General features: G+C 63.9%; 52 protein-coding genes (1 of these 52 running past the window's edge). 19 read left to right on the forward strand and 33 right to left on the reverse strand.

Features of this window, described 5'->3' with window-relative positions:
- On the forward strand, positions 1–176 hold a 176-nt coding region (locus tag FJ867_RS27185; RefSeq protein WP_140819061.1), incomplete at its 5' end, for a DUF680 domain-containing protein.
- 86 nt (positions 177–262) lie between these two features.
- On the opposite strand, the gene ugpC is transcribed toward FJ867_RS27185, so the two are convergent.
- The 5 genes from ugpC to FJ867_RS27210 all read right to left on the reverse strand — a co-directional run bounded on the left by ugpC (position 263) and on the right by FJ867_RS27210 (position 6859).
- Positions 263–1375, reverse strand: a complete 1113-nt coding sequence (ugpC, locus tag FJ867_RS27190) for a sn-glycerol-3-phosphate ABC transporter ATP-binding protein UgpC (RefSeq protein WP_140501216.1) — start codon at positions 1373–1375, stop codon at positions 263–265.
- Positions 1376–1400: 25 nt separating this feature from the next.
- A complete protein-coding gene (locus FJ867_RS27195; RefSeq protein ID WP_140567869.1) occupies positions 1401–3065 on the reverse strand; it encodes an alpha-glucosidase in 1665 nt (554 codons plus the stop codon).
- A 4-nt stretch (positions 3066–3069) separates the two neighbouring features.
- Positions 3070–4224, reverse strand: coding sequence for a carbohydrate ABC transporter permease (locus tag FJ867_RS27200; protein ID WP_140501212.1), 1155 nt, complete (start codon positions 4222–4224; stop codon positions 3070–3072).
- A gap of 1 nt (position 4225) precedes the next feature.
- Positions 4226–5239, reverse strand: coding sequence for a sugar ABC transporter permease (locus FJ867_RS27205; RefSeq protein ID WP_140501210.1), 1014 nt, complete (start codon positions 5237–5239; stop codon positions 4226–4228).
- Between the two features lie 264 nt (positions 5240–5503).
- The gene (locus FJ867_RS27210) at positions 5504–6859 is read right to left on the reverse strand and encodes an ABC transporter substrate-binding protein (RefSeq protein WP_140819063.1); all 1356 of its coding nucleotides are present in this window, start codon (positions 6857–6859) and stop codon (positions 5504–5506) included.
- A gap of 122 nt (positions 6860–6981) precedes the next feature.
- Between FJ867_RS27210 and FJ867_RS27215 the strand changes: the two genes are divergently transcribed.
- The 3 genes from FJ867_RS27215 to FJ867_RS27225 all read left to right on the forward strand — a co-directional run bounded on the left by FJ867_RS27215 (position 6982) and on the right by FJ867_RS27225 (position 9762).
- A complete protein-coding gene (locus FJ867_RS27215; RefSeq protein ID WP_140559801.1) occupies positions 6982–7206 on the forward strand; it encodes a hypothetical protein in 225 nt (74 codons plus the stop codon).
- 16 nt (positions 7207–7222) lie between these two features.
- Positions 7223–8245, forward strand: a complete 1023-nt coding sequence (locus FJ867_RS27220; RefSeq protein ID WP_140558772.1) for a substrate-binding domain-containing protein — start codon at positions 7223–7225, stop codon at positions 8243–8245.
- 170 nt (positions 8246–8415) lie between these two features.
- The gene (locus tag FJ867_RS27225) at positions 8416–9762 is read left to right on the forward strand and encodes an FAD-binding oxidoreductase (protein WP_140819108.1); all 1347 of its coding nucleotides are present in this window, start codon (positions 8416–8418) and stop codon (positions 9760–9762) included.
- A 74-nt stretch (positions 9763–9836) separates the two neighbouring features.
- Here the strand turns inward: FJ867_RS27225 and FJ867_RS27230 are convergent, their stop codons facing one another.
- The 14 genes from FJ867_RS27230 to puuE all read right to left on the reverse strand — a co-directional run bounded on the left by FJ867_RS27230 (position 9837) and on the right by puuE (position 25900).
- Positions 9837–11258 (reverse strand): S8 family serine peptidase, encoded by a 1422-nt coding sequence (locus FJ867_RS27230; protein ID WP_140819065.1) that lies wholly within the window; start codon positions 11256–11258, stop codon positions 9837–9839.
- Complete coding sequence (locus tag FJ867_RS27235) at positions 11248–11916, reverse strand: anti-sigma factor (RefSeq protein WP_140819067.1); 669 nt, start codon at positions 11914–11916, stop codon at positions 11248–11250. The genes FJ867_RS27230 and FJ867_RS27235 overlap by 11 nt, the downstream gene beginning before the upstream one ends.
- Positions 11913–12479 carry a sigma-70 family RNA polymerase sigma factor gene (locus FJ867_RS27240; protein ID WP_140729546.1) on the reverse strand — a complete coding sequence of 189 codons (567 nt, stop codon included), beginning with the start codon at positions 12477–12479 and terminating at the stop codon, positions 11913–11915. The genes FJ867_RS27235 and FJ867_RS27240 overlap by 4 nt, the downstream gene beginning before the upstream one ends.
- Positions 12480–12605: 126 nt before the next feature.
- Positions 12606–13445 (reverse strand): alkaline phosphatase family protein, encoded by an 840-nt coding sequence (locus FJ867_RS27245; RefSeq protein WP_140567860.1) that lies wholly within the window; start codon positions 13443–13445, stop codon positions 12606–12608.
- 81 nt (positions 13446–13526) lie between these two features.
- Positions 13527–15110 carry an ABC transporter substrate-binding protein gene (locus FJ867_RS27250; protein WP_140819069.1) on the reverse strand — a complete coding sequence of 528 codons (1584 nt, stop codon included), beginning with the start codon at positions 15108–15110 and terminating at the stop codon, positions 13527–13529.
- A gap of 114 nt (positions 15111–15224) precedes the next feature.
- Positions 15225–16880: an ABC transporter ATP-binding protein gene (locus FJ867_RS27255; protein WP_140501254.1), complete on the reverse strand. Its 1656-nt coding sequence runs from the start codon at positions 16878–16880 to the stop codon at positions 15225–15227.
- On the reverse strand, positions 16880–17704 hold the full coding sequence (locus tag FJ867_RS27260) for an ABC transporter permease (protein WP_140501190.1): 825 nt from the start codon (positions 17702–17704) through the stop codon (positions 16880–16882). Before FJ867_RS27260 ends, FJ867_RS27255 begins: the two co-directional genes overlap by 1 nt.
- Positions 17705–17715: 11 nt before the next feature.
- A complete protein-coding gene (locus tag FJ867_RS27265; protein ID WP_140512803.1) occupies positions 17716–18675 on the reverse strand; it encodes an ABC transporter permease in 960 nt (319 codons plus the stop codon).
- 15 nt (positions 18676–18690) lie between these two features.
- Complete coding sequence (locus tag FJ867_RS27270) at positions 18691–20277, reverse strand: ABC transporter substrate-binding protein (protein WP_140819071.1); 1587 nt, start codon at positions 20275–20277, stop codon at positions 18691–18693.
- A 153-nt stretch (positions 20278–20430) separates the two neighbouring features.
- A complete protein-coding gene (locus FJ867_RS27275; RefSeq protein WP_140658474.1) occupies positions 20431–22416 on the reverse strand; it encodes a CocE/NonD family hydrolase in 1986 nt (661 codons plus the stop codon).
- Positions 22417–22508: 92 nt separating this feature from the next.
- The gene (locus FJ867_RS27280; RefSeq protein ID WP_140650883.1) at positions 22509–23102 is read right to left on the reverse strand and encodes a nucleoside deaminase; all 594 of its coding nucleotides are present in this window, start codon (positions 23100–23102) and stop codon (positions 22509–22511) included.
- Positions 23102–23605 (reverse strand): ureidoglycolate lyase, encoded by a 504-nt coding sequence (locus FJ867_RS27285; RefSeq protein ID WP_140567851.1) that lies wholly within the window; start codon positions 23603–23605, stop codon positions 23102–23104. Before FJ867_RS27285 ends, FJ867_RS27280 begins: the two co-directional genes overlap by 1 nt.
- Positions 23602–24465: a bifunctional allantoicase/(S)-ureidoglycine aminohydrolase gene (locus FJ867_RS27290; protein ID WP_140501178.1), complete on the reverse strand. Its 864-nt coding sequence runs from the start codon at positions 24463–24465 to the stop codon at positions 23602–23604. The genes FJ867_RS27285 and FJ867_RS27290 overlap by 4 nt, the downstream gene beginning before the upstream one ends.
- Before the next feature lie 10 nt (positions 24466–24475).
- A complete protein-coding gene (puuE, locus tag FJ867_RS27295; RefSeq protein ID WP_140559796.1) occupies positions 24476–25900 on the reverse strand; it encodes an allantoinase PuuE in 1425 nt (474 codons plus the stop codon).
- A gap of 201 nt (positions 25901–26101) precedes the next feature.
- Between puuE and uraH the strand changes: the two genes are divergently transcribed.
- The 4 genes from uraH (at position 26102) to xdhC (ending at position 31376) form a co-directional block, all read left to right on the forward strand.
- A complete protein-coding gene (gene uraH, locus FJ867_RS27300) occupies positions 26102–26476 on the forward strand; it encodes a hydroxyisourate hydrolase (protein WP_140650886.1) in 375 nt (124 codons plus the stop codon).
- 3 nt (positions 26477–26479) lie between these two features.
- Positions 26480–27961, forward strand: a complete 1482-nt coding sequence (xdhA, locus tag FJ867_RS27305; protein ID WP_140650890.1) for a xanthine dehydrogenase small subunit — start codon at positions 26480–26482, stop codon at positions 27959–27961.
- Positions 27961–30306: a xanthine dehydrogenase molybdopterin binding subunit gene (xdhB, locus tag FJ867_RS27310; protein ID WP_140819110.1), complete on the forward strand. Its 2346-nt coding sequence runs from the start codon at positions 27961–27963 to the stop codon at positions 30304–30306. The genes xdhA and xdhB overlap by 1 nt, the downstream gene beginning before the upstream one ends.
- A 62-nt stretch (positions 30307–30368) precedes the next feature.
- Positions 30369–31376 carry a xanthine dehydrogenase accessory protein XdhC gene (xdhC, locus tag FJ867_RS27315; protein WP_140819073.1) on the forward strand — a complete coding sequence of 336 codons (1008 nt, stop codon included), beginning with the start codon at positions 30369–30371 and terminating at the stop codon, positions 31374–31376.
- Positions 31377–31389: 13 nt separating this feature from the next.
- Here xdhC and FJ867_RS27320 read toward each other — a convergent pair whose 3' ends face one another.
- The 3 genes from FJ867_RS27320 to FJ867_RS27330 form a co-directional block, all read right to left on the reverse strand.
- Positions 31390–32646, reverse strand: coding sequence for an LLM class flavin-dependent oxidoreductase (locus FJ867_RS27320; RefSeq protein ID WP_140819075.1), 1257 nt, complete (start codon positions 32644–32646; stop codon positions 31390–31392).
- Positions 32643–33626, reverse strand: coding sequence for an LLM class flavin-dependent oxidoreductase (locus FJ867_RS27325; protein ID WP_140819077.1), 984 nt, complete (start codon positions 33624–33626; stop codon positions 32643–32645). Before FJ867_RS27325 ends, FJ867_RS27320 begins: the two co-directional genes overlap by 4 nt.
- A gap of 108 nt (positions 33627–33734) precedes the next feature.
- Positions 33735–34655, reverse strand: coding sequence for a LysR family transcriptional regulator (locus tag FJ867_RS27330; protein ID WP_140501163.1), 921 nt, complete (start codon positions 34653–34655; stop codon positions 33735–33737).
- 138 nt (positions 34656–34793) lie between these two features.
- On the opposite strand from FJ867_RS27330, the gene FJ867_RS27335 reads away from it, so the two are divergent.
- From FJ867_RS27335 to FJ867_RS27350, 4 genes are all read left to right on the forward strand, one after another.
- A complete protein-coding gene (locus tag FJ867_RS27335) occupies positions 34794–36011 on the forward strand; it encodes a urate hydroxylase PuuD (protein WP_140501161.1) in 1218 nt (405 codons plus the stop codon).
- Between the two features lie 2 nt (positions 36012–36013).
- Positions 36014–37327 carry a guanine deaminase gene (gene guaD, locus FJ867_RS27340; protein WP_140819079.1) on the forward strand — a complete coding sequence of 438 codons (1314 nt, stop codon included), beginning with the start codon at positions 36014–36016 and terminating at the stop codon, positions 37325–37327.
- An 89-nt stretch (positions 37328–37416) separates the two neighbouring features.
- Positions 37417–37923 carry a heme-degrading domain-containing protein gene (locus FJ867_RS27345; protein ID WP_140580611.1) on the forward strand — a complete coding sequence of 169 codons (507 nt, stop codon included), beginning with the start codon at positions 37417–37419 and terminating at the stop codon, positions 37921–37923.
- Between the two features lie 184 nt (positions 37924–38107).
- Complete coding sequence (locus FJ867_RS27350; protein ID WP_140819081.1) at positions 38108–39373, forward strand: glycerate kinase; 1266 nt, start codon at positions 38108–38110, stop codon at positions 39371–39373.
- 9 nt (positions 39374–39382) lie between these two features.
- Here FJ867_RS27350 and FJ867_RS27355 read toward each other — a convergent pair whose 3' ends face one another.
- The 5 genes from FJ867_RS27355 to FJ867_RS27375 all read right to left on the reverse strand — a co-directional run bounded on the left by FJ867_RS27355 (position 39383) and on the right by FJ867_RS27375 (position 45164).
- Positions 39383–40180, reverse strand: coding sequence for a UdgX family uracil-DNA binding protein (locus tag FJ867_RS27355; protein ID WP_348641450.1), 798 nt, complete (start codon positions 40178–40180; stop codon positions 39383–39385).
- The gene (locus FJ867_RS27360; protein ID WP_140567892.1) at positions 40117–41502 is read right to left on the reverse strand and encodes a glutamine synthetase family protein; all 1386 of its coding nucleotides are present in this window, start codon (positions 41500–41502) and stop codon (positions 40117–40119) included. Before FJ867_RS27360 ends, FJ867_RS27355 begins: the two co-directional genes overlap by 64 nt.
- A 47-nt stretch (positions 41503–41549) precedes the next feature.
- Positions 41550–42923: an aspartate aminotransferase family protein gene (locus FJ867_RS27365; RefSeq protein WP_140819085.1), complete on the reverse strand. Its 1374-nt coding sequence runs from the start codon at positions 42921–42923 to the stop codon at positions 41550–41552.
- A gap of 97 nt (positions 42924–43020) precedes the next feature.
- Entirely contained in the window at positions 43021–43995 is a 975-nt protein-coding gene (locus tag FJ867_RS27370; protein ID WP_140501149.1) for a WD40 repeat domain-containing protein, read from the reverse strand.
- A 119-nt stretch (positions 43996–44114) separates the two neighbouring features.
- Complete coding sequence (locus FJ867_RS27375) at positions 44115–45164, reverse strand: GTP-binding protein (protein ID WP_140580609.1); 1050 nt, start codon at positions 45162–45164, stop codon at positions 44115–44117.
- A gap of 412 nt (positions 45165–45576) precedes the next feature.
- Here FJ867_RS27375 and FJ867_RS27380 point away from each other — a divergent pair, with 412 nt between their 5' ends.
- Positions 45577–46047 carry a MarR family transcriptional regulator gene (locus FJ867_RS27380; RefSeq protein WP_140525594.1) on the forward strand — a complete coding sequence of 157 codons (471 nt, stop codon included), beginning with the start codon at positions 45577–45579 and terminating at the stop codon, positions 46045–46047.
- A 16-nt stretch (positions 46048–46063) separates the two neighbouring features.
- Here the strand turns inward: FJ867_RS27380 and FJ867_RS27385 are convergent, their stop codons facing one another.
- The gene (locus tag FJ867_RS27385; protein ID WP_140819087.1) at positions 46064–46933 is read right to left on the reverse strand and encodes an AraC family transcriptional regulator; all 870 of its coding nucleotides are present in this window, start codon (positions 46931–46933) and stop codon (positions 46064–46066) included.
- A 49-nt stretch (positions 46934–46982) separates the two neighbouring features.
- On the opposite strand from FJ867_RS27385, the gene FJ867_RS27390 reads away from it, so the two are divergent.
- From FJ867_RS27390 to FJ867_RS27410, 5 genes are all read left to right on the forward strand, one after another.
- The gene (locus FJ867_RS27390) at positions 46983–47390 is read left to right on the forward strand and encodes a DUF2000 family protein (protein WP_140558756.1); all 408 of its coding nucleotides are present in this window, start codon (positions 46983–46985) and stop codon (positions 47388–47390) included.
- Between the two features lie 173 nt (positions 47391–47563).
- Complete coding sequence (locus tag FJ867_RS27395) at positions 47564–48448, forward strand: DMT family transporter (RefSeq protein WP_181165295.1); 885 nt, start codon at positions 47564–47566, stop codon at positions 48446–48448.
- Positions 48449–48515: 67 nt separating this feature from the next.
- Entirely contained in the window at positions 48516–49538 is a 1023-nt protein-coding gene (locus tag FJ867_RS27400; protein WP_140501249.1) for a LacI family DNA-binding transcriptional regulator, read from the forward strand.
- Positions 49535–50518, forward strand: coding sequence for a 2-hydroxyacid dehydrogenase (locus FJ867_RS27405; protein ID WP_140819089.1), 984 nt, complete (start codon positions 49535–49537; stop codon positions 50516–50518). Before FJ867_RS27400 ends, FJ867_RS27405 begins: the two co-directional genes overlap by 4 nt.
- Before the next feature lie 86 nt (positions 50519–50604).
- Complete coding sequence (locus tag FJ867_RS27410) at positions 50605–51009, forward strand: hypothetical protein (protein ID WP_140819090.1); 405 nt, start codon at positions 50605–50607, stop codon at positions 51007–51009.
- Here the strand turns inward: FJ867_RS27410 and FJ867_RS27415 are convergent, their stop codons facing one another.
- Positions 51010–51801: a gamma-glutamyl-gamma-aminobutyrate hydrolase family protein gene (locus FJ867_RS27415; RefSeq protein WP_246675116.1), complete on the reverse strand. Its 792-nt coding sequence runs from the start codon at positions 51799–51801 to the stop codon at positions 51010–51012.
- Positions 51802–52045: 244 nt separating this feature from the next.
- Here FJ867_RS27415 and FJ867_RS27420 point away from each other — a divergent pair, with 244 nt between their 5' ends.
- The gene (locus FJ867_RS27420) at positions 52046–53155 is read left to right on the forward strand and encodes a TRAP transporter substrate-binding protein (RefSeq protein WP_140501135.1); all 1110 of its coding nucleotides are present in this window, start codon (positions 52046–52048) and stop codon (positions 53153–53155) included.
- Between the two features lie 147 nt (positions 53156–53302).
- Here the strand turns inward: FJ867_RS27420 and FJ867_RS27425 are convergent, their stop codons facing one another.
- The 4 genes from FJ867_RS27425 to FJ867_RS27440 form a co-directional block, all read right to left on the reverse strand.
- Positions 53303–54331 carry a zinc-dependent alcohol dehydrogenase family protein gene (locus tag FJ867_RS27425; protein WP_140729533.1) on the reverse strand — a complete coding sequence of 343 codons (1029 nt, stop codon included), beginning with the start codon at positions 54329–54331 and terminating at the stop codon, positions 53303–53305.
- A 19-nt stretch (positions 54332–54350) separates the two neighbouring features.
- Positions 54351–56147 carry a TRAP transporter large permease subunit gene (locus tag FJ867_RS27430; protein WP_181168458.1) on the reverse strand — a complete coding sequence of 599 codons (1797 nt, stop codon included), beginning with the start codon at positions 56145–56147 and terminating at the stop codon, positions 54351–54353.
- The gene (locus FJ867_RS27435; RefSeq protein ID WP_140501131.1) at positions 56144–56728 is read right to left on the reverse strand and encodes a TRAP transporter small permease subunit; all 585 of its coding nucleotides are present in this window, start codon (positions 56726–56728) and stop codon (positions 56144–56146) included. Before FJ867_RS27435 ends, FJ867_RS27430 begins: the two co-directional genes overlap by 4 nt.
- 291 nt (positions 56729–57019) lie before the next feature.
- Positions 57020–57671, reverse strand: the 3' portion of a protein-coding gene (locus FJ867_RS27440) for a branched-chain amino acid ABC transporter permease (RefSeq protein ID WP_140819092.1). Its footprint extends 254 nt past the window's final position; 652 of the gene's 906 nt are visible here — the last part of the coding sequence; the start codon falls outside the window, past its right edge; the stop codon is at positions 57020–57022.

Consider the following 57671-nt stretch of genomic DNA (forward strand, 5'->3'; position numbering starts at 1 on the left):
GCAGCGACAACTATGGCTCCAATGGCGCCAACCAGCCTGCCGTCACCTCGGTCGACAATGCGCACACGGCTTCGATCCGCGACAGCGGCTCGCCGGTCTACAAGCTGCTCAATTCGTCGGGCGATGAACACAAGTCCGCCCCTCAGGGCAGTGACCGGAATCTCTTCGGCCACTAACAGCCGAAGCTGACACCAAACAGGAGCGGCGGGCTTTGCCCGCCGCTCCTTTTTTGCGTGACCGGCAATTAATTCATGGCCTGCTCTCAGGCCGCTTTCGCTTCCGTCTCGTGCAGCGCGAAGGATCGGCCATCCGCGTCGAAGATATGAAGGTCTCCGGCGTCGGCGCTCAGCCGCAGCGTCGCCCCGCGCTTGACCTCGACATTGCCCGGCAGCTTGGTCACCAGCGGCAGGTCGGCGCGGCCGATGTCGACATAGACGAGTTGCACCTCGCCGAGCTGCTCGACATAATCCACCGTTCCTTCGAACAGATAGTCCGTGCCGCCGGCGATCGTCAGGTCCTCCGGCCGCACGCCGAAGCTCACCGACGCGCCCTTGGCCGAGGCCGGCGTCGCGATCGGCACCGTAGCCTTGCGGCCGCCGACATGACTGATGACGGTCGGATTGCCCGATTTGTCGATGGTCGCCGGCAGGATGTTCATGGCCGGCGAGCCGATGAACTGAGCAACGAACAGATTGCCGGGTTTCTTGTAGAGTTCCATCGGCGTGCCGACCTGCTCGATATGGCCCTCCTTCAGCACCACGATGCGGTCGGCCAGCGTCATCGCCTCGACCTGGTCGTGGGTGACATAGATCATGGTGGTGTTGGGCATCGATTCCTTGAGCTTGGCGATCTCGATGCGGGTGGCGACGCGTAGCGCGGCGTCGAGGTTCGACAGCGGTTCGTCGAACAGGAACACCTTCGGGTTGCGCACGATGGCGCGCCCGATGGCCACGCGCTGGCGCTGGCCTCCCGACATCGCCTTGGGCAGGCGGTCGAGATAGTTGGTCAGCTGCAGGATCTCTGCCGCCTGGCGCACGCGCTTGTCTATCTCGGCCTTGCTTTCCTTCCCGATCTTCATCGAGAACGCCATGTTGTCGTAGACCGTCATATGCGGATAGAGCGCGTAGGACTGGAACACCATGGCGATGCCGCGTTTCGACGGCGGCACGTCGTTGACCACCTCGCCGGCTATTCTGAGCTCGCCCGAGGTGATCTCCTCGAGCCCTGCGATCGAGCGCAGCAATGTCGACTTGCCGCAACCCGACGGCCCGACGAAGACGATGAACTCGCCCGATTTGATGTCGAGGTCGATGCCGTGCAGAATGTTGAGATTGCCGTATGATTTCTTCACTTGCCTCAGCGTGACATCGGCCATGTTTCCCTCCAGTGGTCCCTAGAATTCAGTCGATGCGCCCGAACCAGGCGCCGTAGCCGCCGAGGCGGATGGAGCCGGAGCTCTGCTGTCCCGAAAATCCGTGTCCGGGCAAAGGTTGCAGCGATCGACCGCCAAGGTCAACCTCCGCTGGCCCGGATCCCAGGTTGAAGACGCAGACGATCTGCTCGTTGCCCGCGCGGCGCGTGAAGGCGACAGTGTCGCCCTGGCTTTCGATGAAATTGATATCGCCCTTGGCCAACGCCGGATGGGCACGGCGGAAGCCGAGAAAGCGTCGGTAGTGTTCGAGCAGCGAATGCTCGTCGCCTTGCTGGACATTGACGGCTTGCGACAGGTGCTTGGCCGGCACCGGCAACCACGGCTTTGCCTGGGAGAAGCCGCCATTCCTGGCGCTGCCGTCCCACACCATCGGCGTGCGGCAGCCGTCGCGGCCCTTGAATTCCGGCCAGAAACGGATGCCGTAGGGATCTTGCAGATCCTCGAACCGCAATTCGGCTTCGCCGAGCCCCAGTTCCTCGCCCTGATAGATGCAGACCGAGCCGCGCAAGGACATCAGCAATGCCGAGATAACCTTGAGATAGGCGGTCGGGTCGGCTTCGTTGGCGGCCCAGCGCGAGGCCGGGCGCATCACGTCATGGTTTGAGAAGGCCCAACACGACCAGCCGTCGCTGGCAACCTTGCCGAAGGTTTCCAGCACCGAACGGACCTTGGCGGCGCTGATCTTTTCCGGCGCCAGGAAGTCGAAGGAATAGCACATGTGCACGCGCTTGCCGCCGGCTGTATAGGCCGCGACAACGTCCAGTCCGCGCTGTGAATCGCCGACCTCGCCGACCGCGGCCGTTGCCGGATATTCGTCGAGCAGGGCGCGGAAGCGTTCGAGGAAGCCGAGGTTCTCCGGACGGCTCTTGTCGTAGATGTGGTCTTGGTAGTTGTAGGGATTGACCGCGGGTGCGGTCTGGTCGTTGCGCTGCTCCGGCGGCAACGGCGGGTTGTTTTCCAGCCCCTGGCTGTGGAAGTAGAAATTGATGGTGTCGAGGCGGAACCCGTCGACACCGCGCTCCAGCCAGAAGCGGGTCACGTCGAGCAGCGCGTCCTGGACTTCGCCGTTGTGGAAATTGAGGTCCGGCTGTTCCGCGAGAAAGTTGTGCAGGTAGTATTGCTGGCGGCTGGTGTCCCATTGCCAGGCCGATCCGCCGAAGATCGACAGCCAGTTGTTGGGCGGCGTGCCGTCCGGCCTGGGATCGGCCCAGACGTACCAGTCGGCTTTCGGATTACTGCGGTTCGATCGGCTTTCCCTGAACCAGGGATGGATGTCGGCGGTGTGCGACAGCACCTCGTCGATCATCACCTTCAGCCCCAGCCTGTGCGCCTCCGCCGTCAGCGCGTCGAAATCGGCCAGCGTGCCGAACATCGGGTCGACGTCGCAGTAATCCGAGACGTCGTAGCCGAAATCCTTCATCGGCGATTTGAAGAAGGGCGAGATCCAGATGGCGTCCGCGCCGAGCGCGGCGATATAGGGCAGCCGCCCGATGATCCCCTTGAGGTCGCCGATGCCGTCGCCATTCGAGTCCTGGTAGCTGCGCGGATAGATCTGGTAGATCACGGCACCTCGCCACCAGTCGCTATCGACGGCGAGATCGGGCCTCGAACTGGCTTTCAAAGCGGATTGCATGGTTTCAGCCTCCTTTCACCGAGCCTGCGAGCAGCCCGCGGACGAAATAGCGCTGCAAAGAGAAGAACACGATCAGCGGCACGATGATGGTCACGAAAGCCGACGTCGTCAGGATCTCCCAGTCGCCGCCACGCGAGCCGAGCAAGGCATTGAGCTTGGCGGTCAGCACGATCTGATCCGCCTCCGTGCCAAGGAAAACCATCGCCACCAGGAGATCGTTCCATACCCACAGGAACTGGAAGATGGCGAAGGACGCCAGCACGGGAAATGACAGCGGCAGCACGATCTTGACGAATATCTCGAAATCGCTGGCGCCGTCGATGCGCGCCGATTCCATGATCTCGCGCGGCAGGCCGGCAATGTAGCTCCGCAAGAGGTAGATGGCGAAGGGCAGTCCGAAGCCGGTATGCGCCAGCCAGATGCCGAGATAGGTCTTGGAGGGCACGCCGAAGAAGGCGCCGACGCCGTTATAGAGCTTCAACAGCGGGATCAGCGACATCTGCAGCGGCACCACCAGCAGGCCGATGATGACCGCGATCAGAAGCGCGCGCCCGGGAAAGCGCATCCAGGCCAGAGCGTAAGCCGCAAAGGCGGCGATGAGGATCGGGATGACGGTCGCCGGGATAGTGACGGTCAGCGAGTTCATGAAGGAGCGGCCGATGCCTTCCGAAAACAGCACGGTCCTGTAATTGTCGGTGGTGAATTTCGGCGGCGCCGAGGAGGCATAGTAGACGCGCTGGCCGCGGTCGCCCTCGAACGCCTTGGGCGAGGTCATGACGAAGCTGCCGTCGGCATTGAGCTGCAAGGTAACGCCATCGCCGAGATCGGCCGATGTGCCGGCCGGATATTGTGTCGGTGCCGCCGACTTGACGCCGAAGGCGCTGATCTCGCGCTTGGCGCCATCGCCGAAAATGTTGCCCTGGAGGACGAACTTGCCGTCCTTCTCGACCTGCGCCGAGGCGGGCGGCAGGCGTCCAGCTTCGGTCTGGGTCGAACTGGCGAACGAGTTCCACCAGCCCGAGGCGATGATCTGGTCCTTGTCGCGCAGCGACGATACCAGGATGCCGAGCGTCGGCATGGTCCAGATCGCAACGAAGACCAGGACGGCGATGTGAACGCCGAAGCGGCTGGCGAAGGAGTTTCCGGTCGCGACGGTCATCTCAATGTCCTCCCGTCTCTTTGTTGGCCTGGCGTATGTTCCAGACCATGATCGGAATGACCGCGATCATGATGATGATGGCGATTGTCGCGCCGCGGCCGAAATCACCGCCGCCACGGAACATCCAGTCGAACATCAGATTGGCCAGCACCTGGCTGTTCCATTGGCCATTGGTCATGGTCAGGACGATGTCGAATACCTTGAGCACCAGGATGGTGATTGTGGTCCAGACCACGGCGATGGTGCCCCAGATCTGCGGCACCATGATTTTCCAGAAGATCTGGAACGGATTGGCACCGTCGATGACGGCGGCTTCCAGCGTCTCTTCCGGAATGCCGCGCAGCGCCGAAGACAGGATGACCATGGCAAAGCCGGTCTGGATCCAGATCAGGATCACCATCAGGAAGAAATTGTTCCAGAACGGCAGCGATATCCAGACCTGCGGCTGGCCGCCGAAATGCTGGATGATGGCGTTCAGGATGCCGATCTGCGTCTGGCCTTCGCCGCGATACTCATAGATGAATTTCCAGATGACGCTGGCGCCGACGAAGGAGATCGCCAGCGGCAGGAAGATCAGGCTCTTGGCGATCGTGCCCCACCAGATCTTGTCGGTAAGCACGGCGATGATCAGGCCAAGGAAGGTACAGGCGGCGGGCACTACGGCCAGCCAGAGCACATTGTTGAGGATCGAATTGCGAAACTCGCGGTCGCCGAAAGCCCATTGATAATTGGCCAGGCCGACGAAATTGGCGCCGCCGCGATCGAGGAAGGACAGCCGCAGCGTCTCGACCACCGGATAGATGAGATAGATGGTCAGGATGATCATCGCCGGACCGACGAACAGCCAGGGCCGGATCAGCCCTTGCCGGCGCAGATTGTCGACGGCGGCGGCACCCGAGACGCCGCGCGAGGGAAAGGTGACGTCGAGCAGTTTGTTGGCGCCCCAGAAATAGGCGACGCAGCCGCCGACGCCGATGATGATGACGAATATGGCCGAGAAAATCTGAGCCGCCATGGGTCCCTCTCCCTGCACGACCCGCCAGGATGGAAACGATCCTTGCGATTGCGCCGCGCGCCGATCTCGTTGTTGAGCGCGAGCAGGCAGGGAAGCGTGTGGCTCCGTGCCCGCCGCATGCCGGAATGTCTACGCTGTCAAGACTGGAACCTGATCCGTCCCGGTTGGCCGGGCTGGGATGTTGCGATGGGGCCGGTCGGATCCGGGCCGGTTGGCCCGGATCCGCTCGGGAGGTGGAGGCCGAGGCCTCCGCAGACGCGGCTCTTACTTGATCGCGTCCCAGCTCTTCTGGATGTCGGTGGCGACGTCCTGCGCCGACTTGCCGCCGACCAGGTCGATCATGCCGGTCCAGAAGGCGCCGGCGCCGATCTTGCCCGGCATCAGGTCCGACCCGTCGAAGCGGAAAGTCGAGGCGTTGGCCAGGATCTCGCCCTGCTTGCGCAGCGCATCGCTGGCATAGGCATCCTTGTTGACCGCCTTGAACGGCGTCACGAAACCGCCTTCGGCCATCCAGATCTCATGGGCCAGCGGCATCTTCAGGAATTCGATGAACGCGCGGGCGGCCTTCGAGTCCTTGGTGATCATCGCCAGCGTTCCGGCGCCGAGCACGGGAGTGCCGAGTTGGGGCTTGGAGGCATAGGGCGGGAAGTAGAAGAAATCCGCGTCCTGGCCGATTTTCGTGCCTTCGGGGAAGAAGGTCGGGATGAACGACGCCTGATGGTGCAGGTAGCACTTCGGCGGCACCGCGAAGAGGCCCTTGGGGCTGTCGCGGAAATCTGTGGCCGCGACCGCCTTGGCGCCGCCATCCACCATCTTGTCGTCGGTCGCGATCTTGCCGAAGATGTCGATTGCATTGACCACGGCCGGGTCGTTGAACGGGATCTCGTTCTTCACCCATTTGTCGTAGGTTTCCGGAGACTGCGTGCGCAGCATCAGGTCTTCCACCCAGTCCGTCGCCGGCCAGCCGGTGGCGCCGCCCGAGCCGAGCCCGATGCACCACGGCGTGCCGCCGTCGGCGATAATCTTCTTCTGGAGATCGGCGAGTTCTTCCTGCGTCTTCGGCACCTTGTAGCCGGCTTCCTCGAAATTGTCCGGCGAGTACCAGACCAGCGACTTCACGTCGGCCTTGTAGGGGAAGGCGAAGAAGCCCGGCTTGCCGTCCTTGTCCTTGAAGGTGCCGAGGTCGACCCATGACTGGCCGGCGCCGTAATTGTCCTTGACCCATTTGGCGGTATCGTCGCCGAGCGGCGTCAAGAGACCCTTGGAAGCAAGGTCCTGGATCAGGCCGGGTTGCGGCAGAACGGCGATGTTGGGCGGGCTGCCGGCCTGCGTGTCGATGACGATCTGCTGCTCGTAATTTTCCGAGGAGGAATATTTGATCTCGGCGCCGGTGGCTTCCGAGAAATAATCGAGTACGCCGCGCACCAGGGTCTCGTCCTCGCCGCGCCATGGCCCGAAGATCGACAGGGTCTCCCCCTTGAGGTCGATTTTCTTGAGCTCTTCGTAGTTTGCCCAGTTGAAACGCTTGTCCTCGCCCGGCTTGAATTTCAGCTCGGCCTGCGCGGGCGCGCCGAGGGCGAGCACGGCAAGCGCGGCGCCCAGCAAAAGCATTTTCTTCATCGGTATTCCCTCCCAGTGGGTCACAAACACCGGACGGAACCTCCATTCCGCCCGCCGACGCCGCAGGACTGTGACTCAGTCGGAAAGGAACCGCAACCTTTCGAAGAGTCTTCCAAAGCGCTTTGGCTATTTCGATCTCGCCATTGAATCGTCCAGAAGTCAAGAGGCGTGGTAACTTAATCGATTTAGTTCCGGAGTCTGGCGCCTGGAAAATCGCGCTGCAGCATGCTTTTTTGGCAGTGCAGCAGCAATTTATGTTTCAAACCTGCACCAAGCCTGCCTATGGTCGCCATGATATGACGGGCCTGCCGCAGGGCTTGGGTCGATTCAATTTGAAAGCGCTTTGAGGCATGGAGCCCTCTCGTGAACCTGAAGCAACTCGCGCACATGCTGGCGCTTTCGCAGACCACGGTAAGCCGGGCGCTGAACGGCTATCCCGAGGTCAACGAAGAGACGCGCCGGCGCGTCATGGACGCCGCCAAGCGCCATGGCTATCGCCCCAATCCGAGCGCACGCCGGCTTGCGACCGGCAAGTCCGGAATGATCGGCTATGTCTTGCCGACGGGTGCTGCCGTCGACATCGACCCGCACTTCGTCGAATTCCTGTCCGGCCTTGGCGATTATGCGCGCTCGCACGAGCTCGACCTGGTGCTGTCTCCCGCCGACGCCGACGACCAGGAGACGACTTACCGGCGCATCGTCGCCAACCGCCAGGTCGACGCCGTCTACATCTCCTCGCCGACGCCGGCCGACCGGCGTGTGGCGCTGGTCAACACGCTCGGTATACCCTTCATCATCCATGGCCGCAGCGAAGGTTTCGATTTCGACTATCCCTATCTCGACATCGACAATGAGGGCGCCTTTTACGAGGCGGCGCGACTGCTCGTCCAGCTCGGCCACCGGCGGCTGGCGCTGATCAATGGCGATGACCGCGAAACCTTCGCCGTGCATCGCGAGCGAGGCGTGCGCCGGGCGCTCGCCGCGAGCGGCCTGACCTTGGGCGACCGCCATGTCTGCTCCGTTGCCATGACCGAGGAGAACGGCTATCGCGCCGCCCGGCGCCTGCTCGAACAGGACGGCGCGCCGACCGCGATCGCCTGCTCCAGCCTGATCATGGCGCTCGGCGTCGTGCGCGCCGTGCGCGACCTCGGCCTGAGCATCCCCGGCGACATCTCATTAATTGCACATGACGACGTCTTCCCATGGCTGAAGCCGGAGAATTTCTCCGTACCGCTGTCGACGACGCGCTCCTCGATCCGGCTCGCCGGCGCCCGCATCGCCGAGCGTCTGGCCGCACGGATATCGGGCCTGGAGGAGGGCCCGCGCGGCGAGGTCTGGCCGGTCGACCTGGTGATCAGGGGGTCGGTTGCCGGAGCGCCTGCCTAGGGTTAGAGCCAATCGCTCCGAGGGGCCGAGTTCGACCGCTTGCGGGCGTTGCCGGAAGATCGATTGCAGTGTCATGGATAGTGGTCTGCCTGCACCGCGCTTGCTTTGGCTTTTAGAGGGTGGCAACCAGTAAAGCCGAAGCCATCAACCAGCCCTCCTGGATGCCCAATTTGCCCATATTCCCGTTCTCCGAAAAGGATCCAATCCAACATCCTGGCCCACCGCCGAAGCGTTCGGAGGTGGTCATCATTGGTGGCGGCATTATCGGCGTAACGACGGCTCTTTTCCTGGCGGAGCGGAACATTCCGGTCACGCTGCTGGAAAAAGGCCGCGTTGCGGCCGAACAATCGTCCCGAAACTGGGGCTGGATTCGAAAGCAGGGGCGCGACGCAGATGAACTGCCAATTGTCATCGAGGCTTTTCGCCTATGGCGGCAACTGGCTGAGGAATGCGGCGAAGACATCGGGCTGGACCAGACAGGTGTGACCTATCTGGCGAACTCCGACAAGGACATGGCCGGTTTCGAAGAGTTCATGAAGATCGCCGCCATCCATGGGCTCGACACTCGCCTCCTGGACGCGGACGAAACCGCGAAACTCATCAAGGGCATGTCGCGCAAGTTCAAGGGCGCGATGACGACGCCCTCCGACATGCGCGCGGAGCCTTGGTTGGCGGTACCTGCGCTTGCTCGTCTTGCCGTCCGAAAAGGCGCCAAGATCATAGAGAATTGCGCAGCGCGAACCCTCGAAATCTCAGCTGGCAGGATCAGAGGAGTGTGGACCGAGGCGGGATACATTGAAACCTCCAGCGTACTGGTCGCGGGCGGCGCCTGGTCGTCGCTGTTCCTGAGAAGACACGGCGTCTCCATCCCCCAACTCAGCGTCAGGGTAACCGTAGCCGCAACGGAGCCTATGCCTGAAATCTATGCAGGTGCGGCAGCGGACGAACACATCGCTTTCAGGCGCCGACAGGATGGCGGATACACGCTCGCCCCGGGAGGCAGTAATTTGCTTTACCTGGGACCCGACGCATTCCGGCACGCCACCAAGTATCTTCCCGCCCTCATGGCCAACCCGCTCGGAACCCGCTACTTTCCGTGCGCCCCATCAGGTTACCCTGACAGCTGGTCGATTCCGCGCGATTGGACCCCGGATTCCCAGAGTCCTTTCGAAAGAATGCGCGTGCTCAACCCGACCGCTGAACGCTCCGGCCTCCGTTCTGTAGAGCGCAATTTCAGACGCCTTTTTCCACAGTTCGAAACAGTTCGCTTGAAGGCAGGCTGGGGAGGCATGATTGACGCCATGCCCGATGTCGTCCCCGTCGTGGATCACGCCCGGGCAGTCGTCGGTCTTTTCGTGGCCACGGGAATGAGTGGTCACGGCTTCGGTATCGGACCTGGAATCGGTCGCGTCGTTTCCGACCTGATACAGGGTAACGCGAGTGGGCATGATCTCAGCCGCTTTCGGCTGTCACGCTTCTATGATGGAAGCGCCGTTCGGTTGGGTCCGGCCCTCTAGATGTTTAGTCCAGCATTCGTCCCGTCTCGGCCATCGCAAATAGCCGACTGAATTTAGGAGCATGTTGCCAAGGATCATTCCTTCGCCGTCTCGGCGGCCTTGATGTCCAGCAGCCCGTAGCCGAAGTCATCGTCCCGCCCTTTCGAACCGAGATCCCGGGCCGTTGCGGCAAGCGCCTTTTCGATGGCGTCGGCCGAGCGGTCCGGCGCGGCGTGGATGAGATTGGCAATGGCGCCCGAGACGATCGCGGCGGCGAACGATGTGCCGGTGACGACATCCGAGCCGGCTCCGCTCGGCGCCACCATCTCGACGCCCGGCGCCGAGATGAAGACATAGCCGCCGCGATTGGCCTGCGGCATTAGCCCATCCCTGGCGTCGGTGGCGGTCACCGCGATGACGCCGTCGAAGGCGGCCGGGTAGCCATAGGGCGCCTTGGGCCCGTTGTTGCCGGCGGCGGCGACCAGAACCATGCCGAGCGCGCGTGCATTGCGGCAGGCGACGCCGAGCAGGTCGTTCTTCGGACCGACGAAACTCATATTGATGATGGGCACGTCCTGCTCGGCCGCCCAGTCGAGCGCAGCGAGGATGACGTCCATTGTCGACTTGCCGCCTTCGAAGGCACGTGCGTGATAGATCCTGGCGCCGGGCGCCATGCCCTTGAGCGCGCCGACGCCGGCGATCAGCCCGTCGATTGAGGTGCCGTGGTCGCGCTTTTCGACCGGCACGTCGGGCATAGCGTCGAACTGGCCGGCGATGACCCCGGCCAGTGTCGGATTGGTGTCGTCGACGCCGGTATCGATTACCGCGACGCGGACGTTCTCGCCGCTCGCCTGGTTGGCGTCGAGCGCGATGCGCTCGAACGCATAGTTGACGATGCCCGCCACCTGCTGAAGCGAATAGATATGGTTGGGCTCACGCCGCTGCGTGCGGCTGTCGGCGGCAAGCTGCGCCAGCACCACGCCGACGGGGCGACCGTCGGGAATGCCGAAGCGCACAAGCGTGGTCCCGAGCAAAAATGATTGCCGCTGCGAGCGCACATCGAGGCCGAAGGAAGCGGCGATCTGCTGCACGGCGCCCGCATCGCCATCGACGGTCACCAGCACCTCGTCGGGCACGAAATCGCCGGCCACGGCGCGTGGCGGCTGAACGGCGATGAGATCGCTTGGCGAGACGATCGGCCCGGCCGAAGGCGGTCCGGCCTGCGTGCCGGCGGGCGGCGCCGCCGGGTCCGGCCGTGGCGTCGGCACCGGTGCCGCGGGCGCGGCCGGATTGGGGAACAGGTCGACGATCAGGGCGGGAAGAAACACGGCACCGGCCGCGCTGCCGCTGTCGCCGCCGTCCTTGCCACAGTCGGCGCCTGCCGCATCGGTGCCGTCGCGGCAGGCGATCTTTCGGTCGGTATTGGCGTCGTTGCCCTGCGCCGACGCAGGCCCGGTGGCGATCGTCATCGCCGCCGCAAGGATTGCCGCAAATCGAATGACCGCCTCAGCCGCCATCGGCCGGTTTCCTTCCCTCGATCACGGTGTCTGTGAAAGGCTGGGCGGCAACAAGGCCGAGTTGCCTGGTGTAGTCGGCCGCGTTGGCGGCCGGAATGCCGAGCCGGAACACGCCCTCGGCGGTCGGTCCGTCCAGGATCTTCAGTCCGCTGCTGCCGAGAAAGGCGGCGATGTCGGACATTTTCGCGTCGGGCCTGAACTTGACCAGGGCGAACGGCATCTTCGCCATCTCGTCCTGCGCGCCCGCGATCTCGAAATTGCCGCCCTTGCCGCCGGGCTGCACGAACGACTGCACCATGACCAGCGCCAGCAGAGCCGCGGCCGCCGCCCAGGCGACGCCGACCGGCAGCGCGATGAAGCGGCTCCAGGCCTGCGCCAGCCAGGACGAACCGGCGGCGGCGCGCGCCGGGCCAGCCTCGGCATCGAGCGTCCTGGAAAAGCGGCTCAGCGCATCGGCCGGCGGACGGATCGCCTCATTGGCGGCCGCGGTGCTGGAGAATTCAGCCTCCGCCTCGCCAAGGGCGGCCATCGCCGTCGGATCGCTGGCCAGCCATTCCTCGACGGCCTCCAGTTCCGAGCCTTCCAGCGAACCGTTCAGGTAGAACGGCAGCAACGTTTCCATTTCGTCGCGGCGCGACATCTTTTCAGCGGCGCTCATGGCCACCCCCTGTCGTAACCGGCGGCCTTGAGGGCTTCGCCGAGTTTCTTGCGGGCATAAAACATGCGGGTCTTGACGGTCGCGACCGGGATGTCGAGCACCTCGCCGATCTCGGTCACCGATTGCCCCTGATAATAGGCGAGATCGATGACCACGCGATGCTCGCGCGGCAAGGCATCGATGAAGCGGCGCAAGGCAGTGCTCTTGTCCTCCTTCATGGCAACGATCTCGGGCGTATCGGCGCCGTCGGGCAGCGCGGCTGCGGCCTCGTCGTCGATCCAGTCTTCCTTTTTCTTGCGCAACAGGGACAGCGCCTTGAAGCGGGCGATGCCGAGCAGCCATGTCGAGACTTCGGAACGTCCCTCGAAACCAGGCGCCTGGCGCCACAGTTCGAGGAACACCTCGTTCGCGATGTCGTCAGCCATCATTTCCGATCCCGTCTGGCGCGCCACGAAGCGGTATATCCGCGCGTGGTGGCGCATGAACAGGAGCCGCACGGCGGCCCGGTCGCCCTTCGCGACCCGCTCGACAAGCGCGCGATCGGTCTCCATCGCGCCGGTCATGACCGATCGAGCCGCCTGGCTCCTGCCTGCTCTGTCGCTGATCGGCTCAAAAAGGTTCATCCTCCGCCAAGGAATTTGCGGAGGCTAACCGAAGAAGATGAGCCTTGCCAGTGGGTGAAGGGGAAGCTAGCTCAGGAAGGGCTTCGCCTTCATCGTCTCGGGTATCGCCACCCCAAGCCGGCTCAGAACCGTCGGTGCCAGCTGCAATTGGTCGAGCAGCGTGTCGGCATCCGGTCCGTTGCCGCCGCCGAAATAATACAGCGCGAAATCCTGCATCTCCTCATCATGGCCGCCATGGTGGCCGCGGTCGGTCTGGCCGTGATCGGCGGTGACGATCACTTCATAGCCGGCGTCGCGCCAGCGCGGCAGGAAAGCGGCCAGCATGCCGTCCATCGCGTAGCAGGCATGGTCCATCTCGTGACAGTCATGGCCGAAACGGTGGCCCATCGAGTCCAGCGTGCAAGTGTGCAGGATGCCGTAGTCGATGCCGTGGCGGCTGCTCAGCATGGTCAGCGTGGCGAACAGGTCGACGTCGCTCGGCGTCATCTGGTTGCGCGCGTTGTAGCCGGTCATGGTGTGGAAGCGGCCATGCGTGATCGGCCCGCCCGGCTCGTCATACTCCATGTCCTCGACGAGGTCGAACGGGTAGGAACGGAAGAACTCCGACCAGTAGGAGTGGGTGACCGCGCCGGTTATTCCCCCGGCCCTGGTGACCTCCGAGAAGATGTCGGGCCGGCTGACGCGGAAGCGGTTCTCGTTGGAAAGAATGCCATGCGCCTGCGGCGGCACCCCGGTGTGGATCGAAGCATAACAGCAGGCCGAGGTCGACGGCAGCACCGAGCGCATCCTCCATACCCGCGCTTCGCCCGACTGCACCCAGCCTTCGAGGTTGCCCATCAGCCGGCGCCAGTTCCGGTAAGGCACGCCGTCGAGGATGATCAGCAACAGTTTGGTCTTGAGCGCCACGAGCTGCTCCATGCGATTGTCGGGGGAACGAGCACGCCGCGTGTCGCACGGACACGCGGCGCTTTCGGCGGGAACTTGATGTCAGGCGTTCAGCCAGCATTCGGCGAGCGCGTAGCCGTCCATCATCTCGCCGATCGGGCTCTTGGCGAAGCCGCCGATCTTGTTGGTGGCGGCGTCGATGAACTGGTTGAAGAAAGGCACGATCAATCCGCCTTCGTCGCGCATCAGCACGGCCATGTCGTGATAGATCGCCTTGCGCTTGTCCTGGTCGAGCTCGCCGCGCGCTGCAAACAGCATCTTGTCGAACTCGGGCCGCTTGAAACGCGTGTCGTTCCAGTCGGCGTTCGACACATAGCCGGTGGAATACATCTGGTCCTGCGTGGCACGCCCGCCCCAGTAAGACAGCGAGAAAGGCTGCTTGTTCCAGACCTCCGACCAATAGCCGTCGCCAGGCTCGCGCTTGATCTCGATCTTGATGCCTGCCTTGGCGGCGCTCTGCTGATAGAGCTGTGCCGCATCGACGGCCCCGGGGAAGGCGACGTCGGAGGTGCGCAGCAGGATCGAGCCGCTGTGGCCCGACTTCTTGTAGAGCGCCGCAGCCTTTTCCGGGTCGAACTTGCGCTGTTCGATGGCCGAAAACAGCGGATAGGCCTCGTTGATCGGGAAGTCATTGCCGACCGAACCGTAGCCGCGCAGGATCTTTTCCAGCATCTCGTCGCGGTCCATGGCGAGCTTGAGCGCCATCCTGAGATCGCCGTTGTCGAAGGGCGCGGTGTCGCAGAACATGTTGAACGGGTAATAGCCCTTGCCCGAAACGTTCTCGATGCTGACGCCGGGGATGCGCTTGACGAGATCGACCACCTTCGGCTCGACGCGATTGATCATGTGCACCTGGCCGCCTTGCAGGGCCGCCAGCCGCGCCGTCGCATCGTTGATGACGACGATCTCGACCTGGTCGGCATGGCCCGCCTTGTCGCCCTGCCAGTAATTGGCGAAGCGCTCGCCGCCGTGGCGCACGCCGGGCTGGTTGACGGTCACCTTATAGGGGCCGGCGCTGATGCCCGCGTTCGGATTGTCCTTGCCGCCATTGGGCTGGATGACGAGATGATAGTCGGCCATCAGATAGGGGAAGTCGGCATCGGCGTCGGCAAGCGTGACGACGACCTCCTTGCCGTTGGCCTTGATGCCCTTGATGTTCTTGAGAATGCCGAGTGCGCCCGACTTCGACTTCTCGTCGGCGTGGCGCTCGATGGTGGCCGCGACATCCTCCGCGCCGACCGTCTTGCCATTGTGGAACTCGATGCCGTCGCGGATCTTGATCGTCCAGGTCTTGGCATCCGGGGAAGCGCCGATGTCCTCGGCGATCAGGTTGACCAACCTGTTGTCGGGGGTGAGGCGAACCAGATATTCGCCCCACTGCTTGCCGAAGCTGAAGGTGACCTGGCTGAGGTTCAGCGCCGGATCGAGGCTGTTGGTCGATTCGCCGCCCTGCAGGCCGGCCTTGAGAATGCCGCCCTTGACCGGCGTCTGCGCGAAGGCTTTCCCGGCCAGCGTCGTTGCCAGCGCCGCCGACATGCCCAGCGCCGCGGTGCGCCCGAGAAAGTCACGCCGCGATATCCGGCCTTGGCCGGCGAGTTCAGCGAGATGGTCGAGTTCAGTCTTCATGTCCTACCCCTTTTTGAAACAACCGCACACAGGCGATGCCGTCCGAAGGACGTCTGACCCTCCAGTGTTGCATCCGGATGACGTTCGTCATCTCCTTGACTGGCGAACCGCTGGCTAGTTCCCGGCGCTCGCCATGCGTCGCCCCTTGATCGCCTTTTCCAGCCAGCCGATCTCCATTTCCGGAACCGAGGACAGCAGGAGGTCGGTATAGGCATCGAAAGGCGGTGTGAGCACCTTGCTTTTGGAACCGTAACGGACCACCTCGCCGCGATACATCACCGCGATCGAATCGGCGATCGACCTTACCGTCGCAAGGTCGTGGGTAATGAAGAGATATGCGACCTTCTCGTGCTGCTGCAGGTTCAACAGAAGCTTGAGAATGCCGTTGGCCACCAGCGGGTCGAGCGCCGAGGTCACCTCGTCGCAGATGATCAGCTTCGGTTTGGCGGCGAGCGAGCGGGCGATGCAGACGCGCTGCTTCTGGCCGCCCGACAGCTCCGCCGGATAGCGGTCGAGGAAGCCTTTGCCCATCTCGATCTCGTCGAGCAATTCGGCGACGCGCCGGTCGCGCTCACGTCCCCGCATGCCGAAATAGAACTCCAGCGGCCGGCCGATGATGGTGCCGACGGTCTGGCGCGGGTTCATGGCCACGTCGGCCATCTGGTAGATCATCTGCAGCTGCCGCAGATCCTCCTTCGGCCGGTCGGCAAGTCGGTTGGCAAGCGGGCGCCCGTCGAAGGTCACCGTGCCCTGTTCGGGCGGCAGGAGCCCTGTGATGGCGCGCGCCAGCGTCGACTTGCCGGAGCCGGACTCGCCGACCACCGCCAGCGTCTGGCCGGGATAGATATCGACGGAGACGTTCTTCAGCACCTTGACATGACCGCCGCCATACGCGGCGGTGACGTTCTTCACGGACAGGAATGGCGAGACGCCGGGTTTCTGCTCGGCGTGTTCGATCTCGTGCACTGACACCAGAGCGTTGGTGTACTCCTGGCGCGGCTCCTTGATGATCTGGCGGGTGCCGCCCCATTCGACCAGCCGGCCGTGGCGCAGCACCATGATCTCGTCCGACACCTGGGCGACGACGGCGAGGTCGTGGGTGATGTAGAGCGCGGCCACATGCGTGTCGCGGATGGCGTCCTTGATCGCCGACAGCACGTCGATCTGCGTCGTCACGTCGAGCGCCGTCGTCGGCTCGTCGAAGACGATCAGGTCCGGTTCCGAGCACAGCGCCATCGCCGTCATCACACGCTGCAGCTGGCCTCCGGAGACCTGGTGCGGGAAACGCTCGCCGATGGTTTCGGGATTGGGCAGGCTCAGCTTCTTGAACAGCGCGACGGCGCGTTTCTCGGCCTCCGCGCGCGTCGCCCTGCCGTGCAGGAGGGTGGCTTCGACAACCTGGTCCATCAGCCTGTGCGCCGGGTTGAACGCCGCTGCCGCCGACTGCGCGACATAGCAGACCTCGCGGCCGCGCAGCCTGCGGAAACCTTCCTTGCCGCCCTTGAGGATGTCGCGGCCGTTGAGGAGCACCTCGCCGCCGGTGATGCGCACGCCGCCGCGCCCATAACCCATCGAAGACAGGCCGATGGTCGACTTGCCGGCACCGGATTCGCCGATCAGGCCGAGCACCTTGCCCTTTTCCAGGGTCAGCGAGACGTCGTGGACGAGCGTGATGGTCTTTGGCGCTTCGCCCGGTGGGTAGACCATGGCTTCGATGCGCAGGTTGCGGATATCGAGGAGCGGGCTGGATTTCGCTTTGCTGTCGGCCATCATCCGCGTCCTCCTTTCAGGCTTGTCGTGCGGTTGAGCACCCAGTCGGCGACGAGATTGACCGAGATCGCAAGCGCCGCGATCGCGGCCGCCGGTATGAGCGCCGCGGCAATGCCGAAGACGATGCCGTCCTTGTTTTCCTTGACCATGCCGCCCCAGTCGGCATCCGGCGGCTGTACGCCGAGGCCAAGAAAGGAGAGCGTCGACAGGAACAGCACGGCATAGATGAAGCGCAGGCCGAGTTCCGAGACCAGCGGCGACAGCGCATTGGGCAGGATCTCGCGGAAGATGATCCAGGTGCTGCCTTCGCCGCGCAGCTTGGCGGCTTCGACATAGTCCATGACGTTGATGTCGACGGCCACCGCGCGCGACAGGCGGTAGACGCGGGTCGAGTCGAGAATGCCCATCACCAGGATCAGCGTCACCAGGTTTGTCGGCAGCACCGAGAGCACGACAAGGCCCATGATCAGCGTCGGGATCGACATCAGAAGATCGACGAGGCGCGACAGCAGCGTGTCGAACCAGCCGCCGAACACCGCCGCCGAAAAGCCGAGAATGGCGCCAAGCGAGAAGGACAACGCCGTGGCGAGCACTGCGATGAAAAGGGTGATGCGCGCACCATAGATCATGCGCGACAGCAGATCGCGGCCAAGGTTGTCGGTGCCCAGCCAGTGCGCCGCCGACATGGGCTCCCAGACGTCGCCGACGATCTCGCCATTGCCGTGCGGCGCAAGCCACGGCGCGAAGATGGCCGCCAGCACGAACAGGGCCGTCAGCACCAGGCCGACCAGCGCGGGCACGGGGATGCGTTTGATGTCGAGCATGCCCGCCCTCTTCATTTGGGATGCCTCAGGCGCGGATTGGCGACGATTGCCGCTATGTCAGCGATGATGTTGAGGCCGATATAGACGGCGGCGAAGATCAGTCCGACCGCCTGCACCACCGGCACGTCGCGCTTGGTGACGTGATCGACCAGATACTGCCCCATGCCGGGATAGACGAAGATCACTTCGACCACGACCACGCCGACGATCAGATAGGCGAGGTTGAGCATGACGACGTTGATGATCGGCGCGATGGCGTTCGGGAAGGCATGTTTGCGGATGACCGCGAAAGCCGAGAGCCCCTTGAGCTCGGCGGTCTCCACATAGGCCGATTGCATGACGTTTAGGATCGCAGCGCGCGTCATGCGCATCATATGGGCAAGCACCACCAGCGTCAGCGCCGCCGCCGGCAGCGCGATCGCCTGCATGCGTTCACCGAAAGGCATGCCGTCATAGACGGTCGAGATGGCGGGGAACCACTGATGCTGAACCGCGAAGTAGAAGACCAGCAAGTAGCCGATGAAGAATTCCGGGAAGGAGGTCGAGGCGAGCGCCAGTCCCGAGATCAGCTTGTCGACCCAGCCATTGCGGTAGCGCACCGCGATCAGGCCAAGCGTTATGGCCAGTGGAATGGCCACGATCGCCGCCCAGAAGGCGAGGAAAAGCGTGTTCCACAGCCGGCCCTTGATCGATGTTGCGATATCCTGTCCGCTCGACATGGCGGTCCCGAGATCGCCGGTCAAAACGCCGCCGAGCCAGCGGAAATACCTGATATAGGCCGGATCGTTGAGCCCAAGCTGCTCACGCAGATTGGCGAGCGATTCCGGTGTCGCCGACTGCCCTAGGATGGCTTGCGCGACGTCGCCGGGCAGGATCTGTGTGCCGGCGAAAATCAGGACCGAGACGGCCAACAAAAGGAGGATGCCCAGCGCGACGCGCTGGGCCACCAGTTTCACGATGGGTGAGGACATCTGGGCAAGGCCGGCTCAGGCTTCGAGCCAGCACTTTGCCAGGGCATAGCCATTCATCAACTCCTGGTGCGGATCGTCCACCCAGCCGCCCACCTTGGCGCCGGTGGCGTCGATGAACTGGTTGAACATCGGCAGGATCAGGCCGCCTTCGTCGCGCACCATGACGGCCATGTCGTGATACATCGCCTTGCGCTTGGCCTCGTCCAGCTCGGCGCGCGCCGCCAGCACCATCTTGTCGAAATCCGGGCGCTTGAAACGCGTGTCGTTCCAGTCGGCGGTCGACAGGTAGGCGGTCGAGTACATCTGGTCCTGGGTCGAGCGTCCGCCCCAATAGGAGGCGCAGAAGGGCTGCTTGTTCCAGACCTCGTTCCAGTAGCCGTCGCCCGGCTCGCGCTTGAGCTCGATCTGGATGCCGGCCTTGGCCGCGCTCTGCTGGAAAAGCTGGGACGCGTCGACGGCGCCGGGAAAGGCGACGTCGGAGGTCCTGAGCAGCACCGCGCCGTCATGCCCCGACTTCTTGTAGTGGAACTTGGCCTTGTCCGGATCGTATGTGCGCTGCTCGATCTCGGTGAACAGCGGGTAGGCGGCATTGATCGGGAAATCATTGCCGAGCGAACCGTAACCGCGCAGCACCTTCTTCAGCATTTCTTCGCGGTCGATCGCCAGCTTCAGCGCCATCCTGAGGTCGTTGTTGTCGAACGGCGCCGTATTGCAGTGCATGATGAAGACGTAGTGGCCCGGTCCCGCATGGTTGCGGATGGTGACGCCCGGCACGCGTTTGATCAGGTCGACGATCTTCGGCTCGACGCGGTTGACCATGTTGACCTGGCCGCCCTGCAGGGCGGCCGTACGGGCCGTAGCGTCGTTGATGACGATGATCTCGATCTGGTCGGCATGGCCCATCTTGTCGCCCTGCCAGTAATTGGCGAAGCGCTCGCCGCCATGGCGCACGCCGGGCTCGTTGGTGGTGACCTTGTAAGGGCCCGCCGAGATGCCGGCATCGGCCTTGTCCTTGCCGCCATTGGGCTGGACGATCAGGTGGTAGTCGCTGAGCAGGTAGGGCAGATCGGCATTGGCCTCCTTCAGCATCAGCACCACTTCCTTGCCGCTGGCCTTGATGCTTTCGATGCCTTTCATGTAGCCGAGCGCGCCGGACTTCGACTTCTCGTCCGAATGACGCTCGAGCGTGGCGGCGACGTCTTCGGCGGTCACCGTCTTGCCATTGTGGAATTCGACGCCGTCGCGGATCTTCAGTGTCCAGACCTTGGCATCGTCGGACGAGCCGATCTCCTCGGCGATGCGGTTCTCGAGCTTGCCCTCTGGGGAAAGCTCGACGATCAGTTCGCCCCACATCTTGCCGAAGGCGAACGGCACCTGCGTCATGAACAGGGCTGGATCCAGGCTGTTGGTGGACTCGCCGCCAACCAGGCCTGCCTTGAGCGTGCCGCCCTTGACCGGGCCGGCTGCGCGCGCCGCGCTCGAAAGCAGTGAGTTGGCGAAGGTCGCGGTGACGCCGAGCGCTGCCGCCCGGCCGAGAAAATCCCGACGGCTGAGCTTGCCTGAGGCGACGCGTCGGCTAAGGAATTCCAGTTCGTTTGACATTTTGAGTTCCTCACTCTGTTGGTTCGACCTTAGTGGTCGTTTTCTTGTTTCTTGTGAGGGGAATAATGACCGCAAGGGAAAGCGGTAAGCAAGACCGAATGCGACATGCTGTGGCGTAAATGGCACGTCGCAATTGGACCAATGCCTTGCCGCTCAAACAAGCGAGCGCGGAACCGCCTGTTCAAAATCGCGTTCGAAGACGAGTTTTTCGCCTTCGTAAGCTTCAATTCGGGCGCTTACGATGAAGTTTTTGGCGTCCGAGCGTATTTCGGCCGATGTTTCGGTGCGCACCGACCATCCGCTTCGCGACAGGGTTTGCGTCCAATGCGTCCGTCCCCCAGCCGACAACGGATCGTCCGGATGGATCGTCCAGGTCTCGCGGGCGATGCTGCCGTTCGCCAGGCCATGTGCAAGATCGCGCACCTCGCCGAAATCGTCTTCTATGGAAAGCGTGACGATGCCGGTCTTCTCGTCGCGGTCGACGCGGCGTTCCGAATTGGCCGGGCGGATCGTCTCGGTTGCCCAGGGGGAAGCAGCCTCCGGCGCGGCGAACGTGACCTCGTCGCCCGTCGCCAGCGGGCGCAGCGGCAGCTTCAGCGTCGCCGCCGACAGGCTCAGGCGGACCGGCTCCGGCGAGGGCCAGATCATGGGCCAATAGGCGTTCGAGACGGCTATGCGCAAATGGTGGCCGGCCGGCACGCGATAGGCGCACTGGTCGAGCACGACGCGTGCCGAAACGCTCTCGCCGGGGACAAGCGCTTGCGGGAATTCGTGCGAGAGGCGATGCGTCAGGTTGAGCACGCCATAGGAGATCAGTTCGGAGGCGCCATCGGGATGCACGTCGCAAAGCCGCACCGCGATGTTGGCCTGCGGGCGGTCGCAGGATAACCGGACGTCGACTTCCGGTGCGCCGACGACGTCGATCGCCTCGGCGAGTTCCGGCTGGTCGAAACACACCGACAGCGCGTCGTCGGGACGCTGGTCGCCCGGCAATTCCGGGCCGAAGGTGAACGGGAAATACTCACCGCCGGCCAGCCCACAGCTTTGCGGCGAAGCGATGGTGACGGATTTACCGCCCGCCGGGATCAATTCGATCGTTTGCGTCTTGATGTCGGGCGAAGGCCACTGCCGCTCCGCCACCCAGCGGCCCGGCCGTTCCGGATGCCAGCGCGCCGGCCGCACGCTGTCCATCACATAGGCGCGGTAGGCCGGGTCGGCCTCGACGCCGGTCTCGACGCCCTTTAGCCAGCGGTCCCACCAGCGTAGCGCTTCCTGCAGGAAGCCGATTGCCGGCTGGGGCCCGGCATAATGCGGGTATTTGTGGATCCAGGGGCCGACGATGCCTTTGACCGGCGCCTCGATGTTGGCGACGAGATGCGAGATGGTGTTGCGGTAGCCGTCATGCCAGCCGCCGATCGACAGCACCGCGGCCTTGACGGCGGAGAAATCCTCGCAGATCGAGCCGCGTTTCCAGTAGGCGTCGCGGTGCTGGTGGCCAAGCCAGAGCGGCAAAAGGAACGACTGGTTCTCCAGTCGGCTGAGCCACAGGTCGCGCCATCTGTTGTCGCCCGCCAGCAGCGGGTCCGGCGGCCGTGACGAATAGGACAGCATTGTCGAGGCCCAGCCGAAATTTTCCAGCAGCAGGCAGCCGCCCTTGTAGTGGATGTCGTCGGCATAGCGATCAACGGTCGAGCACAGGCTGATGACCGCCTTGAGCGCCGACGGCTGCATGGCTGCCACCTGCAGGCAGTTGAAGCCGCCCCAGGAAATACCCATCATGCCGACATTGCCGTTGCACCAGGGTTGAGCCGCCGCCCAGGCGATGACGTCGCAGGCGTCCTGCAACTCCTGCTCGGAATATTCGTCGTCCATCAGCCCTTCGGAATCGCCATTGCCGCGCATGTCGACACGGATCGAGGCATAGCCGTGGCCGGCGAAATAGGGATGCGTCAGCTGGTCGCGAAAGATGGTGCCGTCGCGCTTGCGGTAGGGCAGGTGCTCGAGGATGACAGGCACCGGATCGTCGCCGGCATCTTCCGGCATCCACACCCGCGCCGACAGCCGGCAGCCATCCGGCATAACGATGCCCATATCAGGGAATTCGACGACCTTGCGGGGAAACTCGGTGACGGTTTTCATGGCGCGCATAACGCCTCGCGGCGCGGCAAGTTTCAATCGCCATTCGCGACTGGAGCAGTGGAATATGCGACCTGTGCCGCTGCTTGGTGCCCTCAGTTCAGCGGAATGTCGTTCTCGGCCTTGTTGGCCTGGTAGTCGCCAGAGAGCGCTTCATAAAGTGCTGCAATCTTGCCGATGCGCGCCTCCAGCCGCCCGCGTTCCGCCTCGGGCAGTGCCCGCACCAGCCTGCGGATCGAAAAGCTCTTCCAATAGGCGTTCTCGGCATTGTAGCCGCCGGGATCGAGGGTGAAGACCTCTTTCAGGATTTTCAGATCGTGCGGGATGGCAAAACTGTCGCGCGAATCCTCGTGGCTGAACAGATAGTAGAAATTGTCGAAACCGGTCCAGGTGATCGCCGACAGACAGAGCGAACAGGGCTCGTGCGTGGCCAGGAAGATGGCCTCCGTGGTGTCGACACGTTCGGCGCTCGGCATTTCGTAGAAGCGTTTCAGGCAGTGCACTTCGCCATGCCAGAGCGGGTTTTCGATCTCGTTGTTGGTTTCGGCCAGCACCAGCGAGCGGTCGCCTTTCTTCAGGATCGCCGCGCCGAACAGCTTGTTGCCATGGGCGACGCCTTCCTGCGTCTTCGGCACGATGTCGTGCTCGATGACGTCGAGCAGGCGGTCGATCAGCGAAATGTCGGTCATCAAAGGATCTCGTCGGGGAGATGAATCTCGTAGGCGTGCGAAAAATGGAATTCTTCGAGATTGGAGCCGTCGCCGCCACGGTCGACGATCAGGAAATCCTGGGGCTCACCCAATGGCGTCAGTACGCCGTGCCATAGATTGCGTGAATAATTGATGCCTTGCCCTGGCTTGGTGATGAAGGCATGCGGCTCGGCCGGACCGTCCTTGCCGTCATGACAGACGACCACCATGAACGGTCGTGGCGACAGCGGGATAAAGGCCTGGCTGCCGAGCGGGTGACGCTCGACCATGGTCAGCGCCAGCGGCAATTCGTAAGGCGTGCCGCGCACCATCGAGATCAGCACGCGCGCATTCGGCCCTACCGCCTCGGCGGTCGCCAGATCATGGTAGCGCTCGGCCTTGCCGCCATTGATCGGGTAGTGGTTGTCGCCGCCCATGTCGATGACATCGCCGAACGGGGCAAAGCCCTCGCGGGTCAGCGGCCGCGCGACGATGCGGGTCACGGCGCACGCCCCGCGATCCCGGCACTGCCGAGCTTGGCGTGCCGGTTGACGTCCTTGTAGAGCAGATAGCGGAATTTTCCCGGTCCGCCGGCATAGCAGGCCTGCGGACAGAAGGCGCGCAGCCACATATAGTCGCCGGCCTCCACCTCGACCCAGTCCTGGTTGAGCCGGTAGACGGCCTTGCCTTCCAGGACATAGAGCCCGTGCTCCATGACATGGGTCTCGGCAAAGGGAATGACCGCGCCCGGTTCGAGGGTGACGATGGTCATGTGCATGTCATGGCGCATGTCGGCCGGATCGACGAAGCGCGTCGTCGCCCAACGGCCGTCGGTACCGGGCATCGGCGTCGGCCCGATGTCCTGCTCGTTGGTGAAGAAGGCTTGCGGGACCTCGAGGCCGCTGACGGACTCATAAGCCTTGCGTATCCAGTGAAAGCGGACAGCCGCATTGCTTTCGTTGCGAACAGTCCAGCCGCTCGACGGCGGCAGGAAGGCGAAGCCGCCCGGCCGCAAGACATGTCTTTCGCCGGCAAGCAGGACGGTCAGTTCGCCTTCGACCACGAACAAGGCGCCCTCGGCGCCGGCATCGGGTTCCGGCCGGTCGCTGCCACCGCCGGGCGCGATCTCGACGATGTACTGCGAAAACGTCTCGGCAAAGCCCGACAGCGGCCTCGACAATATCCAGACGCGGGTCTTGTCCCAGAATGGCAGGGCGCTGGTGACGATGTCCTGCATCACGCCCTTGGGGATGACGGCATAGGCCTCGGTGAAGACGGCGCGGCCGGTCAGAAGCTCACTCTGGCCGGAATGGCCGCCATGTGGAGCATAATAGGTTCGCTCGGGCATCCTGATCGTATCCATGGGTTCAAACCTATTGCGGAAGCATGTCCTTGAGGCGGAAGAGCGCGATGCGCTCGACCTGTTTGCAGGCGGTCTCGAATTCGACGCCGCGGCTGTTGCCGATGCGCCTTTCGAACTCCGCCAGGATTTCTTGCCTGGTCTTACCCTTCACCGCGATGATGAACGGGAAACCGAAGGTGGTGACGTAGGCGGCATTGAGCTTGGAAAACAGCTCGCGCTCCTTGTCGGTCAGCTCATCGAGGCCGGCCGAAGCCTGTTCCCTGGCCGATTCAGCCGTCAGCCGCCTGGCCCTTGCCAGCTTGCCGGCAAGGTCGGGATGGGCGTTGAGCACGCCGAGCCGCTCCGTTTCGCTTGCGGCGCGGAAAACGCGGCAGAGCGCATTGTGCAGGCCGCCGGCGCTGTCGTGCGCCGGGCCAAGTTCCAGCTCGTAGGCGCGCTCGGCTATCCACGGCGAATGTTCGAAAACGCCGCCGAAAGCATGCACGAAGGCCTCGAATTCCATCCTCGAAGGGCGCAGCACCGGCTGCTTGTATGGATGGGTCTCGCGCCAATGCCTGGCGATGTCGATACGCCGCGCCAGCCAGACCTTGTCGTGCGACTTCACATAGTCGACGAAGCGCTTCAGCGCCGCCACCCGCCCCGGCCGCCCGACGAGGCGACAGTGCAGGCCGATATTCATCATGCGCGGCCGCCCAGCCTTGCCTTCGGCATAGAGCGTGTCGAAACTGTCCTTCAGATAGGCGAAGAACTGGTCGCCCGAGTTGAAGCCTTGCGGCGTGGCGAAGCGCATGTCGTTGGCATCGAGCGTGTAGGGGATGATGAGCTGTGGCCTGTCGGTCCCCTCATCCGCGAACCAGTAGGGCAGTTCGTCGTCATAAGTGTCTGAGACGTAGTCGAAGCCGCCTTCCTCCGCCACCAGCCGCACGGTGTTGACCGACGTCCGGCCGGTGTACCAGCCCGTCGGGCGCGCGCCTGTCACTTCGTAGTGCAGCCGGATCGCCTCCTTGAGGTCGCGGCGCTCGTCCTCGGCGCTGTGGTCGCGGTAGTCGATCCATTTCAGTCCGTGCGAGGCGATCTCCCAGCCGGCATCCTGCATCGCCGTCACCTGATCGGGCGAGCGGGCGAGTGCCGTGGCGACGCCGTAACAGGTCACTGGCACCTCGGCCTCGGTGAACAGGCGAAGCAGCCGCCAGAAGCCTGCCCGCGCCCCATATTCGTAGATCGATTCCATGTTCCAATGGCGTTGGCCCGCCCAGGGAGCCGCGCCGACGATTTCCGACAGGAAGGCCTCCGAAGCCTTGTCGCCATGCAGGACGCAGTTCTCGCCGCCTTCTTCGTAATTGACGACAAATTGCACGGCCACATGCGCGCCACCGGGCCATTTGGGATCCGGCGGATTGGCTCCGTAGCCGCGCATGTCTCTGGTGTAACGCATCGTCCCTCCCACGGGGCATCGCCCGAAGTATGATCAGGATATCGAAAGGGTGCTTCTCGCATTCCCCCGAAAATTTTTGAAAGTGTTTTTGTCGCACTCCGCTCGACCGGGACTTATGCATCGCCTTTAATTGGCGCACAATTCATCAGCAATGTTTGGCTGTACCGGCCGGTTTGTTCGTATTGGAATGGGAGGCGGACAATGGCAGAAACGTCGAAAGTCGATGGCGGACGTCTGACGACCCACGTGCTGGATACGGCAACCGGCAAGCCCGCGGCGGGATTGTCGATCGCGCTCTACCGGATCGATGGCTCGGCCAGGACGCATCTGAAGACGGTCGCCACCAACGCCGACGGCCGTTGCGACGCACCGCTTTTGGCCGACGCGGATTTCCAGACCGGCGAATACGAGCTGGTTTTCGCCGCTGGTGACTATCTGCGGCGCCAGGGAACGAAACTGCCCGAGCCGGCCTTCCTCGACACCGTGCCGATCCGCTTTGGCATGGCGGATGCCGTGCACTATCATGTGCCGCTGCTCGTCTCGCCCTATGGCTATTCGACTTACAGGGGGAGCTGAGACGTGGCCGAGGTCAAGATCCGTAACGATATTCGTTTTATCCTCAACGGCAGGGATGTCGTGCTGTCATCCGTGGCGCCTGACGCGACCTTGCTTGACTGGCTGCGGCTCGACCGATCGCTGCGCGGCACCAAGGAAGGCTGCGCAGAGGGCGATTGCGGCGCTTGCACCGTGCTGGTCGGCAGGCTTTCCGCCGGCGAACTGGTCTATGAAAGTGTCAACGCCTGCATCCGCTTTCTGGGTTCGTTGGACGGCACCCATGTCGTGACGGTCGAGCATCTCCGTGGAACGCCGGGCCAGTTGCACCCGGTGCAGCAGGCGATGGTGGATTTCCACGGTTCGCAATGCGGCTTCTGCACGCCAGGTTTCGTCATGTCGCTTTACGGCTTGTGGATGAAATCACCGGAACCGTCGGACGCGGCCATCGAAAAGGCCTTGCAGGGCAATCTCTGCCGCTGCACCGGCTATGAGGCGATCATGCGCGCGGCCCGCGCCATCTCCAGCTACGGCAAAGCACAGAAGGATCCGCTTGCGCTGGAGCGTCAGTCGATCATGGCCAGACTCGAGGCGATGGGCGACGGGGCACGGATCGAGATCGGCGCCGGCAAGGCGCGGCTCGTCGTGCCGGCTGACGTTGACGATTTCGCCGCCGTGCTCGACAAGGAACCGGGCGCCACCATCGTCGCCGGCTCGACCGATGTCGGTCTCTGGGTGACCAAGCACATGCGCGATATTTCGCCTGTCATCTTCATCGGCAATCTCGACGGGCTGTGCGCCATTGCCGAGGACAAGGACGTGATCTCGATCGGCGCCGGCGTCACCTATTCCGATGCCTTCGCGATGCTGTCGAAACGCATCCCGGTGCTCGGGCCATTGTTCGATCGCATCGGCGGCGAACAGGTGCGCAACATGGGCACGATCGGCGGCAACATCGCCAATGGCTCGCCGATCGGCGACACACCGCCGCCATTCATCGCGCTCGGCGCGCGGCTGACGCTGCGCCGTGGAAGCAAGCGGCGCACGATCCCGCTCGAGGATTTCTTCATCGCTTATGGCAAGCAGGACCGGCAGGCCGGCGAGTTCGTCGAGGCCGTGCATGTGCCGGTTCCGGCAAACGAAACGAAGTTCGCCGTCTACAAGATCACCAAGCGCCGCGACGAGGATATCACCGCCGCCCTCGGCGCGTTTTTTCTGACCTTGGCCAGGGACGGCACCGTGGCCGATATCCGCATCGCCTATGGCGGCATGGCGGCGACGCCGAAGCGGGCTGCGAACGTCGAGAAGGCACTGCTCAGCAAGCCCTGGACCGAAGAAACAGTCGAGGCTGCGATGGCCGAATACGCAACGGATTTCACGCCGCTCACCGACATGCGGGCGAGCGCTGAATATCGGGCTTTGGCGGCGAAAAACTTGTTGTTGCGTTTCTTTGTCGAAACCACCGGCACCAGGGCACCATTCCAGGTGTCGCGCAACGAGGCGGCATGATGAACAAGCACGCCAGCGCCAATTTAAAGGCCGAAAAGATCGTCGGCGGCGTCGCCACAGACCAGCGCCATGATTCCGCGCACAAGCATGTCAGCGGCAGCGCCGTTTACATCGATGATATGCCCGAACCGGCGGGCACGCTGCATGGCTGCCTCGGCTTGGCCACGGCCACGCATGCCACCATCGCCAAAATGGACCTGTCGGCGGCGCGCGCCGCCCCCGGCGTGATCGACGTGCTCACGGCAAAGGATGTGCCGGGCGAGAACGACATTTCGCCGACCGGGCGCCATGACGAGCCGGTACTCGCCGACGGCGAGGTACAGTTTTTCGGCCAGCCGATCTTTTGCGTGATTGCCGAGACGCGCGAGCAGGCGCGGCGCGCCACCAGGCTGGCAAGGGTCGAATACGAGGAATTGCCTTTCGTCACCGACATCGGCGCGCTCGATCCGACCAGGGACAAACTCGTCACGCCGCCTCTGACGCTGAAGCGCGGCGACGCGGCTGCTGCGATCCGTCAGGCCCCGCGCCGGCTGAAAGGAAAAATGCGCGTCGGCGGCCAGGAGCATTTCTACCTCGAAGGCCATATCGCGATGGCGGTTCCGGGCGAGGATCAGGATGTCACTATCTATTCCTCGACCCAGCATCCGAGCGAAGTCCAGCACATGGTTGGTCATGCACTCGGCGTGCCGAGCAACGCCATTACCGTGGAAATGCGTCGCATGGGGGGCGGCTTCGGCGGCAAGGAAACGCAGGGCAACCAGTTTGCAGCGCTGGCCGCGATCGCCGCCAAGAAGCATCATCGGGCAGTGAAAATCCGGCCCGATCGCGATGACGACATGATCGCCACCGGCAAGCGGCACGATTTCCTCATCGACTACGAGGCCGGCTTCGACGATGAGGGCAATATTCTCGGCGTCGACTTCATGTTCGCGGCGCGCTGCGGCTTTTCTGCGGACCTTTCCGGGCCGGTCACCGACCGCGCGCTGTTCCACTGCGACAACACCTATTTCTGGCCGGCTGTGCATGCACAGTCGGCGCCGCTCTACACCAACACGGTCTCGAACACCGCCTTTCGCGGCTTCGGCGGCCCTCAAGGCATGGTCGGCGCCGAGCGTATCATCGACGAGGTGGCGTTCGCCGTCGGCAAGGACCCGCTCGAGATCCGCAAGCGGAATTTCTACGGCACCGCCGACCGCAACGTCACGCCCTACCATCAGGTGGTCGAGGACAACATCATCCACCGCATCGTTGGGGAACTGGAAGAAAGCGCCAGCTATGCAAGGCGCCGGCGCGAGATCTCGGCCTTCAACAACAACAGCCGCTTCATCAAGCGGGGCTTGGCGCTGACGCCGGTCAAATTCGGCATCTCGTTTACCGCCACGCATTACAATCAGGCCGGCGCGCTGGTGCATGTCTACACCGACGGTTCGGTGCATCTGAACCATGGCGGCACCGAGATGGGGCAGGGCCTCAACGTCAAGGTGGCGCAAGTGGTGGCGCAAGAGTTCCAGATCGATCTCGACCAGGTGAAGATCACCGCGACGACCACCGGCAAGGTGCCGAACACCTCGGCCACCGCCGCGTCGTCCGGCACCGACCTCAATGGAATGGCGGCGCAGAACGGCGCCCGCCAGATCAAGGACCGGCTGACCGATTTCGCCGCCGAGAAATACCAGGTGCCACGCGACCAGGTGCTGTTCCTGCCCAACAGGGTGCGCATCGGCAACCAGGAGATACCTTTCGCCGACCTCGTCAAGCAGGCCTATATGGCCCGCATCCAGCTTTCGGCGGCCGGCTTTTACAAGACGCCGAAGATCCACTGGGACCGCGACAAGGGCGAGGGCCGTCCTTTCTATTATTTCGCCTATGGCGCCTCCTGCTCGGAAGTCTCGGTCGACACGCTGACCGGCGAATACATGGTCGAACGCACCGACATCCTGCACGAGACGGGCCGCTCGCTGAACCGCGCCATCGACCTCGGCCAGGTCGAGGGCGGCTTTATCCAGGGCATGGGCTGGCTGACGACCGAGGAACTGTGGTGGGATGACAAGGGCCGGCTGCGCACGCATGCGCCCTCGACCTATAAGATCCCGCTGGCGTCGGACCGGCCTAAGATCTTCAACGTGACACTGGCCGATTGGCCGGAGGCCGGTGAGCCGACGATCCATCGCTCCAAGGCGGTCGGCGAGCCGCCCTTCCCGCTCGGCATGTCGGTGCTGCATGCCCTGTCCGACGCGGTGGCAAGCGTCGCCGACCACAGGATCTGTCCACGTCTCGATGCGCCTGCGACACCGGAACGCGTGCTGATGGCGGTCGAGCGGCTGAAGAAAGAGGCGAAGACCTGACTCCGGCAAAACGTGCAAAACAGGCCGAAAAGGCCTATATTTCCCGACAGGGAATGTAAAAAATGAACACGACTGTGCAAAGCCTGAAAGCCTTTCTTGGCCAAACCGGCCGGGTCGCGCTCGTCGAGGTCGCGGCGACGAAGGGCTCGACGCCGCGCGAGAAGGGCGCCTTCATGCTCGTCTCGCAAGCAGCGACATCGGGCACGATCGGCGGCGGCCAACTGGAATATATGGCCATCGACAAGGCACGGCAGATGCTGGGCTCTTTACCCTCCTCCTTGCGGGGAGGGTCGGCGAGCGGACGCCGCGAAGCGGCGTCAGCGAAACGGGGCGGGGGAGCGGCGTTCACAGATCCCTCGACGACGACGTCGTCCAACCCTATCCACAAGGGGGAGGGTGAAGAGACCCTCCCCGACGCCCGCGTGATCCTCGACGTGGCGCTCGGTCCGGAGATCGGCCAATGCTGCGGCGGGCGCGTCGAGGTGTCGATCCGCCTCGTCGATGCGACGTTGGCGCAGGAGCTGATTTCGGCCGCGGAAATCGAGCAGGCTGAACTGCCTTATGTCTACATCTTCGGCGGCGGCCACGTCGGGCAGGCGCTGGCCTCCGCGGTAGCGCTTCTCCCTGTGCGTGCCGTTGTCATCGAAACACGGGCCGACGCGCTAGACGGAATGCCGGAAGCCGTCGAGACGCGGCTGACCCCGATGCCTGAAGCCGAGGTGCGCAACGCGCCTGCAGGCAGCGCCTTCGCCATCCTCACCCATGATCATGCGCTGGACTTCCTGATTGTCGCCGAAGCCCTGAAGCGTGGCGACACCGCCTATGTCGGCATGATCGGCTCGAAGACCAAGAAAGCGACGTTCAGGAACTGGTTGCTGAAATCGGCGGAGGGTACGGAAGCGCAGTTTGCCCGCCTCGTTTCCCCAATTGGCGGTGACGCCGTGAAAGACAAGCGCCCATCCGTCATTGCCGCGCTAGCGGCCGCCGAGATCATGACGGCGCTGGTCAATCACGGCGCCGCGTCAAATGCCGGACGTCAGATGCCGCATGATAGGACGTTGGCCGGGTAAGGTCACGTCGCGGCTATACCGGTTGCTTCAAGCCCAGATGATCGCGCAGTGTGCGGCCCTCATACTCCCTGCGAAACAGGCCGCGCCGCTGCAGCTCCGGCACAACTAGGGTGGCGAAGGCATCGAGTTCGCCGGGGAAATATGACGGCATGACGTTGAAGCCGTCCGCCGCACCGCCCTCGAACCGGGCCTGGAGTTCGTCTGCGATCTGCACCGCGGTCCCGACGATGCGCCAATGGCCGCGTGCGCCGGCGAAATGGCGGGCAAGCTGGCGGATGGAAAGGCCGTCGCGGCGCGATTGCTCGATGACCAGGGCCTGCCGGCTTTTCATGCCTTCGCTCTCCGGCAATTCGGGCAGCGGCCCGTCGAGCGGATAGCGCCGAAGATCGGAGATGCTGAGATAGCTGGACAGCAGCGCTACGCCGACGTCATCGGGGATCAGCTCCTGCAGCTCCTCGTATTTCGCCCGCGCTTCCGCTTCGGTTTCCGCCACCACCGGGGCGACGCCGGGCATGATCTTGATGTCGTCCGGTTGGCGTCCATAGGCCGCCAGACGGCCCTTGAGATCGTCGTAGAAAGCCTTCGCTTCCGCGAAAGTCTGCGCGGCGGTGAACACCACATCGGCGGTGCGAGCGGCGAGATCGCGGCCGACATCCGAGGCGCCGGCCTGAACCATGACCGGGGCGCCCTGCGGCGAACGCGGCAAATCGAGTGGATCGCACACCGAAAAGCTCTGGCCGTCATGGCCGGAGGCGCCGAGCTTGCCGTGCCAAAGCCTGGTGACGACTTCGGCGAATTCTCGTGCCCGTTCATAACGATCGGCGTGGGGTCTGAGACCCGTTGCGCCGAAGTTGGCGGCCTCGATCGGGCTGGCCGACGTGACCAGGTTCCAGCCGGCGCGCCCGCCGCTCAGCTGGTCGAGCGAAAGGAAGGTTCGTGCCAGCCCGTAAGGCTCGTTGTAGCTGGTCGAAGCCGTGGAGACGAGGCCGATGCGGCTGGTCTGGACAGCGAGTGCGGAAAGCAGGCTGATCGGCTCGAAGCCGATCGAACGCGAGGTCTGGCTGGCGATGCTGACATCGGCTTCGCGCAGGCCGGCCGCATCCTCGCAGAACAACAGGTCGAATTTCGCCGCTTCCGCCGTGCGCGCCAGCGCGACGTAATGATCGATGTCGATCCCGGCCTTCACATGGGCCTGGGGATGCCGCCAGGCGGCGATATGGTGGCCCGTCGCCCACAGAAAGACGCCGAGCTTCATCTGGCGCGCGGTCATCGGTCGCCTCCGCCGCTGAGTCCCAGATGCGAGCGCAGCGTTGTGCCCCCATGGCTCTGTCGAATCACGCCGCGCCGCCGCAGCTCCGGCAGAACGCGATTGGTGAAATCGTCGAGCGCTGAAATGTGCGCGGACAGCCGGATGTTGAATCCGTCGCAATTGTTCGCCCGGAATTCTTCCTCCATCCTGTCGGCCAGCCCGGCGACGCCGTTGGCGGCGAGGGATATGTCAGCCAATATTCTCACGGCATCCGGTTCGCGCCCGGACGCGGAAACGCGGCGCCTGAATTCGTCATGGCGTGCCTTGCGCCGCGCTGCCTGCCTTTCGTCCAGCAGGATGACATCGGCTGTGCGCGCGGCAATGTCGAGGTCGCCTGCCGCCAGGCCGGACAGGACCAGAACCGGCGTATCCTGCGGCGAACGCGCCACGTTCAGCGGTCCGCGCACGGCGAAGAATTCGCCCTTGTGGTCGAGCTGGTGCATTTTTCCGGGATCGTGAAAGCGGCCGCTGTCTTTGTCGAACAACAGCGCGTCCGCCCCCCAGCCATTCCACAAGCCCTGGACGATGCCGATATATTCCTCGGAGCGGCGGCGAAACTCGTCGCTGGAAAATCCATCCGGCCGGCTGAAATTGGCCGCCTCGCTCGGCGCCTGCGCCATCGTTGCGTTCCATCCGGCGCGACCGTGGCTGATGATATCGAGCGAGGCGAACCGGCGCGCCAGATTGTAGGGCTGGTGGGCAACCATCGACGCGGTGGCGACCAGCCCGATCCTGCTCGTCACGGTCGCCAGTGCGGCAAGCAGGGTCGTCGCTTCGAACGAGTTGCCCGACCCGGCCCTGCCCGGCGGCGCATCGTCGAGAACAATCATGTCCAGCCCGGCCGCTTCCGCCCGCTGCGCGAAGCCGGCCAAGTCGCTGAAGGTGAGCGCGCCGGCCTGCCCGGTCGTGGAGGCAATGTTGAGCGAAACGGTGAGATGCATTGTGGCTAGCTCGTCAGTCGGCGCAAAGCCCATCGGCCATGAGGCGGCATCCGCGAACCTAAGTTCGCCTTCGCGCAAGGCAACCCTTGCGACTGGGCCAGGAGCCGCTCACTTGCCGACCAGTATGTCCTTGATCAGCCGCTGGCAGCGCTCGGCCATGAAATCCAGCAGCAGGCGCACTTTCGGGTCCTGCAGCTTCTTGTGCGGATAGACGGCGGCGAACTGCACCGGCGTCGGCGGCGTGCCGGCCAGGATGATCTTCAGCCGCCGGTCGCGGATGAACGGCTCGACCTCGAAGCGCGGCTTGTTGATGATGCCGCGCCCCGACAGCGCCCAGCCGGTCAGCACGTCGCCATCGTCCGTATCATAGGGCCCGTGCACCTCGAATTTCTGCGGCCCGTTCGGCGTCTGCAGGGTCCAGACATATTCGCGCGCGCCGGAATAGCGCAGCATCAGGCAATCGTGCTTCCTGCTGATCAGTTCCTGCGGCTCGGCCGGCTCTCCGCGCGCCTCCAGATATTTGGGTGCCGCGACCAGCACCCGCTCGCATTCCATGATGCCGCGCATCCTGAGGCTGGAATCTTCGATGATACCGAGTCGGAAGGCGACGTCGATGCCCTCTTTCATGATATCGACATTGTGATCCGAGAGCCTCAGCCGCACTTCGATATCAGGATATTTGTCGTGGAAATCGGGAATACCCGAGGCGACCAGGCGGCGGCCGAGGCCGAGCGGCGCGGTCACGCGGATGGTGCCGCGCGGCTGACCGGAAAGGGCCGAAACCGCGGCCTCCGCCTCGGTGATCGCTTCCAGCACTTGCTTGGCGCCGGTGTAGAACACCGTGCCATGCTCGGTCGGCATCAATTGTCGTGTCGTGCGGTTGAACAGCCGCACACCAAGGTGCTTCTCCAGCTCCTTGATGCGGTTGGAAGCAACCGCCGGCGAAATGCGCATGTCGCGCCCGGCCGCCGACAGATTGCCGAGCTCGACCACGCGGACGAAGACAGCGATGTTGTCGAGATAGGCCATGCGGTTCAGGGGCTTTCAATCAAGCTGTGTGCGAGCAACCTAGTATTTTCCAATTTTTTTTGAAAGTCATCGCACACCTCGCCTCTTTCCGTTTGCGCGCCACACCGTAAAGTCGCTTCATCGGCAGGGACGACTTCAATGATGGATTTCGCTATTTTCTGGGACTGGCTGAGCTTTGCCGTGCGCTGGCTGCACGTCATCACCGGCATCGCCTGGATCGGCTCGTCCTTCTATTTCGTCGCGCTTGATCTCGGTTTGCGCCAGCGACCGGGCATGCCTGTCGGCGCCTTCGGCGAGGAGTGGCAGGTGCATGGCGGCGGCTTCTATCACATCCAGAAATACCTGGTCGCGCCGGCCGAGATGCCGGAACACCTCACCTGGTTCAAATGGGAATCCTACGCCACCTGGCTGTCCGGCTTCGCCATGCTGTGCGTGGTCTACTATGCCGGGGCCGACCTGTTCCTGATCGATCCCAACGTGCTGCCGATGTCTGTGCCGGTCGGGATCGTCCTGTCGATGGCGACGATCGGCGTCGGCTGGGTGGTTTATGACCTGCTCTGCCGTTCGCCGCTGGGCAAAAGCGATACAGGCCTGATGCTGGTGCTCTACTGCGTGCTGGTGTTCATCGCCTGGGGACTGACCCATCTGTTCACCGGCCGCGCCGCTTTCCTGCATCTGGGCGCCATCACCGCCACGATCATGTCGGCCAATGTCTTCATGGTCATCATCCCCAACCAGAAGATTGTCGTTGCCGACCTCATCGCCGGCCGCAAGCCGGATCCGAAATACGGCAAGATCGCCAAGCAGCGCTCGCTCCACAACAATTACCTGACGCTGCCGGTGCTGTTTCTGATGCTGTCGAACCATTACCCGCTGGCGTTCGGCACTGAGTTCAACTGGATCATCGCCTCCCTGGTGTTCATCATCGGCGTGTTGATCCGCCACTACTTCAACACCGTGCACAAGCGCGCCGGCAACCCGCACTGGACCTGGCTGGGCGCCCTTGTCCTGTTCCTCATCATCGTCTGGTTGTCCACCGTGCCGAAGGTGTTGACCGGCGAACCAAAGGCGTCCGCCTCGGCGCAAGTCTATATCGCCTCGGCCCATTTCCCGGCCGTGCGCGACACCGTGCTCGGCCGCTGCTCGATGTGCCATTCACAGGAGCCGGTCTACGAGGGCATCTACCATGCGCCCAAGGGCGTGATGCTGGATACCGACGCCGGCATCGCCGAGCATGCCCGCGAGATCTATCTGCAGGCCGGCCGCAGCCATGCCATGCCGCCCGCCAATGTCAGCCAGATCACCGACAAGGAGCGGGCGCTGCTGGTGGCCTGGTTCGAAGGCGCGGGGAAATAAGCATGACATCGACACTTCTGCGTGGCCGCACGCTGTCCTTCGTGCGCTGGCCTGAAAGCATCGATGATCATTCCGCCTGGCGCTACGAGGAGGATGGCGGCCTGCTGATCCACGACGGCAGGATCGTCGCTGCGGGCGCTTACGTCGATGTTGAAAGGAAGGCAGGCGAGACAGCGAGAAGGATTGATCACCGGCCGCATCTGCTGCTTCCGGGCTTCATCGATGCCCATGTGCATTTCCCGCAGATGCAGATCATCGCCTCCTACGGCGCGGAACTGCTCGATTGGCTGAACGCCTACACTTTCCCGGAGGAGACGAAGTTCGCCAATGCGCAGCATGGCCGGCGCGTCGCGCGGCTATTCCTCGACGAGATGGTGCGCCACGGCACCACGACGGTTGCCGCCTACTGTTCCGTGCACAAGGCCTCCGCAGAAGCTTTCTTCGCCGAGTCGCATGACCGCAACATGCTCAACATCGCCGGCAAGGTGATGATGGACCGCAACGCGCCCGATGGCGTGCTCGACACGCCGCAATCGGGCTATGACGACAGCAAGGCGCTGATCAAGGAGTGGCACGGCAAGGGCCGGCAGCTTTATGCCATCACCCCTCGCTTCGCGATCACCTCGTCGCCGGAGCAGATGGAGATGGCCGGCGCGCTATGCCGCGAATACCCCGACCTGCACATCCAGACGCATCTGTCGGAAAACCATGCCGAGATCGCCTTCACGCAGGAGCTTTATCCGTGGTCGCGCGATTACACCGACGTCTATGAGCATTACGGGCTGTTGGGTAGAAAGAGCCTGCTCGGCCATTGCATCCATCTGTCGGAGCGGGAAGCGGACGCGCTTTCGGACAGCGGCTCCGTAGCCGTGTTCTGCCCGACCTCGAACCTTTTCCTCGGCTCCGGCCTGTTCGATTATCAGCGCTACCGCACCCGCGATAAAGCCCTCCGCATCGCCGCCGCCACCGATGTCGGTGGCGGCACCAACTATTCCATGCTGCGCACCATGGACGAGGGCTACAAGGTGATCGCGCTGAACGGCGAGAAGCTGAACCCGTTCCAGTCCTTCTGGCAGGTCACGCGCGGCAACGCCGAGGCGCTGTCGGTGGCGCAAAGGATCGGCACGCTGGAGGAAGGCACCGATGCCGATATCGTCGTGCTGGACGCCAGGGCGACGTCGTCGATGCGGCTCAGGATGGAGACCGTCGAGACGCTGGCGCAGGAACTCTTTCTCTTGCAGACGCTGGGCGATGATCGCGCCGTGCGCGAGGTCTATGTGGCGGGTCGGCCGGCAAAAACCGATTTGGCAATTTAGAACGTGACGGCGCGTTCCTTGCTTGACCCGGGCTTGACCCAGCGGCAACCATCCGTCAAAGCGTGCGGCGACGTTGAAAGGGGAACGACATGGCCGTTGCCGAAGACATCGCTCTGATCAAGAGACAGGAGGAAGTCCTTGTCTTTCCCGCCTTCGACGAGGCAGTCGCGTTCAGTGTCGGGTCCGCGATCCGCGACAGGGCGCTCACCGAGAATCTCCCGGTCATAGTCGACATCAGGACCTTCGACCGGCCGCTGTTCTACGCCGCCATGCCGGGCTCGAACGCTTCCAATCCCGACTGGGCGCGGCGCAAAATCAACGTCGTCAAGCGGTTCCTGAAAAGCACTTACCGCATGGTGCTGGAACAGCAGCGCCCCGACCGCACTTTCAAGATCGGCGAGGGCCTGGATATTGCTGACTACGTGCTGGCCGGCGGCGGCTTTCCCGTCACGGTCAAGGGTGTCGGGGTCATCGGCGTCATCGCCGTCTCCGGGTTGCCGGAGCGCGAGGATCACGGCGTGGTGGTCGATGCGCTGTGTAATCATTTGGGCCTCGACAAGCGCGAACTGGTATTGCCGCCGGAAGAAAAATCGTGACATCGGCGCCGCCCCTCATCCGCCTGCCCGTCCTTCGCAGCAGCTGCGCTGTAGCTGCTGCGGGTGGAAGTGAAACGCTCCACCGCTGGCTATCCCCCTATGCCCGTTCTTCACGGGGAGAGGGTCGGGGTGAGGCGCAACGTCAGCTCTGCAAGAATGCGCGAAACGCTGCTGGCTGCCGGATATGACCATTCTCGATCCCAAATCCTTCCTCACCTCCATCTTCAACGCCGCCGTCGCCGCCGCCGATCCGGAAAAGACCATCCGCTATCATTTGCCGGTCAGGCCCAAGGGCCGCACCATCGTGATCGGCGCCGGCAAAGGCTCGGCGCAGATGGCGGCGGCCTTCGAGAAAGCATGGGACGGCCCGCTCGAAGGACTGGTCGTCACCCGCTACGGCTATGACGCGAAATGTGAGCGCATTGAGATCATCGAGGCGGCGCATCCGGTGCCGGACGCCGCCGGGCTCGAGGCTTCGCGGCGGCTGCTCGGGAAGGTGCAAGGGCTGACCGCCGACGATCTGGTGGTGGCGCTGATTTCCGGCGGCGGTTCGGCGCTGCTGCCGTCACCGGCAACCGGCCTGACATTGGCCGACGAGATCGCCGTCAACGAGGCGCTGCTGGCGTCGGGCGCGCCGATCGCGGCGATGAACACCATCCGCAAGCATCTTTCCACCATCAAGGGAGGCCGGCTGGCCGCCGCCGCCTGGCCGGCCAAAATGGTGTCGCTGGTTGTCTCCGATATTCCCGGTGACAATCCGGCGCTGGTCGCATCCGGCCCGACCGTTCCCGACACCGGCAGCCGGGCGGATGCGCTGGCGTCGATATCAGCCTACGGCATGAACCTGCCGGCCTCGGTCATGGCGCATATCAATTCACCGGCCGCCGATGCACCAGTTCCCGGGGATGAGCGCTTTTCGCGCAACGAGGTGCATCTGATCGCCTCCGCCGGCGTGTCGCTCGAAGCAGCCGCAGCGGAAGCGAGCCGACAGGGCATCGAAGCTGTCATTCTCTCGGATGCCATCGAAGGCGAAGCCCGCGAGGTGGGCGGGGTTCACGCGGCCATCGCGCGCGAAGTAGCGACACGCAATCGGCCTTTCTCAAAGCCGGTGCTGATCCTGTCCGGCGGCGAGACCACGGTGACGCTGCGTGCCAAGGGGAAAGGCGGCCGCAACTCCGAATTCCTGCTCGCCTTCGCCATCGGCATCAATGATGTGAAGGGCATTCACGCCCTGGCCGCCGACACCGACGGCATCGACGGCTCTGAGGACAATGCCGGCGCCTTCGCCGATGGTTCAACGGTCTCGCGCATGCGCGCGGCCGGCATCGACGCCAAGGCGATGCTGGCAGGCAACAATGCCTGGACGGCTTTCAACGCGGTCGGCGATCTGTTCGTGCCCGGTCCGACCGGCACCAATGTCAACGATCTCAGGGCCATTCTGATTCGCTAATCGTTTGGATCAGGCAGCCATCAGCCGCTTCACCTGCTTCATGTCGTCAAGGAACCGTTCTCGCTCGGCCTCCTTGTCCGCACGGTCACGGATGCGCAGGATGAAGGAGGGATGGATGGTGATGAACACACGCATGCCATCTTCCCGCTCGATCGCCTGGCCGCGCATCTTCGTCACCGGAACCGCCTTGCCGAGCAGCGACAATGCCGCCGTTGCGCCAAGCGCCACGGCAAGGTTCGGTTTGATCAGTCCGAATTCCTGGTCGAGCCACCAGCGGCACGCCTGAATCTCGCCGGCGTTCGGCTTGGAATGAATGCGACGCTTGCCGCGCGGCTCGAACTTGAAGTGCTTGACCGCATTGGTGACGTAGACTTTCTGGCGGTCGACCCCGGCGTCTTCCAGTATGGCGTCGAACACCCTGCCGGCCGGGCCAACGAAGGGAGCGCCGGCGAGATCTTCCCGATCGCCGGGCTGCTCGCCGACGAAAATCACCTTGGCGCCGTCAGGCCCTTCGCCGAACACGGTCTGCGTCGCATCGCGCCACAGCGGGCAGCGGTGGCAAGCCTTCGCTACCTCACGCAGCTCCGAGATCGAGGTGACATCTGGCAGTGGCTCGTCGGACGGCCCGGAAATGCGCCTGGCCGGCCTCTTCGCTTCATGCGTTTGGCCTGTGGTCGCCATCATCCTGTCCTGTCGGTTCTGACACTGAAATGGACGGGAAGGGCGATGGTTCCTCCGAGGGCTCAGACCTCGTGCAGATAGAGGTGATAGTCCAGCTCGCTGACCGTGCGCGCCACGCGCAGGTATTCGGACTGCTTGATCGCCACGAAGGTGCGGTGCAGGTCTTCGCCAAGCGCGGCTTTGAGGAAGCTGGACGCTCTGGCCGCCTCGATCGCCGCGCGCCAGTCGACCGGCATGGTCGTGCGCGTCACCGCCGCCTCATAGCCGTTTCCGGTCGTCTCGGGGCCGGGGTCGAGGCCTTCGTCGAGCCCTTTGACGATGCCGGCAAGCACGGTTGCCGCGATCAGATAGGGGTTGGCGTCGACGCCCGACGGCCGATGCTCGATGCGCCGGTTCCTGGCGTCGCCCGCCGGCACGCGCAGCGCCACCGACCGGTTGTTGACGCCCCAGGTCGGCGCCACCGGTGCATAGGATTGGGAGACGAAGCGCCGCCAGGAATTGGCGTGCGGCGCAAACACCAGCATCGATTCCGCCATGGTCTGGATCAGGCCGCCCAGCCCGCGCAGCAGTGGCAGCGACCAACTCTCGCCACCGGCCTCCGAAAAAACGTTTCGGCCGGCCTTGTCCTGCAGCGAGACGTGGAAATGCATGCCGGAGCCGGCATATTTCTCGATCGGTTTGGCCATGAAGCAAGCCGTGACGCCATGGCGGCGCGCCTGCGCCCGAACCAGCCGCTTCAGCATAACGAGGTCGTCGGCCGCCCGCATCACATCCTTGCGGTAGTTCAGCGTCAATTCGTACTGGCCGGGCGCATATTCAGAAATCACGGTCTCGGCCGGAATGCCCTGTGCCTTGGCCGCGGCATAGATGTCGGTAAACAGCGGCTCCATGCCGTGCAGATGGTCGACCGAGTAGACCTCGGTCTTGCCCGAGACGCGGCCATCCAGCACGGCGTGCGCCGGCTGCACCTTGCCGTCGCTGTCGCGCTCATTGGCGAGGAGAAAAAATTCGAGCTCGAAGGCGCCGGCCGGGTACAGCCCCTTGGACGCCAATATGTCGACCTGCCTTGCCAGCGCCAGCCGCGGGTCCGATGACATCGGCGCGCCGTCGAGATGATACATCGCCATCAGCACCTGGCCGCGCGGCGGTTTGGTCCCGTGGAGCGGCACCAGCGTGCCAGGAATCGGCCAGGCGCGCAGATCGCCGTCGCCGGTGGTCCAGATCAGCCCGGTCTCGTGCACGTCCTCGCCGGTGATGTCGAGGCCGAGGATCGAGATCGGCATGTGCCGGCCGCCTTCGAAGATGGCTTTCAGCTCGTGCCGGCGCACGATCTTGCCACGGCCGACGCCGTTGGCATCGGTCAGCACGATATCGAAGGCTTCGATCTCAGGATGGGCGTCGAGAAAGGCCTGCGCCTCGGTGGGCGTCGAGCCCGAAGGTGAAGTCATGATGGAGCCCGGCCTGGCTTGCGCGCCTGTCTGTTGGGTGGCTTGTCTCATGCCGCAAGCTCCGCCGCAACTGCGCCGAAGGCGGTGATCAGCCGGTTGACCTGGGCGCCAGTGGTCGCCGGAGAGATCAGCATCATATTGTGGAAGGGCGCGATAAGCACGCCGCGATTGACCAGCGCGACATGGATGGCGGCTTCGAGTTCCGGCGCGTGCGCGGCCTCCGCCTCCGCCCCATTGCGCAGCGGGCCCGGCGCGCAGATGAATTCGACGCGGGCGCCGACGCGGGCGACATGCCATGGCAGGCGGTAGCGGTCGATGACCGTGGTCAGCCCGGCATCGAGCCGCCGCGCCAGATGATCCATGCGGTCGTAGTTCTCGGCCGTCATCACTTCTTCGAGCGCGGCGCGCATCGCGGCGAATTGCAGAGGATTGGCCGAGAGCGTCGTGCCCATGCCGGAATAACCCGGCTCTTTCGTCCTGTTGTAGTCGGCGTAGCGCGAGGCAACCTCTTCGCTCATGCCCCATACGCTTGCCGGTACACCACCGGCGATCGGCTTGCCTAGCACGAACAGGTCCGGCTCCAGCCCGTATTTCGCGGAATAGCCGCCCGGTCCGGTCGAGATCGTATGCGTCTCGTCGATCAGAAGCAGCGTGCCGGCCGCGCGGGTCAGCTTTCGCAGCGCCTCGTGGAAACCGGGATCGGCCAGCACCATGCAGGAATTGGTCAGCACCGGTTCGGCGATGGCGCAGGCGACATCCTTGTCCCTGAGCGCTGCCTCCAGCGCGGCAACGTCGTTGAACTCGATGACCTTGGCCGTGCGGGTCAGGTCGCGGAATTCTCCGGCCAATCCGGGCCGGTTGGCCGGCTTGCCGTCGATCAGCCGCACCATCGTCTCGTCGACAGAGCCGTGATAACAGCCGTTGAAAACCAATATCTTTTCTCGCCCGGTGACGGCGCGGGCAACGCGCAGCGCGAAGCGGTTGGCATCGGTCGCCGTCGTGGCGATCTGCCAGAACGGCAGGCCGAAGCGCTGTTGCAGCAGCGGTCCAATGGCGAGCGCATCTTCCGAAGGCAGCATGTATGTCAGGCCGCGTCCGGCCTGCCGGCGGATGGCGCGCGCTATCGCCGGCGGCGAATGGCCGAACATCGATCCGGTGTCGCCGAGGCAGAAATCGTCGAGCCTGTTGCCGTCGATGTCGGTGATCGTAGCGCCTTTGGCGCTCTCGACCAGGATCGGAAACGGCGTCGGCCAGTCGTTCATCCAGTGCATCGGCACGCCACCGAAGAAGCCGGGCAGGCCGTTGCCGGCCTTGGCCTGCGATTTCGGCCGCGCCTTGCGGAAGCTGGCGCCTTCGGTATCCCGCAATGCGGCAATGCGGTCGCGGCTGACGCCGCCAATGGACGTGTGGGCGCTGTGCATGAAACCCCTCTCTGGCGCAGTAGTGGAGTAGGCGCTCAACGGCCCGGATGCTCTAACCCGCTCCCATATTGCCCTACTCCCCTACTCCCCTACTCCCCTAACCCGTGATGTCGATAACGCCGCAGTCGCCGGCGGCACTGCCGAAGGCGATGCGCCGTTCCTCCCTGTCCCACATCATCGAGGTGATGGCGCCCTTGCCGGGGCGGCGCAACAGCACTTCCTTGGCGTCGGAAAAACGCACCGCCATCACCATGCCGTCCTCATAGCCGATGGCGACGACATCCTGGCTCGGATGGCAGGCGACTGAGGTCACCATCGCATTGCCGCGCGTACCGAGTTCCAGCGGCGCCTTGCCCATTGGCCCGTCCTTGCCTGAAAACGGCCAGACGATCGCCGCCGGCGCGCCGGAACTCGCCAGCCACTTGCCTTTCACGCTCCATGACAGGCTTTTGACCTTGGCGGGATAGCCGCTCATGCGCATGTGCTTGCCGTCCGCCAGCTTCCAGCCGTGCAACGCGTTTTCCTGCATGGTGGTGACCAGGAAGGCGCCATCCGGCGAGAAGGTGATGCCGGTATGGGCGCCGGCCCATTCGAGCTCCACCGGCTTGCCCTCGGCGGCCGGGAAATGCAGCGTCGCGCCATTGTAGCGCGCTACGCCGAAGCGCATGCCCTTGGGCGAAAATGCCAGCCCCTCGACCGAACGCGGATGGGCGAACTCTTTTGTGCGGCCGTCGGCAAAGCGCACATAGGCGGTCTTGCCTGTAGCGTAGGCGATGGCACCTTGCGGGCCAGCGGCGACGCTGGTGACCCACTTCTTGCCCGCGCTCGCCAATTCCTTGGCCTCGCCGCCCGCTTTCACCGCAAACACCTTGCCGTCTTCGCCGCCGGTGAGCAGCCGGTCATTGGCGGCATCGTGGAAGGCCGCGAGCAGCCCGTCATTGGCCTGCACCGTCTTGTGGCCATTGTCGAGCCGATGGACGGTGCCGTCGGCCAGCGCGAAATGCGGCACGTCGCCGAGGAAGACGGCGGCAAGGCAATGGCCTTCGAGATCAAGCGGGGCGACGGTCGGCATGTAGGACAGGTCCATCCCAGATTGTTGCTGGTCGTCTCGGGAGCCGCCAGCAAGGCCCCACCCTCTCCCGCGAGGGAAGAAGGAAGAGCGGGCAGCGCTACCGCCATAAAGTCCGGAAATCAAGCGGCCTGGCAGGCCTCGAAGCTCTTCTTCAGCCGTTCGGCGTCCAGTTCGCGACCGATGAACACCAGCCGGCTCTCATGCTTCTCGCCGTCTTTCCAGGCGCGCTGGTGGTCGCCCTCGATGATCATGTGCACGCCCTGGATGACGTAACGCTCGTCGTCGCCCTTCAAGGCGATGATGCCTTTCAGGCGCAGGATGTTCGGCCCCTCCATCTGGGTGACCTTCTCGATCCAGGGGAAGAATTTCTTCGGATCCATCTCGCCCCCGCGCAGCGAAACCGACTGCACCGTGACGTCATGGATGTCGGATGGGTGCGCGTGATGGTGGTGCCCATCGTGGTCATGATCGTGCCCGTCATGATCGTGGTGGTGATGATCATGGTGGTCGTCATGCGCCTCGAGGAAATGCGGGTCGTTCTCCAGCGCCCTGGACAGGTCGAAGGCGCCGCGGTCGAGCACTTCCGACAGCGCCACGCCGGCGCGGGTGGTGCGATGGATCCTTGCGGCCGGGTTGATGGCGCGGATCGTCGCTTCCACCTTGGCCAGTTCTTCTGGTGTGACGAGGTCGGTCTTGTTGAGCACGACGACGTCGGCGAAGGCGATCTGGTCCTCGGCTTCCTTGGAATCCTTCAGCCTGAGCGGCAGGTGCTTGGCGTCGACCAGCGCCACCACGGCGTCGAGCTTCGTCTTGGAGCGCACGTCGTCGTCCATGAAGAAGGTCTGCGCCACCGGCACCGGATCGGCGAGACCCGTGGTCTCCACCACGATGGCGTCGAAGCGGCCGGGCCGGCGCATCAAGCCCTCGACGACGCGGATCAGGTCGCCGCGCACCGTGCAGCAGACGCAGCCATTGTTCATCTCGTAGATTTCCTCGTCGGACTCCACGATCAGGTCGTTGTCGATGCCGATCTCGCCGAATTCGTTGACGATGACGGCGTAGCGCCTGCCGTGGTTTTCCGACAGGATGCGGTTGAGCAGCGTCGTCTTGCCGGCGCCGAGATAGCCGGTCAGAACGGTTACGGGGATCTGCGTCTGTGCGTCGCTCATGGCTTGCCTCGAATGGATGGGCCTTGAAAGATTTCGGCCTCGAAAGGGATTGTCGGCTCCATATAGGATGCGCGGCGGGCTTTTGCACGAGGCAAACCGCGAATGGCTGCGGTCCAATCCATAGGTCAGCGTCTCGTCGAACTAGGCGGCTGGCGGCGCCCTGCAGGCCATGCGGTATCGGTGCGCAGAAAGAGCCTGTGGACGGCCACGACGGGCCGATCCACCGCAATCGCTTTCGCGAAAAGTCGTTTGTCATCTAACTGAAATAATCATCTGGCATTAGCCACGGCGGGTACCGCAATGCTTGCCGGCAAAGCTGTTTCAGGCGCCGGAATCTTTTTTGATCGTCGATTGCCAACCGGCCGGCTGCGTCTATGCTGCCCCGCACCGGTATGGCCGAAGAGGGATGACCATGGCCAAGGCGGACAAGACTGCGACAATGAGCCGGCTGCATTCGGCGGCAAGGCTGGCAAGAACAGCGCTTGCGGCACGGCTGCTGGCGCATGGCTTCTATGCCGGCCAGGACCAGATCATGCTGGCGCTCGACCGCGAGGACGGCCAAACCCCGGGCAATCTGGCTGGCCGGCTCGGCGTGCGCCCGCCCACCATCACCAAAACCATCAATCGGCTGCAGGCACAGGGCTTTCTGCAAAAGCGCGCCTCCGACGCCGATGCCCGCCAGGCGCATATCTTTCTCACCGACACCGGTCGCGAGACCATCCGCGCCATCGAAAAGTCGGTGAAGAAGACCGAAAAGCAGGCGCTGAAGGGCCTCGACAAGAAGGACCAGAAGGCGCTGTTCAAATTTCTTGCCCGCATCGAGGCCAATCTTTCGAACGAAGACCTGGCCTTGATCGACGACGACGCCGAGTCGGACGACTGACCGCCGGTTGCGGTGATCAGGCCACCGCGGCGGACCCACGGATCAGCGAAGACCAGCGTCCCGGCGTCATGCCGAATGCCTTCTTGAATTGCCTGTTGAAGTGGCTTTGGTCGCTGAAACCGGCTTCGGCCGCGATCTGTGCCAGCGGCTCGCCGGCGGCGATCATGCGCCGCGCGCGCTGAAGCCGGCGCATCAAAAGGAAACGATGCGGGCTGGTGGAGAAAGCGGCGCGGAAATGCCTGGACAAGGCATAGCGGTCGAACCCGGTAACCGCCTCCAACTCGTCGGATCGCACGGGCCGGGCAGAGTTTTCCGTGAGATAGTCGCGCGCCAGAGCGGCCGCCCGCCAGGCCGTTCCCGGCACCGCTCTCGCCGGCTGGCCGGCATGGCGGGCGAGCCCTTGCATCAGTTGCGCCAGGAAGTCGGCGACGAACAGCTCATCGAGTTCCTCCTCCAGCGGACCCAGCGCCGAAAGCAAGGTCGCGCGCAGGCGTTCGTCCGCCACCACGGCCTGCCTGACGAAAGGCAGCGATGCGCCGCCGAGGCAGTCCAGCATCAGTGACGGTTCCAGATAGAGGATCCTGTAGCGCAGCCCGTCCTCGGTTCCGGCGCCGCCATCATGCAGTTCGTCGGGATGCAGGACGATGATCTGGCCAGGCAGGCTATGCCGCACCGCACCGCGATAGCGAAAGCTCTGCACGCCTTGCAGCGTCACCCCGATCGCATAGGTGTCGTGGCGATGCAGGTCGAAGGCGCTGCCGTGGAATCGCGCCTCGATGCGCTCCATGCCGGCAGGATCGCAGGCGGCAATGATGCAGTTTTCCGCGGCCTCCGCGCACAAACGTCCAAGACCCTGGAACGCCTGGCTGCCTAGATCGAGCGACATCGCTTCCTTTCGCCTTGAAAGGGGCACAACCCCGAATGGTCACTGTCTCATGTTCGATACGAAATTTGCAATCGTGCTCAGGGATGATCTGCCGGTCTGGCAAAAACTCAACGTCACAGCATTCCTGACCAGCGGCGTCGTCGCGCAGTTCCCCGATCTCATCGGCGAGCCCTATCGTGACCGCGCCGGCAATGTCTACAACCCGCTGTCGATCCAGCCCGTCATCGTGCTGTCCGCCGACCAGGCGACACTCGGCGCAATCCACAGCCGCGCCCTGGAGCGCGGAGTAACGAGCTCGCTCTATGTCGAGGAGATGTTCTCGACCGGGTTCGACGCCGCCAACCGCGCCGTCTTCGCCGAATTCGCGCCGGAAGACGCCAAGGTTGTCGGCATCGCATTACGCGCCGACAAGAAGACGGTCGACAAGATCACCAAGGGTGCTCGCATGCATCCCTGACGACCCGGGCCTGAGCCTGTCCGCAGCTCTTGTTGTGCCAGCCGCTTTTGGCTTGCCGCACGCCCGCAATTGCCGCAAAAGGTGGGCCTCAGCCCAGCTTTCCATCCGGCCTGCAAGTGAGTGCTCCCCAAACATCTTCAGAAAGCGCGACGCCGCCGGTGGCGATCCTGTGCATGCTTTCCACCTATGTCTTCTTCACCTTTCTCGACACCAGCAGCAAATACCTCGTCCTAGCCGGCGTCTCCGCGCTTGTCGTCGCCTGGGTGCGCTTTGCCGTGCATGTCGTGCTGGTCGGCGCGCTGTTGCGCGGCTGGCGTGAACCGGCGCGGTTCCGTCCGGCCAACCTGCCGGCTCATGTCCTGCGCGGGCTGTTCCTGTTCGGCTCGACCATCTTCAACGTGCTGGCGCTGCGGTCCCTGCAACTGGCCGAGACGACATCGATCTATTTCTTCGGGCCGATGGTCATCACCGCACTTGCCGGCCCGCTGCTTGGCGAATGGGCGGGCTGGCGGCGGTGGCTGGCGATCCTGGCCGCGTTCGCCGGGGTTCTGATCATCACAAGGCCGGGAGTCGGCGTTTTCGGCATCGGCCACCTGTTCGCGCTCGGCTCGATGCTGTCGAACTGCTTCTATGTGATCATGACCCGGCGCATGTCGGCGACCGAGACATCGGAAAGCCTCATCCTGTTTTCGGCACTGGCCCCGGCGGTGGTGCTCCTGCCCATGCTGCCGTTCTCGTTTTCCCTGCCGCATGATGGCTGGCACTGGTTCATCCTGCTCATGCTCGGCGTCTTTGGCGGCGTCGGTCATTGGCTTCTGGTGCAGGCCTATCGCATGGCCACCACCACCGCGCTCGCCCCCTATCCCTATTCGCAGATGGTGTGGATGATCCTTTCCGGGCTCATCGTCTTCAAGCAGTTCCCCGACCGCTGGACACTCGTCGGCGCCGCCGTCATCGTCGCCAGCGGTCTCTACATCGTTCATCGCGAGCACCGGCTGCGCCTGCGCAATCGTGCGGTGCTGGACGTCGAGGCGGAAGCGCTGGCAAAAAAACTTTGATTTAGCGTCGAAGGGTGGCATAAGGCCGCCTTTAAACAGTTTAAAAAAACGACGGGGGAGGGGAAGGCTGGCACAGAAGATCAAGCTGTCGACGATCGCGGATGCGCTCGGCGTGTCCACGGCCACGGTATCGCTGGCGCTGCGCGACAGCCCGCTGGTGGCAGGCGGCACCCGTGACCGCATCAAGGAACATGCCCGCGCCATCGGCTACATCTACAACCGCCGTGCCGCCAGCCTGCGTACCTCGCGTTCGGGCATTGTCGGCGTCGTCGTGCATGACATCATGAACCCGTTCTTCGCCGAGATACTGCGCTCGATCGAAAGCGAGCTCGACCGCAGCCGCCAGACCTTCATCCTGTCCAATCACTACGACCAGCTCGAGAAGCAGCGCACTTTCATCGACACGCTTTTGCAGCTCGGCGCCGACGGCGTCATCATGTCGCCGGCCATCGGCACTCCGGCCTCGGATATTCTGATGGCCGAGGAAAACGGCCTGCCGGCGGTGCTGATCGCGCGCACCGTCGAGGGCGCCGACGTGCCGGTTTTTCGCGGCGACGATGCCTATGGCACGGGGCTTGCCACCAATCACCTGATCTCGCTCGGCCACAAGCGCATCGCCATGATCGGCGGCACCGACCAGACCTCGACCGGCCGCGATCGCTACCAGGGCTATGTCAACGCCATGGAGGCCGCCGGGCTGGAAGTGCGGCCGGCCTGGCGCATCCCCGGCCCGCGCACCAAGCAGGCTGGCTTCGAGGCCGCCGGACAGTTTCTGGCCCTGAAGGACAAGCCGACAGCCGCCTGCTGCTGGAACGACCTCGTCGCCATCGGCCTGATGAACGGCATCGCGCGCGCCGGCCTGGTGCCCGGCCTGGACATATCGGTCACCGGCTACGACGATCTCGAGGAGGCGGCAATCGCCACGCCGGCGCTGACCACCGTGTGGAACGGTCAGCGCGAGGTTGGCCGCCGCGCCGCCAGCGCCCTGCTCGACAAGCTGAACGGGCAGACGGTGCGGCCCTCTCAGGAACTGATCAAGCCGGAACTGCATGTGCGACAGTCGACCGGCAAGCCGGTGGAGCGTGCATGACAAGGCCCGAGCAACTGCAAACCGTCGCCATCCTGGTGCCGGGGCATTTCAACGACCACGCGGTCGAGCGCATCGACCGGACATTCAGGCGTGTCGGGATCGAGCGCGCCGACCCGTCCCTGGTCACCGATGAAATGCGTGACAACGTGCGCGCCATCGCCTCGTTCGGCGGCATCAGCGCGGCCTTCATGGATGCATTGCCCAAGCTTGAGATCGTCGCCAGTTTCGGTGTTGGCTACGATTCGGTCGATGCCCGCCACGCTGGCGATCACGGCATCATGGTCACCAACACGCCGGATGTGCTGACCGAGGAGGTCGCCGACACCGCCATCGGCCTGCTGATCAACACCGTGCGCGACCTGCCGCGCGCCGAAGCCTGGCTGCGCGACGGCAGCTGGCAGCGCAAGGGCAACTATCCCTTGAGCCGGCTTACCTTGCGCGGCCGCAGCGCCGGCATTTTCGGCATGGGCCGCATCGGGCTCGCCATTGCCCGCCGGCTGGAGGCGTTCGGATTGCCCGTCGCCTATCACAACCGGCGCCGGGTCGAGGGCCTGTCCTACCCCTATCATCCGACGCTGAAGGGCCTCGTCGAAGCAGTCGACACGCTGATTTCGGTGGTCCCGGGCGGCGCCTCGACGGAAAAGGCGGTCGATGCCGAGATCCTGTCGGCGCTTGGCGCCAACGGCGTCTTCGTCAATATCGGGCGCGGCAGCACGGTCGACGAGGCGGCGCTTGCGACAGCCCTCGCCAAGGGCACTATCGCCGCCGCCGGGCTCGATGTCTTCGCCGACGAACCGAACGTGCCGCGGGCGCTGCTTGACGCGACCAATGCCAGTCTGTTGCCGCATGTCGGTTCGGCGTCGGAGCACACACGTCGCGCCATGGCGGATCTGTGCGTCGACAATCTGGTGTCCTGGTTCAGCGAGCGCCGGTCGATCACACCTGTGCCCGAGACCGCGCATGTGAAGGCGCGCTGCTGAGCGGTCGGGCTGCCATATTTATTAACGTCAGCTTAACCCTTTGAAATCATTCTTCATCCTGTCCGTACGCATGGATGAGGATCACCATGAAAACGCTTTCCGTACTGATCGGAGCCGCCGCCCTGTTTGGCGGCGTTCAGCTGTTTCATGGCGGCACTGGCGAAAGCGTCGCTGAAGAGGCCGCGCCGCCCGACACCTACAGGCTGGTCGCCAATGGTGATGAGGGGGTTTGCGCAATCAAACGCGGCGCCATCGTCTCGGACGGCCTGTCGCTTTTGACGGTGGCTCCGAACTGTAGCCGACTCATGCCAGGCATCGAGCGGGCGAAATTCTGGCGCGAGCAGGAGGACGGCACGGTCGCCTTCAGCGTCAACGGCGTCGATCCGATCGTCACCTTCGCGGTCGCCGATGGCGACGGATTCGAATCCTACGCTCCTGCACTGCCGCTGCTGTCGCTGGCGGCCGCCGGGGATCCGAGCACCGACGACTGATTACTCCGCCGCCGCGCGGGCGCCGGCCTTGGCAGCCGCATGCAGGCGAACCGCGTCGCCGAAGGCCCGGAAGATCTTGGCCGAGTTACTATCCGACTTGATCCAGTATTCGGGATGCCACTGGACGCCGACCGCGAAAGCGCGGGCATCCTTTACAGAGACCGCCTCGACGGTGCCGTCGTCGGCCACGGCTTCGATCTGCAGCTTCGAACCAAGCCGGCCGATTGCCTGGCGGTGCAAAGAGTTGACCTTCATGTCGCCGGCCCCAAACACACCGGCCAGGCAACTGCCCGCCTTGATCGAAACGGTCTGGTGAATCGCGAAACGTTCGTCCTGATTGTCGCTCACCGGCGCGCGGTGGTCGAGCGAGCCTTCACGCTCCTGGATTTCAGTGCCCAGCGTGCCGCCCAGCGCCACGTTCATCTCCTGGATGCCGCGGCAGATGGCAAGCAGCGGCACGCCACGCTCGATCGCTTTGCGAATCAGCGGCAAGGTGGTGGCGTCGCGTGCCGGGTCATAGGGGCCGTTCGCCTCGCTGGCATCGCCGCCATAGAGCGAGGGGTCGACATTGGATTTCGAGCCAGTCAGCATGACGCCGTCGACCGACGACAGCAGCTCATCGAAATCGAGCCGATCGCCGAACGAGGGCACCAGCACCGGAAACACGCCGGCGCCGGCGATCGCCGCCTCCAGATATTGCTGTGGGGCGGCATGCCAGGTGTAGTTGTCGAATTGACGGACGTCGGTCGATATGGCGACGAGCGGCTGCTGCATTTTGGCTTTGTTTTCCATCTGGGCCGGGGAATCCTGCCTTCAAAATAGGCGATCCCAGCACATTTTTCCATGACAAGTTTCGGTCTGTCGGATGGGCCACCAAACGGCCCGTTAGACTATAGTTGCAAGGCCCTGCGCACACGCCGTCAAATCAGGCCGCCACGCTGGACTCGACTCCTTGCCCGTGTATTGTTTCGCCCAGCCGTGCGGGACATCGAGCATGCGCCGCACGTCGGTTTGTTGATCCAAAAGGGAGGACTTCATGGATCGTCGTTCATTCATCCGCAAGGCCGGGACGACCGGCGTTGGCGCCGCCGCGGCCGCCGCCACGCTCGCCGCGCCGGCCATAGCCCAGTCCAATCCAAAGGTGACCTGGCGGCTGGCGTCGTCCTTTCCCAAATCGCTCGACACGATCTATGGCGGCGCCGAGGTCTTCTCAAAGATGCTTTCGGAAGCCACCGACGGCAATTTCCAGATCCAGGTCTTCGCCGCTGGCGAACTGGTGCCCGGCCTTCAGGCGGCCGACGCCACGACCGCCGGCACGGTCGAGGCCTGCCACACGGTGGCATATTATTACTGGGGCAAGGATCCGACCTGGGCGCTGGGCGCGGCGGTTCCGTTCTCGCTCAACGCGCGCGGCATGAATGCCTGGCACTATCATGGCGGCGGCATCGACCTGTTCAACGAATTTCTCGCCACGCAAGGCTTGTTCGGCCTGCCTGGCGGCAATACCGGCGTGCAGATGGGCGGCTGGTTCCGCAAGGAGATCAACACGGTGGCCGACCTTTCCGGCCTCAAGATGCGCATCGGCGGCTTCGCCGGCAAGGTTGTGCAGAAGCTCGGCGTCGTGCCGCAGCAGATCGCCGGCGGCGACATCTACCCGGCGCTTGAAAAGGGCACCATCGACGCAGCCGAATGGGTCGGCCCCTATGACGACGAGAAGCTCGGCTTCTACAAGGTCGCGCCCTACTACTATTATCCAGGCTGGTGGGAAGGCGGCCCGACCGTCCACCTGATGTTCAACAAGGCGAAATATGAAGAACTTTCGCCGACTTACAAGTCGCTGCTGCATACCGCCGCGCAAGCCGCCGATGCCAACATGCTGCAGAAATACGACTATCTCAATCCTGCGGCGGTGAAGCGGCTGGTGGCCGGCGGCGCCAAACTGCGTCCGTTCAGCCAGGAGATCATGTCCGCCTGCTTCGAGAAGGCCAATGAGGTCTACGCCGAAATGGAAGCCTCGAACGCGCCGTTCAAGAAGATCTGGGACTCGATCAAGGGCTTCCGTAAGGAGCACTATCTCTGGGCGCAGGTGGCCGAGTACAATTACGACACCTTCATGATGGTCCAGCAGCGCAACGGCAAGCTGTAAGGTTTTTCTGCCTTATTTCGAAGACCCCGGACTCGGTAGTCCGGGGTTTATTCGTTGGGCGTCGGTGCTGGAAACATCGATAGTCGAAGGCGTCGAAACTTGCGCCGCAGCGCCGGGGGTCGAACGGGTTCGAAGCGACAGCGGCACTCAGCCTCGGTCCGGCACCACCACCACCTTGACCTCGCCGGCGGCAGGCGGGTTGGCGATTACCGCGGCGGCCTCTTCCAGCGGCACCTGCCTGGAGATCAGCCGGTCGATCTCGATCGCGCCCGAAGCGATCAGCTCGGCGGCGCGGCGGTGCGTGTAGGGGTTGAGGAAGGAGCCGAGAACCTTCAACTCGCGAAACAGAAGATCGAAGGGCTCGAACGCCGCCTTCATGCCTTGCGGCACCACGCCGACAATGACGACCGTACCGCCGGCCCTCGCCAGCCGCAGCGACTGCTCGACCGTTTCCTGGACACCGGCACATTCGAGCACCACGTCGACACCGCCGGGCACCAGTCCCGCTGGCCCGGAGATGGCATCGATGACGTCGGCGGCGCTTGCGTCGACCGTTGCCGTCGCGCCGAGCTCCTCGGCCAGTGCGCGCCGTGATGCCTGTCGCGTCGACAGGATGATGGTCGTCGCCCCTGCAAGCCTTGCCAGTTGCACTGTGAGCAGGCCGATCACGCCGCCGCCAAGTATGGCGACCGAGGAGCCGGGCTTGATCTCGGCCAGATCCACGCCATGCAGGCAGCAGCCGAGAGGCTCGCAGAAGGCGCCGTGCGTCGGCTTCAAGTCCGCGGGCAGGATGAAGGCCTGTTTCTGCGGCAACACGACGTAGTCGGCGAAGCCGCCGTCGCGATGGATGCCGATGGCATTGAGATTGCTGCACAAATTGATGCGGCCGGCATGGCAATGGCGGCAGCGTCCGCAGGCGATGTTGGGATCGCCGGTGACGTGGTCGCCGATCGAGAAGCCGCTCACGGAATGTCCCATTGCCTCGACGATGCCGGAGAACTCATGTCCGGGTGTTACCGGCGGCCGGCAGGGAAACTCGCCGTGGAAGAGATGCCGGTCCGTGCCGCAGACGCCGCAGGCCTCGATGCGCACCAGCAGATCGTCAGGCCCGGGAACCGGCTCGGCGACCTCGCGCAGCGTGATGCTGCCAACCGCTTCCAGCCGTACCGCTTTCATGGTTTTGCGACCTCCGGCATCAGTTGAAATTCGGCGGCTGCGACAGATCCGGCTGTGGTGCCGCCGGTTTGGCGGGCGCCGTGTCGCCGAAGTTCGGCGGTTGCGACAGGTCGGGCGCGGCAGGCGCGGCGGGCGGCGGGGCGCGAGTGGCGGGTGCGGTTCCGCTCCCGGCCGGCGGCGTGCCGAGCGGCGTCAGTCCCGGCACCTCCGGCACCGTATAGTCGATCGTGCCGGAATCGACCGCTGTGCCCTTGTAGTGCATCACCATTTGCGGGAAGGCGATGGTGAGCCCGATCATGATCACCTGGATGCAGACGAACGGCACGGCGCCCCAATAGATCTGGCCCGTGGTCACCGGCGCGATCTGCTTGCCGGTCAAGCGGTCGAGATAGGGCACCCGGGCGGCGACCGAGCGCAGGTAGAACAGCGCGAAGCCGAAGGGTGGATGCATGAAGCTGGTCTGCATGTTGACGCCCAGAAGCACGCCGAACCAGATCAGGTCGATGCCGAGCTTGTCGGCGGCCGGTGCCAGCAACGGCACGATGATGAAGGCCAGTTCGAAGAAATCGAGGAAGAAGGCAAGCACGAAGACCAGGATGTTGACGCCGATCAGGAAGCCGACCTCGCCGCCCGGCAGCGAGGTCAAGAGATGCTCGACCCAGATGTGGCCGTTGACGCCGTAGAAGGTGAGGGAGAAGACGCGCGCGCCGATCAGGATGAACAGCACGAAGGACGACAGCCTTGTCGTCGAAGCGAGCGCCTGCCTGACCACGTCGAGCGACAGCCGGCCTTTGATCGCCGCCATCGCCAGCGCGCCGACAGCGCCCATGGCGCCGCCCTCGGTTGGAGTGGCGATGCCAAGGAAAATGGTGCCCAGCACCAGGAAGATCAACGCCAATGGCGGGATCAGCACGATCACGACCTGCTGCGCCAGCCGCGACATCATGTTGATTTTCAGGCGCTGATCGGCGATCGCAACGATATAGATCACGGCCACGCCGATGCTGGCGCCGAGGATGTCGGCATTGTCGCCATGGGTCGGTGCGAGATAGCGGTAGGCCGCGTAGGAGATCGCCACCGTCGCCAGCAACGCCACCAGCAGCGACACGACGCCATGGCCGAGCGTGCGTGCTTCCAGCGGCAGCGCCGGCATCGAATTCGGCCGGACGATCGTCATGATCAGGATGTAGAGCATGTAGAGGCTGGTCAGCACGATGCCGGGGATCAGCGCGCCCGCATACATGTCGCCGACCGAGCGGCCGAGCTGGTCGGCGAGCACGATCAGCACCAACGACGGCGGGATGATCTGGGCGAGCGTTCCGGACGCGGCGATGACGCCGGACGCCAGCCGGCGGTCATAGCCGTAGCGCAGCATGATCGGCAGCGAGATCAGCCCCATGGCGATGACCGATGCCGCCACCACGCCGGTCGTCGCGGCCAGCAGCGCGCCGACGAAGATCACGGCATAGGCAAGCCCGCCGCGGATCGGCCCGAACAGCTGGCCGATCGTATCGAGCAGGTCTTCCGCCATCCCCGATCGCTCGAGCACGATGCCCATGAAGGTGAAGAAAGGGATCGCCAGCAGCGTGTCGTTCGACATCACCCGGCTGCCGTAGAAATTATCCGGCAACGCATGCAGCAGCGGCCAGGCGAGATTGATCGAGCCGCCCGAATAGGGTGAGACCAGCACGCCGATGAAAAAGAACAAAAGTCCGTTGGCGGCGAGCGAGAAGGCGACGGGATAGCCGATCAGCAGGAAGAGGACCAGCGAGGCGAACATGATCGGCGCCATGTTCTGGGCGATGAACTCGATCACGAGCGCACCTCGTCGGCCAGTGCCTTGGCTTCGAGTTCCGCCTGCTCATGCGCCGATATGAACGGGGTCGGGTCGTCCATGTCGCCGCGCATGATGGCGATCTTCTTGATGATCTCGGAGATGCCCTGCAGCGCTAGCAGGAAGAAGCCGACCAGCAGGATCGCCTTTGCCGGCCAGATGATCAGCCCGCCGGAATTGTTCGACATTTCGCCGCTGCGGAACGACAGCGACACATACGGGACGAAATAGATCACCATCAGCGTCACGAACGGCATCAGGAAAAAGACATGGCCGAAAAGGTCGATCCAGTGCTGCACGCGCCGCGGGAACAGGCCATAGACGATGTCGATGCGGATATGGTCGTTCTGCTTCAGCGTATAGGCCGCCGCCAGCATGAAGGCGGCGCCGAACAGGTACCATTGCAGCTCCAGCCACGCATTCGACGAGGTGTCGAACACCTTGCGGATGGTCGCGTTAGCGGCGCTCACCAGGATTGCCAGCAGGATCAACCACGATATCCATTTGCCGATGAACTCGTTCACACGGTCGATCGTCCTGGATAGAGCGAGAAGCCCTGCCATGCATTCCTCCCTGTTGGCCGAGGCGCGACGGCTCCCCCTTGTTTTCCGCCGCGCCGCTGTGGCCTAACCGTATGCCGTGCGTGGCAGGACGGGTCAACACAGGAGCGGCGCTGTCAACGCGGTTGTGAGACGAGGAAGCCGACGAAGCGCAGGCAGACGGCGCACGGCTTGGGAACCCGGAACCGGCAGCCGGCAGGGTTCGTGGGGAAAATCAAAGCCTTAAGGCGGTCGTTTCGTTTCCGAAACAAGCTTATCGACGGCATGCGTCATGCAACCAAAGTCTGATGCGGATCACACGATCTTGGTCTGGTCGCGGCCAGCGCCGATCAGCACCAGCATGGCGACGAGGAACAGGTACATCCACGCGTCGCGCCATTCCACCGGGAAATAGCCGGCCCACAGCGACTCGGCCATGCCGAAGGCGGCAGCGCCCAGGGCCGCCCGCGGCGGCGAGAGATAGCCGCCGACCGCTGTCACGAACAGGATCTTGAGCCCGTAGACGAGGCCGGAACCGAAACTGACATTGCCGTAATAGAGGCCGGCCATGACGCCGGCCAGCGCGGCGCAGAAACCGCCGAACAGCACTGCGTGGCGGAACACGGCGCGCACGTCGACGCCGCACATGGCGGCCGCCTTGGGATCGTCGGAGACGGCGCGCCAGCGCCGGCCGAAATTCGAATGGGCAAAGCCCCAAGCCGCAAGCGCCACCGCCCCCAGCACCACGGCGCAATCGAGCAGCTGGATCAGCGTCAATGTCGCCTTGAAGCCGGCATTCTGCGCGAAAACGACAGGTTGCGCCAGCATAGGCGGCAGCCACAAATCATGCGTGTCGGCGGCGATGCGGCTTGCTTCCGACAAAACCAGCAGGATGCCAAGCGTGGTCACCACGATCGCATTGGGCGAGCGGTCGGCCAGCGGTTCGAAGACGCTGCGCGACAGGACG

Origin of the sequence: Mesorhizobium sp. B2-5-3 (assembly GCF_006441005.1) — a bacterium.
Classification (GTDB): domain Bacteria; phylum Pseudomonadota; class Alphaproteobacteria; order Rhizobiales; family Rhizobiaceae; genus Mesorhizobium.

Bases quoted from the DNA above. Each gene is read 5' to 3' on its own strand.
- FJ867_RS27415 (WP_246675116.1), bottom strand. From the start codon at position 51,801: ATGGAAAACAAAGCCAAAATGCAGCAGCCGCTCGTCGCCATATCGACC.
- FJ867_RS27330 (WP_140501163.1), bottom strand. From the start codon at position 34,655: ATGGCCTATCTCGACAACATCGCTGTCTTCGTCCGCGTGGTCGAGCTC.
- FJ867_RS27390 (WP_140558756.1), top strand. From the start codon at position 46,983: ATGTTCGATACGAAATTTGCAATCGTGCTCAGGGATGATCTGCCGGTC.
- puuE (WP_140559796.1), bottom strand. From the start codon at position 25,900: ATGCGTTACACCAGAGACATGCGCGGCTACGGAGCCAATCCGCCGGAT.
- xdhC (WP_140819073.1), top strand. From the start codon at position 30,369: ATGAACACGACTGTGCAAAGCCTGAAAGCCTTTCTTGGCCAAACCGGC.
- FJ867_RS27275 (WP_140658474.1), bottom strand. From the start codon at position 22,416: ATGAAAACCGTCACCGAGTTTCCCCGCAAGGTCGTCGAATTCCCTGAT.
- uraH (WP_140650886.1), top strand. From the start codon at position 26,102: ATGGCAGAAACGTCGAAAGTCGATGGCGGACGTCTGACGACCCACGTG.
- FJ867_RS27375 (WP_140580609.1), bottom strand. From the start codon at position 45,164: ATGAGCGACGCACAGACGCAGATCCCCGTAACCGTTCTGACCGGCTAT.
- FJ867_RS27365 (WP_140819085.1), bottom strand. From the start codon at position 42,923: ATGCACAGCGCCCACACGTCCATTGGCGGCGTCAGCCGCGACCGCATT.
- FJ867_RS27250 (WP_140819069.1), bottom strand. From the start codon at position 15,110: ATGAAGACTGAACTCGACCATCTCGCTGAACTCGCCGGCCAAGGCCGG.
- FJ867_RS27240 (WP_140729546.1), bottom strand. From the start codon at position 12,479: ATGACCGGCGCGATGGAGACCGATCGCGCGCTTGTCGAGCGGGTCGCG.
- FJ867_RS27385 (WP_140819087.1), bottom strand. From the start codon at position 46,933: ATGTCGCTCGATCTAGGCAGCCAGGCGTTCCAGGGTCTTGGACGTTTG.
- ugpC (WP_140501216.1), bottom strand. From the start codon at position 1,375: ATGGCCGATGTCACGCTGAGGCAAGTGAAGAAATCATACGGCAATCTC.
- FJ867_RS27265 (WP_140512803.1), bottom strand. From the start codon at position 18,675: ATGTCCTCACCCATCGTGAAACTGGTGGCCCAGCGCGTCGCGCTGGGC.
- FJ867_RS27320 (WP_140819075.1), bottom strand. From the start codon at position 32,646: ATGACCGCGCGCCAGATGAAGCTCGGCGTCTTTCTGTGGGCGACGGGC.
- FJ867_RS27235 (WP_140819067.1), bottom strand. From the start codon at position 11,916: ATGAGCGCCGCTGAAAAGATGTCGCGCCGCGACGAAATGGAAACGTTG.
- FJ867_RS27205 (WP_140501210.1), bottom strand. From the start codon at position 5,239: ATGGCGGCTCAGATTTTCTCGGCCATATTCGTCATCATCATCGGCGTC.
- FJ867_RS27360 (WP_140567892.1), bottom strand. From the start codon at position 41,502: ATGACTTCACCTTCGGGCTCGACGCCCACCGAGGCGCAGGCCTTTCTC.
- FJ867_RS27195 (WP_140567869.1), bottom strand. From the start codon at position 3,065: ATGCAATCCGCTTTGAAAGCCAGTTCGAGGCCCGATCTCGCCGTCGAT.
- FJ867_RS27270 (WP_140819071.1), bottom strand. From the start codon at position 20,277: ATGTCAAACGAACTGGAATTCCTTAGCCGACGCGTCGCCTCAGGCAAG.
- FJ867_RS27230 (WP_140819065.1), bottom strand. From the start codon at position 11,258: ATGGCGGCTGAGGCGGTCATTCGATTTGCGGCAATCCTTGCGGCGGCG.
- FJ867_RS27425 (WP_140729533.1), bottom strand. From the start codon at position 54,331: ATGAAAGCGGTACGGCTGGAAGCGGTTGGCAGCATCACGCTGCGCGAG.
- guaD (WP_140819079.1), top strand. From the start codon at position 36,014: ATGACATCGACACTTCTGCGTGGCCGCACGCTGTCCTTCGTGCGCTGG.
- FJ867_RS27210 (WP_140819063.1), bottom strand. From the start codon at position 6,859: ATGAAGAAAATGCTTTTGCTGGGCGCCGCGCTTGCCGTGCTCGCCCTC.
- FJ867_RS27325 (WP_140819077.1), bottom strand. From the start codon at position 33,626: ATGCATCTCACCGTTTCGCTCAACATTGCCTCCACGACCGGGCAGGCC.
- FJ867_RS27280 (WP_140650883.1), bottom strand. From the start codon at position 23,102: ATGACCGACATTTCGCTGATCGACCGCCTGCTCGACGTCATCGAGCAC.
- FJ867_RS27260 (WP_140501190.1), bottom strand. From the start codon at position 17,704: ATGCTCGACATCAAACGCATCCCCGTGCCCGCGCTGGTCGGCCTGGTG.
- xdhB (WP_140819110.1), top strand. From the start codon at position 27,961: ATGAACAAGCACGCCAGCGCCAATTTAAAGGCCGAAAAGATCGTCGGC.
- FJ867_RS27350 (WP_140819081.1), top strand. From the start codon at position 38,108: ATGACCATTCTCGATCCCAAATCCTTCCTCACCTCCATCTTCAACGCC.
- FJ867_RS27420 (WP_140501135.1), top strand. From the start codon at position 52,046: ATGGATCGTCGTTCATTCATCCGCAAGGCCGGGACGACCGGCGTTGGC.
- FJ867_RS27290 (WP_140501178.1), bottom strand. From the start codon at position 24,465: ATGGATACGATCAGGATGCCCGAGCGAACCTATTATGCTCCACATGGC.
- FJ867_RS27370 (WP_140501149.1), bottom strand. From the start codon at position 43,995: ATGCCGACCGTCGCCCCGCTTGATCTCGAAGGCCATTGCCTTGCCGCC.
- FJ867_RS27435 (WP_140501131.1), bottom strand. From the start codon at position 56,728: ATGGCAGGGCTTCTCGCTCTATCCAGGACGATCGACCGTGTGAACGAG.
- FJ867_RS27345 (WP_140580611.1), top strand. From the start codon at position 37,417: ATGGCCGTTGCCGAAGACATCGCTCTGATCAAGAGACAGGAGGAAGTC.
- FJ867_RS27255 (WP_140501254.1), bottom strand. From the start codon at position 16,880: ATGGCCGACAGCAAAGCGAAATCCAGCCCGCTCCTCGATATCCGCAAC.
- FJ867_RS27200 (WP_140501212.1), bottom strand. From the start codon at position 4,224: ATGACCGTCGCGACCGGAAACTCCTTCGCCAGCCGCTTCGGCGTTCAC.
- FJ867_RS27410 (WP_140819090.1), top strand. From the start codon at position 50,605: ATGAAAACGCTTTCCGTACTGATCGGAGCCGCCGCCCTGTTTGGCGGC.
- FJ867_RS27335 (WP_140501161.1), top strand. From the start codon at position 34,794: ATGATGGATTTCGCTATTTTCTGGGACTGGCTGAGCTTTGCCGTGCGC.
- FJ867_RS27405 (WP_140819089.1), top strand. From the start codon at position 49,535: ATGACAAGGCCCGAGCAACTGCAAACCGTCGCCATCCTGGTGCCGGGG.
- FJ867_RS27380 (WP_140525594.1), top strand. From the start codon at position 45,577: ATGGCCAAGGCGGACAAGACTGCGACAATGAGCCGGCTGCATTCGGCG.
- FJ867_RS27395 (WP_181165295.1), top strand. From the start codon at position 47,564: ATGCTTTCCACCTATGTCTTCTTCACCTTTCTCGACACCAGCAGCAAA.